Genomic DNA, 56489 nt, shown 5'->3' with positions numbered 1-56489 from the left:
GATGGTCAGGTCGACGCAGCGGACGGCCTCCACCGGGCCGCTCGGGGTCGTGAAGGTCCGGGCCAGCCCGGAGGTGCTGATGACGGTCATGGAGCCAGAAAAACAGAGCCTGCCCAAAATTGCAATGACTCCAAAAATTCAGAGACAGCATGATCGTCCGGTGCGTCCTACGATGGAGGCATGGCTGAGGGACTCAGGGAACGCAAGAAGCGCCAGGCCAGGCAGCGCATCTCGGACATGGCGACCGGACTGTTCCTCGAACACGGCTTCGTGACGGTGACCGTCGCCGAGATCGCCGAACTGGCCGACGTCTCCGTCAACACCGTCTACAACTACTTCCCGGCCAAGGAGGACCTCTTCCTCGACCGGATGAAGCACGTCACCCAGCGCGTCGCCCGGTATGTCCGCGCCCGCGACCGGGGCGAGTCCGCCGCCGAGGCCGTCCTGCGCGAGGTGCGCGCCGCCGTCGTCGCCGTCTCCCCGGAGTTCGGACTCATGGACGGCTTCGCCGACTTCATGCGCGTCATCGAGGACGCCCCCACCCTCAAGGCCCGCCTCTGGTACCTCCAGCAGGAGGTGCTCCAGACCGTCGTCGCCACCCTGCGCGAGGACACCGGCGCGAGCGAGGACGATCCGCTGCCGCTCCTCGTCGGCGGCCAGATCGCCTGGATCGAGCACGCCCTCGTCGGCTACGTCAGCCAGGAGATGATGAAGGGCCGCAAGGCCGTCGACGTCTCCCACGACGCCCTCGGCGTCCTCGACGGGATCGAGGGGCTGCTCAGCGATCAGGTCCTCAACTACGCGCGGCGCGGAGCCGAATGACGCGTCCCGGTGTGATGTCCGTCATCTGAGACGTGACGCGCATCTCTTCACCGCCCCAGCGCGCCCGACGGGTACTAACCTCCGCCGGAGAGTATGTGAACCCCCGTGAACTCAAGCGCACGGGCGAACAGAAACCAAGGGGTGCGAACGTGGCCAGGAAGCTCGCCGTCATCGGGGCAGGACTCATGGGATCCGGGATCGCGCAGGTCTCCGCCCAGGCGGGCTGGGACGTCGTGCTGCGGGACGTCACCGACGCCGCGCTGACCCGGGGCCGTGACGGGATCAAGGCCTCGTACGACAAGTTCGTCGCCAAGGGCAAACTGGAGGCGGCCGACGCCGAGGCCGCGCTGGGCCGGATCACCACGACCACCGACCTCGACGCCGTGGCCGACGCGGACGTCGTCGTGGAGGCCGTCTTCGAGAAGCTCGAGGTCAAGCACGAGATCTTCCGCGCCCTCGACAAGGTCGTCGGCGAGCACACCGTCCTCGCCTCCAACACCTCCGCGATCCCGATCACCAAGATCGCGGCCGTGACCGAGCGCCCCGAGCGCGTCGTCGGGGTGCACTTCTTCTCGCCGGTCCCGATGATGCAGCTCTGCGAGCTGGTGCGCGGCTACAAGACCAGCGACGAAACCCTCGCCACCGCGAGGGAGTTCGCCGAGTCGGTCGGCAAGACCTGCATCGTCGTCAACCGCGACGTGGCGGGCTTCGTCACCACCCGGCTGATCTCGGCGCTCGTCGTCGAGGCCGCCAAGCTGTACGAGTCGGGCGTCGCGACCGCCGAGGACATCGACATCGCCTGCAAGCTGGGCTTCGGCCACGCCATGGGCCCGCTCGCCACCGCGGACCTGACCGGCGTCGACATCCTGCTGCACGCCACGAGCAACATCTACACCGAGTCGCAGGACGAGAAGTTCGCCGCCCCCGAGCTGATGCGCCGGATGGTCGACGCAGGTGACATCGGGCGCAAGAGCGGGCAGGGCTTCTACACGTACTGATCGGATCCGCCACGGACCTCGATCGGATCCGCCCTCTCGGCCCGGCCGGCCCAGCGCCGTCCGGGCCGGGGGAGCCGGGGATTCTACCCGGCGGTGACCGGCGGCCGGCGAACCGGAGTCACTCCACCGAGTGAATTTGGTATCGGTTCGCTTACAGACGGCAACTTCCCCGTCGTCGCGGCAGTCAGTGGTGGCAGAGACTCGGTCGGCGACGACAGCGGATCAGACGGACAGACAGACCGACGGACTTACTACGGAGCATGACCGGGGAGCGCATATGCACATCAGGGGCGACCACGCCGAGCTGGTCGTCGGGGGCCGCCTCGACGTCCGCAGCGCGGCGGACGCCCGTACGGTCCTGCACTCCGCCGTGGACGACGGAGTCGGCGACCTCGTGCTGGACCTGACCGAGCTGGACTCCTGGGACGCCACCGGGCTCGGCGTCATCATGGGGGCCCACCGCCGGGCCGGACGGGCCGGCCGCCGCCTCGTGCTGCGCGGTGTGCCGCCGCAGATGCAGCGGCTCCTGGTGGCCACCCGGCTGCACCGCATCCTGGCCATCGAGGGCGGTATCGCGGCGGAGTCGCTGCCGCGCGTCTGAGGAGTGCCCGGCGGACGGGCACGGGCATCAGGCGTGGAAGTCACGCAATCCTCACCGGAACGTGACGTCCTGGACGGCGTGGCACCCCGGCGCTTTAGGGATACTGGGCCAAGGTCTAGGGTTCGGCCGTCCGCCGAATGACAACGAACCCATGGCGGACACCGGACCGGAAGCGACAGCGGGGCGCGTGTGAGGCCGGGAGGGGCAACCACGCACGACGCGTCTGGGGGACTTTGCGATGGACCCGACACACCGGGCACCCGATGAGTACGGGCAGGACGACGACCGCTCCGGCGGCGATCCCGGCCACCGCCGGCCGTCCCGTGACTCCGGCGGCGCCGACTTCGGCCCGCAGACGCCGCAGCAGGTCCGTGTCGTCCAGCTGACCGCCGGCGACCTGCTGCTCACGGTCAACCCCGTCGACGGCAGCGAGGTCGAGGCCATTCCGCCCGGCTCCGGCCCCGACGCCCCGGTCCGCCGTACCCCCGCCGAACGCGCCGACCACGAACGCGTCGGCGCACCCCCCGTGCCCGCCGGTCCGCCCGCGCCGCAGCTGCCGCTCCTGGAGCGCCAGGAGGAACGCGAGCGCCTGGTCCGGCTGCTGGCGCGCGGCCGCAGCGTCCGCCTCACCGGCCAGCCCGGCTCCGGCCGCACCGCGCTGCTCGACGCCGTCGCCTCCGACTGCGCCGACCTGGCCCCCGACGGGGTCGTCCGCCTCAACGGCCGCGGCCGCACCGGGACCGACCTGCTGCACGCCCTGTTCGACGCCGTCTACGAGGCCCCGGGCCACCGCCCCGACCGCGACGAACTGCTCGCCCTCGTCCGCGGTATCGGCGCCGTCGTCACCATCGACGACCTGGAGATCGGCGGGGCGGCCCTCGACGAACTGCTCGCCGCCACCCCCGAGTGCGCCTTCCTGCTCGCCGCCACCACCGACACCAGCCCCGGCATCGACGCCCACCTGGAGGAGGTCCTCCTCGCCGGCCTCGGCCGCGGCGCCTCGCTCACCCTGCTGGAGAAGGTCGTCGAGCGCCCCCTCACCGAGGAGGAGCGGAACTGGGCGGGCGACCTCTGGTTCGAGTCCGAGGGGCTGCCGCTCCGCTTCGTCCAGGCCGGCTCCCTCCTCGTCCAGCGCGACCGGCTGCGCGCCGCCCCCGAAGAGGACTTCGACGAGTACGACTACTTCGAGCCACGCGCCGACGACGCGCCCCCGGCCCCCGTCGCACCCACCGCCGAGTCCCTCGACGTTCCCCTGCCGAGCCTCGGCGAGGGCGCCGCGCCCGCCGAGCTGCTCGCCTCCCGGCTCAGCGAGGCGGCCCGCGCCACCCTGCGCTTCGCGGTCGCCCTCGGCGGCGAGGTGCCTCACCAGGCCCATCTGCCGGCCCTCGTGGGCGACACCCACGCGGACGCCGCGCTCGGCGAGCTCGCGGGCTGCGGCCTGCTCTCCCCGGCCGGGCCGCGCTACCGGCTCGCCGCCGGAGTCCTCGCCCAGCTCGTGGCGGCCGGCTACGAGGACGACGCCGCCACCCACGCCCGTACCGCCGCCCAGCACTACGCCTGGTGGACCTCGCACCCCTCGGTCACCCCGCAGCGGGCCGTCGCCGAGGCCGACGCGATCGTCGCCTCCCTGGCCCGGCTGGTCCCGGGCGACGAGGCGGGAGCGGCCAGCGCGGCCGTCCTGCTGGCCCGCAGCGCCTCCCCGGCCTTCGCCGCCGGGCTGGGCTGGGGAGCCTGGGAGCGGGCGCTCCGGATCGGCCAGGAGGCCGCCAGGATCGCCGGTGAGGTCGCCGAAGAGGCGTACTTCCACCACGAGTTGGGCGTCCTCGCGCTCTGCACCGGCAACCCGGACCGGGCCCGGACCGAGCTGGAGACCTCGATCGGGATGCGCGGCGTGCTCGCCGACAAGTCCGGGGCCGTGGCCGGACGCCGCGCGCTCGCCCTGGTCGCGGACCGCTCCGGCGACTTCGCCCCCCTCGGCGGCGCCCCCTCGGGCGACGGGACGACCGCCGTACGCCAGGACCTTCCGGGTACGCCGCCGGGCGGGATATCCGCGGCACCCCTGTTCCTCCGCAACACCGCCGAGGAGGAGCCCACGGTCATCTCCTCGCTGCCGCCCGCCCCCGCCGCGCGCAAGGTCTCCGGCCGTGCCGTCCTGGGCGGCGCCCGGCGCAACCTGGCCGCCGCGGGCGCGGGAGCCCTGCTGATCGCGGTGCTCGGCACCGTCGTCACCCTCGGCGTCACCTCGGACGGCGACGAGCCCGGCAGCCGCAACGTCACCACCGAGCAGACGGCCACCGAGGATCCGGCCGACGACGCTTCGACCGACGACGGGACGGACGACGTCCCGCCCCCGACCCAGGCCACCACCGGCGAGACGTCCGCGACCCCGAGCGCCTCCGGATCGGCGAGCCCCAGCACCTCCGGCTCACCCTCCCCGAGCGCCTCCTCGTCGAGCAGTACGTCACCGACGGGCGAGCCGACGGACGGGGAGAGCAGCACGCCGGGTGAGCCGACGCCGACGAAGACGTCGCCCCGGCCCACGAAGACCGAGACCGAGAGCCCGAGCCCCACGCCCTCCGCGTCGGAGAGCGAGTCGCCGGACCCGACGCCCACGCCGTCCGCGGACGAATCCTCCGAGCCGGACACCTCCACCTCCGCGGTCGGCCCCGTCGAGTCCGCGAGCGCACCGGAGTCCGGCGCGGTCGCCGACCCGGCCGTCTGAGCGGGCGGGACGCACAGAGCCCGGGTGGCTCACGCTTCCGCGTGAGCCACCCGGGCTCTCGTCCGCAGACGTGCCGGACGGTCAGAACAGCCGCAGCTTGTCGTCCTCGATGCCGCGCATCGCGTCGTAGTCCAGGACCAGACAGCCGATGCCCCGGTCCGTCGCCAGCACCCGGGCCTGCGGCTTGATCTCCTGCGCGGCGAAGACGCCCCGCACCGGCGCCAGGTGCGGATCGCGGTTCAGCAGCTCCAGATAGCGCGTCAGCTGCTCCACGCCGTCGATGTCACCGCGCCGCTTCAGCTCCACGGCGACCGTCTGCCCGTTCGCGTCCCGGCACAGGATGTCCACCGGGCCGATCGCGGTGGGGTACTCACGGCGGATCAGGGTGTGGCCCTCGCCGAGGATCTCGATCCGGTCCGCCAGCAGCTCCTGGAGGTGTGCTTCCACGCCGTCCTTGATGAGCCCCGGGTCGACGCCCAGCTCGTACGACGAGTCGTGGAGGACTTCCTCCATGGTGATGATCAGTTTTTCGCCCGCCTTGTTCACCACGGTCCAGACGCCTTCCTCACCGTCGACGCCCTCCTTCAGGGTGCACGGCGGGGACATCCAGTTGAGCGGTTTGTACGCCCGGTCGTCGGCGTGGATGGAGACACTTCCGTCCGCCTTCACCAGGATCAGTCGGGGGGCGGAGGGCAGGTGGGCTGTGAGCCGGCCCGCGTAGTCCACGGAGCAACGGGCGATGACGAGACGCATGGTGGGCAACGCTACTCGACGACAGGGGCCCGACGCGATTTCCCCATCCGTCGCCTCCCGTCACTCGGTGCACGCCGCACCGGGGCGGCGCGGGCTTGCCCCTCTTTGCGCCCCTTCGTTATTGGCCGGTTGTGTTCCCAATCTCCTGGTGCGGCCCGGACCGCGCGCTTACCGTGGAAGCAGGAGGTCGCCGCCCGTGCACGCTGCGTCGTCGCCCCCCTTCCCTGCCCGTAAGGCCCCGGCCACTCTCCGGGGTCGCGAGAGGAGAACCCATGTCGCTCGACGTCTCACCGGCGCTGTTGGAACAGGCCGAGCGAGGCGAGGTCGACGAAGCCGACTTCGTCGACTGCGTCCGGACCTCCCTGCCCTTCGCATGGGAGATGATCAGCTCGCTGGTGGCTCAGCTGAAGGTCGACGGCGGAGAGTTCGCCGACAACCAGACGCCGCCGCCGGACGAGCAGGCTCGTGGTCAGCTGCTGCGCGCGCTCGCGAGTGATGCGATACGCGGCGCGCTCCAGCGGCACTTCGGAGTGCGTCTCGCATTCCAGAACTGCCACCGCGTGGCGGTGTTCCCGCTGGACGCCTCGGTCGACGACCGACTGGCCAAGTTCACTTCGGTGAGGGGCCAGTTGCTCAACCAGTCGCCCGAACTACGGGACTGCTGAACGCTTCTGCTGCCGTCCCGGGCCGCGGGAGGTGCAACTGGCTCCGGGGCGGCAGCTCCCGTACCACCGCACCACATGTCCCACGCGAGGTCCTTGTCCATGCACAGGCGCAGACACCGGCGCCGACACAGGCGCACACACGGGTCAGGTGAGCAGCGGCAGCACGTCGGCGCCCAGCCGCCGCACGTTCTCCTCGGTCGCCGCGAGATCACCCGATCCCTCCACCAGCAGGGCGAACCGCGTGATCCCGGTCCGCTCGGCGGTGGCCGCGAGCCGGTCCGCGGCCAGCCGCGGTGTGCCCACCGGGTGCAGCCCGCACAGCAGTTCCGTGTACGCGACCGGGTCCCGCATCACGCGGTGCCGGCCGTCGACCGTGACATGGGCGTCGAGCCCCTGGCGCAGCCAGCCCGGCATCGTCTTCACCAGCATCTCCGTGGCGTCCCCGGCGTCGTCCGCGATCTGGGCCACCCCGGCGGACACATGTGCGGCCCCCTCCACCACCTCCGGCGGATGGCCGGCCTGCCGCGCGGCCGTACGCCACAGGGCGACCATCTCCGCCTTCTCCTCGTCACCGCAGTGCATGCCCAGCAGCATGGGCAGCGCCCGCGCCGCCGCGAGCCGCACGCTCTTCGGCGAGGTGCACGCCACGACGACCTCGGGCCCCGAGGGACCCGGCCCCGCGTCCGCCCGGTCCACCAGGAGCTCGTCCGCGCGCGGCACCACCGCCACCTCGCGGAAGCCGAACCGCTCGCCGCGCCCCGCGACACGCGGCTCCCGCAGCCAGTCGAGCACCAGGTCCAGCGCCTCGGGGAAGCCCCTCTCGTACGCGTCGAGACCGCCGCCGAACACCTCCAGGTCCACCCACGGACCGCCCCGGCCCACCCCGAGCGAGAAGCGTCCGCCGCTGGTCAGATGCAGGAGCGCGGCCTGCTCGGCGAGCGCGACCGGATGGTGGTTGGGCAGCACGCTCACCGCCGTGCCGACCCGGATTCTGCGGGTGCGGCCCAGCAGCAGCGCGGCCAGCGTCGTCGCCGACGGGCAGACCCCGTACGGCACGAAGTGGTGCTCGGCCAGCCAGACCGAGTCGAGCCCGCTCTCCTCCGCGGCCTCGGTGGACCGGACGGCCCGGTGCAGGGCCTCACCCGGCCCCTGTCCCGGGAACTGGGCTGCCAGAACGAACGTTCCGATGCGCATCGCCTATTGCCTCCTTGCGGCCGACGCGGTTCTCCCCCACCGGCAACAACGTCTGACACGTGCCAAAGGCACGGTCCGGGCGGAAGTTGTTGCGATTTTCCGCTAACTCACCCCACTGCCGGACCGGACCGGCGGGCCGGCCGACGACCGCCCCGGACGGGACCGCCTAGGCTTGGTGGGATCCAGCCCGATCCGCTTCCGTGAGGTGTCCCGTGTCCCCGCGCCGCAACCGCCCCCGTGGCGGCGAGAGTCCCGACGAACGCCCCGGTACGGCGCCCGGCAGGTACGGCGGGGGAGGGGCCACCGAGAGCTGGCAGGGCGAGGAGTGGTCGGTGCGCCCGGTCAGCGGCGCGAGCGCCCAGGGCAAGCGGTACCGCTGCCCCGGCTGCGACCAGGAGATTCCCTCCGGGGTTCCGCACCTGGTGGCCTGGCCGGAGTACGGCGGCATCGACGACCGCAGGCACTGGCACAAGGCATGCTGGAACGCGAAGGACCGCCGCACCACGAAGGTGCAGCGGTCCCGGAACGCGCCGCGCTACTGACGCACCGCGCCGCTGAAGAGCCCTTCAGACGTCGCGCCGGTTCAGCAGCGCGACCGCCCCGCCCAGCGCCACGGTCACCAGGCCCAGCATCACCAGCAGCGGTTCCCACCCGGACGGGCCGGAATTGGTCATCGTCGTGCCGTAGAGCGCGCTGAGCTGGTTGGGGATCGAGTACTCGATCAGGAAGCGCTGCACGCTGCGCAGATCGTCGGCGAACATGAAGAGCGCGAGGACCAGCGGCAGCAGCACCACGCCGATCATGATGGTGATCGCGCCCGCCGAGTGCCGCACGATCGCACCGATCCCGAGCGACAGCAGGCCGAGGCCCGCGATGTAGAACCCGACACCGACCGTCGAGAGCGCCCACTCGCCCCCCGAGGGGGTGGCCGCACCGCTCAGGATGAGGGTCTGGAGCACCGCCACGACCGTGGCGGTCACCGTCGTGATGACGAAGGTCAGCGAGAAGAAGACGATCGCCTTCGCCGCGAGCACCCGTACCCGGCTCGGACACGCCGTCAGCGTCGTACGGATCATGCCGGTGCTGTATTCGGAACCGATGGTCAGCACCCCGAGCGTGATCACGCAGAGCGAGCCCAGCAGCACCCCGAAGAAGCCGAGGACGAGGGCCGGCTCGCCCACCAGGTCGGTGTCGTTCGCCGCGAGCAGCAGCGCGGTGCACACGCCGACCGTCAGCATCAGCGCGACCATCACGCCGAGCGTCCAGACCGTCGCGCGTACGGAACGGAGTTTGGTCCACTCCGAGGCGATCGCGTCGCCCAGGGTGGCGGGCCGGATGGGGATCGGCGACGCGTAGAAGCTCAGCAGGCCCGCCTCCGGCTCCTGCCTGCGGTCCTGGGGGGTGGCCGGGGACGTCATCTCGGGTCCTTGCTGGTCTGCTCTTTGGCCGGGGCGGCGGAAGAGGGCTCGGCGGCCGGGGCGGGCTCGGTGGGACGGGACGGCTCCGCGACGGGGGAGGAGGCGGGCGCCGGGGCCGGGGCCGGGCGTGGAGCGGGCGGCGGCGGGGCGTACCAGCCCTCCTGCGGCACCTCCACGGGCTCGGCGGGCGCATCGGCGTGGCCGCCGAGCGGATTCCCGTACGCGTCCAGCGGCGGCGGCTCCACGAGCCCCGCCTTGGCGTCGTCCGACGAACGGTAGTCCACCAGGCCCTGCGTGAGGCGCATGTACGCCTCCTCCAGCGACGCCTGGTGCGGGGACAGTTCCCAGAGCCGTACGTCGCAGCCGTGGGCCAGGTCGCTGATCCTCGGCAGCGGCAGCCCGGTGACCCGCAGGGCCCCGCCCGGCTCCGACAGGACCCGGCCGCCCGCCTCGATGAGCGCGGCCGTCAGCTTCTGCCGGTCCTCGGGGCCGTCCTCGGGCACCCGGACCCGGGCGAAGTCGGCGGAGTTGGCGGAGATGAAGTCCGTGACGCTCATGTCGGAGAGGAGCCGGCCGCGCCCGATCACGATCAGATGGTCGGCGGTGAGGGCCATCTCGCTCATCAGGTGGGACGAGACGAAGACCGTGCGCCCCTCGGCGGCCAGCATCTTCATCAGATTGCGGACCCAGTGGATGCCCTCCGGGTCGAGACCGTTGACCGGCTCGTCGAACAGCAGGACCTGCGGATCACCGAGCAGCGCCGCCGCGATCCCGAGCCGCTGCCCCATCCCGAGCGAGAAGCCGCTGGAGCGCCGTCTGGCGACGTCCTGGAGGCCGACGACGCCGAGCACCTCGTCGACCCGGGCCGCCGGGATGCCGGCCAGCTGGGCCAGGGACAGCAGGTGGTTGCGGGCGGAGCGGCCGCCGTGCACGCCCTTGGCGTCCAGCAGAGCGCCGACCTGGCGCGGCGCGTTCGGCAGGCTGCGGTAGGGGTGGCCGCCGATGGTGACGTGACCTGCGGTGGGGCGGTCCAGGCCGAGGATCATGCGCATCGTCGTGGACTTGCCCGACCCGTTGGGACCGAGGAAGCCGGTGACGGCACCCGGCCGCACCTGGAAGGAAAGGTCGTCCACGGCCGTCTTCGCACCGTAGCGCTTGGTCAGGCCGACTGCCTCGATCATGCTCCAGCCCCATCGACTCACTCTGTCGTTCGGGGCTCGGGCCGCCCGGCCGCACACCCCCGTAAGAGTTAGGAGGATAACCAGGCACTGTAGGTTCCGGCCAAGTTGTGCACAGCGTGCGAGCGGGCGGTTACGGGCTCTACGCGTCCCGGCGCTTCAGGACCAGGAAGCCGCCGAGCACCGCGGCCAGCACCCAGAGCACCATGATCCCGAGCCCTCCCCAGGGCCCGTACGGGGCGGGCTCGGAGTTCAGCGCGTCCGGGACGACCTGCATGATCTTCGAACCGGCCTGGTCGGGGAAGTACTGGGCGACGTCCTTGGCCCCCGGCACCGCCGAGAGGATCTGCGAGACCAGGAAGAAGAACGGCATCAGGATGCCGAGCGACAGCATGGAACTGCGCAGCATCGCCGCCACGCCCATGGAGAAGATCGCGATCAGACCCATGTAGAGCCCGCCGCCGACGACCGCGCGCAGCACGTTGTCCGCGCCGATGTCGGTACCCCGGTCGCCGAGCATGGCCTGGCTCAGGAAGAACGAGACGAAGCTCGTCAGCAGCCCCACGAGGAGGGCCAGCACCCCGGCCACCGTGATCTTGCTGAAGAGGAACGTGGCGCGCTGGGGCACCGCCGCCAGCGAGGTGCGGATCATGCCGGAGCTGTACTCCGTACCGACCACGAGCACCCCGAACACCACCATCGCGAGCTGGCCGAGAATGGTCCCGGAGAAGCTGACGAAGGTCGGGTCGAACGTGGCCTGCTCGGCCTCGGAGAGGTCGTCGAACGTGGCGTTCAGCAGGGCGCTCAGGGCCGCGCCCATCACGACCGTGACGGCGAACGCGGAGATGAGGGTCCAGGTGGTCGAGGAGACCGACCGGATCTTGGTCCATTCCGAGGCGAGAACCGCGGGTACCGATGCCATCGTCGTCACTTCCCCTCGGTGTTGTTGCTGCCCGGCTTGTTCCAGTTCTCGCCCCAGCCGGCCCCCACCGCGGGGGGTTCGGCCGCCGGGTCCCGTTCGGAGTGGGCGTGGTACTCCACCGAGCCGGCGGTCATCTGCATGAACGCCTCCTCCAGCGAGGCCCGCTGGGAGCTCAGCTCGTGCAGCACCACCTGGTGCCGGGCCGCCAGCTCGCCCAGCTCCTCGGTCGTGGCGCCGTCGATCTCCAGGACGCCGCCCGCCGTCTCCACGGCCGTGAAGCCCTCCTGGTGCAGCACGTCACGCAGCCGTTCGTACTGCGGTGAGCGCAGCCGCGTATAACTGCGGGAGTTCTCGTGGATGAAGTCCGCCATCGAGGTGTCGGCGAGCAGCTTGCCCTGGCCGATCACGATCAAGTGGTCGGCGGTCAGCGCCATTTCGCTCATCAGGTGCGAGGAGACGAAGATGGTCCGGCCCTCCGAGGCGAGCGCCTTCATCAGGTTGCGGATCCAGTGGATGCCCTCCGGGTCCAGTCCGTTGACCGGCTCGTCGAACATCAGGATCTCCGGGTCGCCCAGCAACGCGGAGGCGATCCCGAGCCGTTGGCCCATGCCGAGGGAGAACCCCTTGGACTTCTTCTTCGCGACCGCGCTCAGCCCGACCATGTCGAGCACCTCGTCGACCCGGCTGCTCGGGATGCGGTTGCTCTGCGCGAGGCACAGCAGGTTGTTGTACGCACTGCGGCCGCCGTGCATCGCCTTGGCGTCGAGGAGCGCCCCGATGTACTTCAGCGGTTCCTGGAGGTCGCGGTAGTGCTTGCCGTCGATGCGCACCGTACCGCTGGTGGGGTTGTCGAGATCGAGCATCATCCGCATCGTGGTGGACTTGCCCGCCCCGTTGGGGCCGAGGAAGCCGGTCACGATACCCGGCCTGACCTGAAACGACAGATGATCGACGGCGACCTTGCTGCCGAAACGTTTGGTGAGTCCCTCGAGCTCGATCATGCGCACACGCTAGAACGCCAGAGCGCCCGGCGCCACCACAAGGGCGGAACCGGGCGCACACGGGGGTAGCGGGACCGCGGGGATCAGCGGCTCTGCTGGGCCGGGACGCCGCGGGTGGCGGGCTCGTCCTCCACGGGGGTGCCGGCGGCGGCCACGGCGGCGCCGGTCAGCGTCGCCAGCATCTCGCGGACGTTGGTCAGCTGCGCGTTGATCGAGTCGCGGCGGTTGGTGAGCGCCGCCAGCTCGCGCTCCGATTCGCTGCGGATCCGGTCGGCCTTGGCGTTGGCGTCGGCGACGATGTCCTCGGCCTGACGCTGGGCGGTCTCCACCGTCTGGCGGGCCCGGCGCTCGGCGTCCGTGCGGAGCTTCTCGGCCTCCAGGCGGAGCTGCTCGGCGCGGTGCTCGATCTCGGCGAGACGCTTCTCGGCCTTGGCCTGACGGGACGCGAGGTCGCGCTCCGACTGCTCGCGGCGCTTGGCCAGGTTGGTCTCGAAGTCGGCCGCGGCCTGGGCGGCCTTGGCGCGGGTCTCCTCGAAGAGGGCGTCGGCCTCCTCACGCTTCTGCTGGGCGTCCTTCTGGGCGTCGGCGCGCAGGGTGTTCGCCTCGCCCTGGGCCTTCTCGACGATGCGGACGCCCTCGTCCTCGGCCTTCGCCTTGCGCTCGGCGGCGAACGTCTCGGCGTCGTTGCGCACCTGCTGGGCGGCCGACTCGGCGAGCTCGCGGTGCTGCTCGGCCGCGCGACGGGCCTCCTCGCGCAGGTCCTTGGCCTCCTCCTCGGCGAGGCGGAGAATCTTCTCGACACGGGCGCCGAGACCGGCGTACGAGGGCTCGGCCTCGTTTACCTGGGCCTGGGCGTTCTGCGTTTCGAGGTGCAGTTCCTCGATGCGCTTTTCCAGAGAGGTGATTCGGGCCAGGGCACTGTCACGGTCCGCGATGAGCTTGGCGATGCGGTCGTCCACCTGACCGCGGTCGTAGCCACGGCGCACGTGCTCGAAGCCGAAGGGGGAGGAAGGGTCACTCATGGGGTTCCTGTCGAATGAGACCGGTGAGGTGATAGAGGGAATCCTAGGGGCCATTGCGGCGTGTCAGCGTGAAGATGCCGGTTTGATCTGGAGAATGACACCCCTTTTGAGTGGCTGACCCCCGGAGTGCTTGCCACTCGAAGGCTTGAATGTCCATGACGAAGCGCGGCGCACCGTGGACGGTCACCGCTCGGACGACTTGCCCCCCGACCGTGTACCCGCCGCCGCCGGAGCCTTGGCGCCTCCCGCGGAACCACCGGCCGGTTTCCCGCCCCCGCCCGGAGTCTCGAAACCTTCCAACGCTTCCAGCACGTCCTGGACACGGGAGATCTCCGCATTGATGTCCTCGCGCCTGCGCACCAGGACGTCCAGCTCGCGCTTGCCCTCGTCGACCATGGCCTCGGACTCGGCCTTCGCCTCGGCCCGCAGCTTCTCCGCCTCGCGGATCAGCTCGGCCTTCTTGGTCTCGGCCTCCTTCAGCAGCGACTCGGCCCGCTTCACCGCGGCGATACGGACCTTGCTCGCCTCCGAATTGGCCTCCGCCATCAGCTCCTTGGCCTTCGCCTCGGCCTCGTCGCGCTGCTCGGTCGCCGCCTTCATCAGATGGTCGACCCGTTCCCCCGCGGTCTTCATCTGCTCGGACGTCTCCCGGCGGGCCCGCTCGTGCAGCTCCTCGATCTCGCTCTCCAGCCGGGCCCGCAGCTCCTCGGCCCGCTCCCGGATCTGCGTCGCGTCACGCCGGGCTCCGACCAGCAGCTCGTCCGCGTCGGCACGGGCGCGCTCCACCAGGGTGTTGCCCTCGACGGTCGCCTCCGAGGTGATCCGCTGGGCCTCCTTGCGGGCCGCGCCGACCATCGTGTCGGACTGCGTCTCGGCCTCGGTGGCCGTACGCAGCGCCTCCTCCCGCGCCTTGTTGATGAGCTGGTCCGCCTGCTCGGCCGCGTCCGCCCGGCGCTTGGCCGCGGCCTCGCGCGCCTCGTCCAGCACCCGGTCCGCCTCCTGGCGGGCCGACGAGCGCAACTCCTCCGCGGCCGACTCCGCGTCGGCGCGCAGCCGTTCGGCCTCCTCGTGGGCGCGGGCCGCGTGCTCCTGCGCGGAGCCCAGCCGCTCGGCCGCCTCGCTGCGCAGCCGCTCCGCCTCGGCGGTCGCCTCGGCCAGCATCCGGTCCGCCTTCTCGGTGGACTCGCTGCGGCGGCGGTTGGCCTCCGTGGTGGCCTCGACGACGAGCTGCTCGGAGGACTGGGCGGCCTCGTTGCGGATGCGTTCGCTCTCGGTGGTCGCCTCGCCGATCAGCCGGTCCGCCTGCGCCGCGGCCTCGGAACGGATCCGGTTGGCGTCCTGCCGGGCCTCGGCACGGGCGCGCGAGGCGTCCTGCTCGGCCGACGCCAGCGCGTCGGACCCCTCGGTGCGCATCCGCTGGCTGTACTCGGAGGCGTCCGCGCGCAGCCGCTCCGACTCGGTGATCGCCTCGGAGACCGTCCGCTCGGCCAGCGCCTTCGCGGCCTCGGTCTCCTCGTGCGCCTCCTGCCGGAGCCGGTCCGACTCCTCGTTGGCCTCCCGGCGCAGCCGTACCGCGTCCTCCGAGGCCCGCTCCCGCTCCGCGTGCGCGTCGGCGCGGACCCGGTCCGCCTCCTCCTGCGCCTCGGTACGGGTGCGCTCCGCGGCGTGCTCCGCGGCCGACCGAAGCCCGGTGATCTCCTCCTCGGCCTGCTCGTGCATGCCCTGGACGGAGTCCCGTACCTGCTGAGCGGTCTGCTCGGCGGCCGCGACCAGCTCGGTCGCCCGGGTGTCCGCCTCCTCGACCAGCCGGCGCGCCTCGGCCTCCGCCTCCTCGACCCGCTTGCGGGCGGAGGCGAGCAGCTCCTCGCTCTGCTCGCGGGCCCGCTCCCGCTCCTGCTCGGCCTCGGACCGGGCGGCGCCGAGGGTCTCCTCGGCCTCCCGGCGGCGGCGGGTCGCCTCCTCCTGGGCGGCGGCCAGCGCCTCGGCGGCCTCGGCACCGACCCGTTCGGCGGCGGCCGCGGCCTCCGCGCGCACCCGGTCGGCGCTCTCCTGCGCCTCGGACTTGAGCCGCTCCGCCTCGGCGGCCGCCTCGCTCCGCAGCCGTACGGCGACGTTCTCGCCCTCGGCCCGGGACTGGGCGGCGTCCGCGGCGGCCTCGTCGCGCAGCCGCTCGGCCTCCGTCTCGGCCTGCTCGGTGAGCGCCCGCAGCCGCTCGGCGGCCTCCGCGCGCAGCCGCTCGGACTCCTCGTTCGTCTCGCGGCGGATCCGCTCGGCTTCCGTCCGCGCCTCGCCCAGCGCCTCCTCGGCGGCGGCGAGCTTCGACTCGGCCTCGGTGTGCAGCCGGGTCAGCTCTTCGTCGGCCTCGGCCTGCCGGGCGGCGACGCCGCGCTCGGTCTCCTCGCGCAGCTCGGCCGCCGCCGCCTCCGCGGCCGCCGTGACGGCCGCCGCCTGCTCCTCGGCCTCGGCCCGCAGCGCGTCGGCCTCGGTCCGGGTGCGCTCCAGCGTCTCCTCGGCCTGCTTGCGCAGGGCCGCGGCCCGCTCGGCGGCCTCGGTGCGGATGCGCTCGCTCTCGCCGTTCGCCTTGGCGCGCACCTCGTCGGCGTCGGAACGGGCCTTGGTCAGCAGCTCCTCGGCGGTGCGGGCGCCCTCCTCCAGCTGCTGGACCGCCTCGCGGCGGGCCTCGCCCCGGATCCGCTCGCCCTCGGCGACCGCCTCGGAGCGCAGCTGCTCGGCCTCGCCGCGCAGCCGGCGGGCCTCCTCCTGGAGCTCGACCGTCTTGGCCCGGTACTCCTTGGTGTCGTCCTTGGCCGCGCCCTTCAGCTCGTCGGCCTGTTCGGCCGCCTCGCCGCGCAGCCGGTCCGCCTCGGCCTCGGCCTCACGGCGGATCCGCTCGGCCTCCTCGCTCGCCGCCCGCGTCGTCGACCGCGCGTCCTCGGAGGCCTTGGTGAGCACCTCCTCGGCGCTGCGGGCGGCCTTGGCGAGCTGGGCGGCGGCGTCCTCGGCGGCGGCCGTGTTGGCCTTCTCGGCCGCTTCCGCCACCAACCGCTCCGCCTCGGCACGGGCGTCGGCGAGGGCCTGCTCGGCCTCTTCCTTGAGGGTCTCGGCGCTCTTGGTGGCCTCGCCGACCAGCCGGGCGATCTCCGACTTGGCCGTACGGGTGCGCTGTTCGTTCTGCGACTCGGCGGCGGCCAGCTGCTTGGCGGCGGCCTCCTTCGCCTCGGCGAGGACCTTCTCGGCCTCCAGGCGGGATTCGCGCAGCCGGGTCTCCGCCTCCGCCAGACGCTGCTCGGCGGTGCGGTTCAGCTCGGCGGTCTGCTGGCGGGCCTGGTCGGTCTCCGCGGTGGTGGTGGAGCGCAGCTGTTCCGCGTGGCTGGTGGCCTCCTGCGCCTGGGCGGAGGCGGCCCCGAGCAGCCGCTCGGCGTCCTTGCGGGCGCGCAGCAGGATCGCTTCCGCTTCGGCCCGGGCGGCCTCGGCCTCCGAGCCGGTCCGCCGCCGGGTCTCCTCCGCCAGCCGGGCGGCCTCGTCGCGGGCGGCGGCCAGCGCCTGTTCGGCCTCGGCGCGGGACTCCTCCAGCAGCCGGCGGGCCTGCGACTCGGTGCGGGCGCGCAGCTGTTCGGCCCAGGCGACGTTCTCGTTGACGTGCGACTCGACGGTCTGACGGCGCTCCGCCAGCTCCTGGTCGAGCCGCTGCCGGCGCTGGACGGCCTCGGTGTGCAACTCGGCCTGGAGGCGCGCCTGGTGCTCGGCGTGCTCCTGGAGGATCCGCTGGGTCTGGGCGCGGGCCTCGCGCAGTTCGCGCTCGGCGTCGCCGCGCATCTGCTCGGCCTGGGCCTGCGCGTTCCGCAGCATCTGCTCGGCCTGGTAGCCGATGTCCGCGCTGTCGTAGGCGGGACGGGTCGCGAGATTGCGCCGGGCCTCGTGCAGCTTGGCACGCAAGACCTCGACCTGGTAACCGAGGTCCTCGGCGTGCTGGACGGCCTTCTCCCGGTCGGTCTTCAGCCGGTCCATCTCGGCTTCGAACCGCGAGAGATGGTCGTCTTCAGCTCGGTGGCTCTCCTGGCGTTCGTAGCCCCGCACTGCGCGGTCCCATCCTTCCCCGAGCTCTCAACTTCTGCGAGCAGGGGAGACCCCAACCCTGGTCGTAACTCTGCACACGGGGGCTCGCCGACGAGCGGTCCCCCGGGGAATGGTGACAGACAAACGACGAGGACGCGGTACGGCCCCGACCCGGCCCCGGCCCGGAACCGCCCACTCTACCGGGCCCGGTAGACGGCGGTCAGTGGTCCGCCCGGCTCGTGACCAGTTCGGTGAGGACGCCGTGGCAGTCCTTGGGGTGCAGGAACGTGATCCGGGACCCCATGGACCCCGTCCTGGGCTCGTCGTACAGCACCCGGACGCCCTTCTCGCGGATCTCCGCGGCGTCCCCGTCCACATCCTCCGTACCGAAGGCGATGTGGTGCACGCCCTCCCCGTTCTTCGCCAGCCACTTGCCCACGGCGGAGTCCTCGCGGGTGGGCTCCAGCAGCTGGAGGTAGGAGGCGCCGCCGTCCGAGGTCTCGTTGATCTTGAGCATGGCCTCGCGGACCCCCTGCTCCTCGTTGACCTCCGAGTGGAACACCTCGAACCCGTACGTGGCACGGTAGAAGTCCACCGTCTTGTCCAGGTCGAAACAGGCGATCCCGATGTGATCGATTCGCGTCAGCATGGATTCAGCATGGAGCCGCCGCGGCGCTCCCGCCATGGTTACGCAACGTGCGCGCCGTCACACCGGTAGCCGGATGACGGGCGCGGGAGCGCTCAGTACATTCAGGTAAACCCTCGTTCACATCCGATCCCAAGGGGCCGAGCCCATGCCAGCAACGACCGGTACCACCACCTCAGTGATCGTCGCGGGCGCCCGGACGCCCATGGGCCGTCTCCTCGGCTCCCTGAAGAGCTTCTCCGCGGCCGACCTCGGCGGCGTCGCGATCAAGGCCGCCCTGGACCGGGCCGGCATCGGCGGCGACCAGGTCCAGTACGTGATCATGGGCCAGGTGCTCCAGGCCGGCGCGGGCCAGATTCCCGCCCGGCAGGCCGCGATCAAGGCCGGCATCCCGATGAACGTCCCCGCGCTCACCGTCAACAAGGTGTGCCTGTCCGGGCTCGACGCCATCGCGCTGGCCGACCAGCTCATCCGCGCCGGGGAGTTCGACGTCGTGGTCGCGGGCGGCCAGGAGTCCATGACCAACGCCCCGCACCTGCTCCCCAAGTCCCGCGAGGGCTACAAGTACGGCGCGATCGAGATGCTGGACTCCATGGCGTACGACGGTCTCACCGACGCCTACGAGAACATCCCCATGGGCGAGTCCACCGAGAAGCACAACGGCCGCCTCGGCCTGGACCGCGCCGCCCAGGACGAGATCGGCGCACAGTCCCACCAGCGGGCCGCCGCCGCCCAGAAGAATGGCCTCTTCGAGGCGGAGATCACCCCGGTCGAGATCCCGCAGCGCAAGGGCGACCCGGTCCTGTTCTCGAAGGACGAGGGCATCCGCGCCGAGACGACCGTGGAGACCCTCGGCAAGCTGCGCCCCGCCTTCGCCAAGGACGGCACGATCACCGCCGGCACCTCGTCGCAGATCTCCGACGGCGCCGCCGCGGTCGTCGTGATGAGCAAGGCCAGGGCCGAGGAGCTGGGCCTCGACTGGATCGCCGAGATCGGCGCCCACGGAAACGTCGCGGGCCCCGACAACTCCCTCCAGTCGCAGCCCTCCAACGCCATCAAGCACGCGCTGAAGAAGGACGGCCTGACCGTCGACGACCTCGACCTGATCGAGATCAACGAGGCGTTCGCCGCCGTCGCGGTCCAGTCCATGAAGGACCTGGGCGTCACCTCGGACAAGGTCAACGTCAACGGCGGCGCGATCGCGCTGGGCCACCCCATCGGGATGTCCGGCGCCCGGGTCGTCCTGCACCTGGCCCTGGAGCTGAAGCGGCGCGGCGGCGGCACGGGCGCGGCGGCGCTGTGCGGCGGCGGCGGTCAGGGCGACGCGTTGATCATCCGCGTCCCGGGCAAGTAACACCGTAACGACACGAGGCAAGGCGAGAACGGAGCGGTGAACGTGGACGTGGACGTCCCCACGCTGGTCGAGCAGGCGCGAGCAGGCAGGCCGCGTGCGGTGGCCCGGCTGATCTCGTTGGTGGAGGGGGCGTCCCCGCAGCTCCGTGAGGTGATGGCGGCGCTGGCCCCGCTGGCGGGCCACGCGTACGTCGTCGGCCTGACGGGCTCGCCGGGCGTCGGCAAGTCCACCTCCACCTCGGCCCTGGTCTCCGCCTACCGCCGGGCGGGCAAGCGGGTCGGCGTGCTCGCCGTCGACCCGTCCTCGCCGTTCTCCGGCGGGGCGCTGCTGGGCGACCGGGTCCGGATGTCGGACCACGCGTCCGACCCCGGGGTCTACATCCGCTCCATGGCGACCCGGGGCCATCTCGGCGGTCTCGCCTGGGCGGCCCCGCAGGCCATCCGCGTCCTGGACGCGGCGGGCTGCGACGTGGTCCTCGTCGAGACGGTCGGCGTCGGCCAGTCCGAGGTGGAGATCGCGTCCCAGGCCGACACCTCCGTCGTGCTGCTCGCCCCGGGCATGGGCGACGGCATCCAGGCGGCGAAGGCCGGAATCCTGGAGATCGGCGATGTGTACGTGGTCAACAAGGCCGACCGCGACGGCGCCGACGCCACCGCCCGCGAGCTGAACCACATGCTGGGCCTGGGGGAGTCCCGGGGCCCCGGCGACTGGCGCCCCCCGATCGTGAAGACGGTCGCGGCCCGGGGCCAGGGCACCGACGAGGTCGTCGAGGCCCTGGAGAAGCACCGCGCCTGGATGGAGGAGCACGGCGTCCTGGCCGAACGCCGTACGGCCCGCGCCGCCCACGAGGTCGAGTCGATCGCGGTCACCGCGCTCCGCGAGAGGATCGCCGACCTCCGCGGCGACCGCCGCCTGCACGCCCTGGCCGAGCGCATCGTGGCGGGGAGCCTGGACCCGTACGCGGCGGCGGACGAGCTGGTGGCGGGGCTGACGGAGGCCTCCTGAGCCCCTGAAGGCCCCCTGAGCGGATGTGTGCCGCTCAGGGGGCCTTCTCGTGCGTTCAGGTGGCCTTCCCGTGTGCGGGGGCCGGGTGCTGGGGGCCGGGGGCGGGCTCCCGTCAGTCGTCGTCGCCGTCCCGGTCGTCGCGGTCGTCGCGGTCGTCGTCGCGGTCGTCCGAGCGGTCGTCGTCGCGGTCCACGGTGACCTTGCCGCTCCGGGCGTCCACGTGGAGTTCGTGCTGCTTGCCGTCCTTGCCCGCGATGTCGACGTCCCAGCGCAGGACCTCGCCCCGGCGGCCGTTGTCGTCGTCATCGTCGTCCAGGTCGATCGACGTGACGGCGCCCGGCGCGGTCTTCAGGGCCGCTGCCGCCGCCTGGTCCAGGGTGACGGCCGAGGAGCGGGGCGCGTGGCGGTCGCGGTCGTCGTTGTCGTCGTCGCGGCTCCCCAGGACCTTGCCGTTCGTGGCGTCCACCGTGACGTCGTGCCACTTCTTGTCGGAGCCCCGGACGTCCAGCTCCCAGACGGCCCGGCCGTCGTGGTCGTCGTCGTCATCGTCCAGCTCGGCCTCGGTGACCGTGCCCGGGACGCTCTTCAGCGCGGCGGCGACGGCCTGGTCGAGGGAGACCCCGGCGCTCTTCGCGGCGGCCGGGCCCCGGTCGTCGGAAGCGTCGTCCGTACGGTCGTCCCGGTCGTCCCGGTCGTCGTCGGCGAGGCTCACGGTGCTCGCGGACCTGGCGGGCGTGCGGTCGCGGTCCCCGTCGCTGTCCGCGAAGGCGACGGTGGCGGCGGCGGTGGTGCCGCCGATCAGAACGGCCGCGGTGATCGCTGCGACGGTGACGTTGCGCTTCATGAGGGTCCTCCCCGAGGGCTGCTGTGCTGTGCTGGCTGACGGGGCCCACACTGCCGATCCGATGCTGAACGCAGCCTGAAGCCACCTGAAGGCTTCTTCAGGTGGAGTTTGCGAGGCTGTGCGCATGCGCCTGTTGATCGTGGAGGACGAGAAGCGTCTCGCGGTGTCCCTGGCCGGGGGACTGACCGCCGAGGGCTTCGCCGTGGATGTCGTGCACGACGGCCTGGAGGGGCTGCACCGGGCGAGCGAGGGCGGCTACGACCTGGTGATCCTCGACATCATGCTGCCCGGCATGAACGGCTACCGCGTCTGCTCGAACCTGCGCGCCGCCGGGCACGAGGTGCCCATCCTCATGCTGACCGCCAAGGACGGCGAGTACGACGAGGCCGAGGGGCTGGACACCGGCGCCGACGACTATCTGACCAAGCCCTTCAGCTACGTCGTCCTCGTCGCCCGAGTCCGTGCCCTGCTGCGCCGGCGCGGGGGCGGAACCGCCGCGCCCGTCCTGACCGTCGGCCCCCTGCGCATCGACACCGCCGCCCGTCGGGTGAACCGGGGTGAGGACGAAATCACCCTCACCGCCAAGGAGTTCGCCGTGCTGGAGCAACTCGCCCTGCGCGCCGGGCAGGTGGTCAGCAAGGCGGAGATCCTGGAGCACGTGTGGGACTTCGCCTACGACGGGGACCCGAACATCGTCGAGGTCTACGTCTCCACCCTGCGCCGCAAGTTGGGCGCCGCCGCCATCCGCACCGTACGCGGCGCCGGCTACCGGCTGGAGGCGAAGTGAGGTCCGTCCGGGCCAGGGCCGCCCTCGGGGCCACCCTGGTCGTCGCCGTCGCCCTGATCGGGGCCGGTCTCGCCGTGCTCCTGGTCCTGCGGGCCAACCTGATCGGCCAGGCGGACCTCCAGGCCGAGGTGGCGGCCCGCGAGGTGGCCGGGGCGCTGGCCACGGGCACGCCGTACGCGGACGTGGAGCTGGACGACGACGAGGACCACCCGGTCCAGGTGATCGACGAGGAGGACCGGGTCGTCCTCGCCTCCACGGACCTGCGGGCGGTCACCGGCACCGGGGCGAGGGACGTCACCCCCGCCCCTTCGGCCTCGGCCGGGGCCACCCCGTCACCCGACGACGATGACGACGGCGACGACGATCAGGACGACGACCGCAGCCGTCCGGGCCGGGGCGAGGTCTCCTTGGACGACCCGGACTTCTCCGACGGCACCGCCACCGTCGACCGCACCACCGCCGACTACCGCTTCGCCGCCGTCGAGGCGACCACCCCCGACGGCGTCACGCTCACCGTGTACGCGGGCGCCCCGCTCGCCGCCGAGCAGGAGGCCGTCAACACGGTGCGCGGGGCCATGCTGACCGGGCTGCCGGTGCTGCTCGTGGTCGTCGCCGGGGTGACCTGGCTGGTGACCCGCCGGGCACTGCGGCCCGTCGAGGGCATCCGCCGCGAGATGGCGGCCATCACCGCGTCCGAGGACCTGGCCCGCCGGGTGCCGGAGCCCGGTTCGCGGGACGAGATCGCGGCCCTGGCCCGGACGACGAACGAGACGCTGACCGTCCTGGAGGCGTCCGTGGAGCGGCAGCGGCGGTTCGTCGCGGACGCCTCGCACGAGCTGCGTTCCCCGATCGCCTCGCTCCGCACCCAGCTGGAGGTGGCCGAGGCCCACCCGGAGTTGCTGGACCTCCCGGGCGCGGTCGCCGACACCGTACGCCTTCAGGTGCTGGCGGCGGATCTCCTGCTGCTGGCCCGGCTGGACGCGGGGGAGAAGCCCGGCGGCGGGACGGTGGAGCTGGGCGCGCTGGTCCGCGAGGAGGTCTCGCAGCGGACCGGGGACCGGATCGCGGTGGCGGTGGAGGCCCCGGAGGGCGGCGCGTTCGAGGTGAACGGGTCGCGCGGGCAGCTGTCCCGGGTGATCGGCAATCTGTTGGACAACGCCCAGCGGCACGCCGAAGGCAGCGTCGCGGTGTCGGTGGCGGCCGACGGGCGCGGGGTGCGGGTCGAGGTCCGGGACGACGGGGCCGGCGTACCCGAGGAGGAGCGGGAGCGGATCTTCGAACGGTTCGTCCGGCTCGACGACGCCCGCAGCCGGGACGACGGCGGCGCCGGCCTGGGCCTCGCCATCGCCCGGGACGTCGCCGCCCGCCACGGCGGAACGCTGACGGTGCACCGGGCGGCCGAGGGCGGCGCGGCCTTCCGGCTGTGGCTGCCGCGCCCGGCCTGAGGCGGTGAGGGCGAAGGGCTGGGTGGCGAGGGCGAAGGCCCCGGCGGCCCCGGGGTCGCCTACAGCTTGCCGCGCTTGCCGCGCAGGTGTTCCGCGATCGGGGTCAGCGCCGCGTGCAGATCGCTCAGCGCCTCGGGGGACAGCAGGTCGATGAAGTGCTGCCGCACCGACTCGACGTGGTGCGGGGCGACCTTGCGCATGGTCTCCCCGCCGTGCTCGGTGAGGACCGCGAACAGGCCGCGCCGGTCCGATTCGCAGTGCGTACGTTGGACGAGCCCGGCGGTCTCCATGCGGGTGATCTGGTGCGAGAGCCGGCTCTTGGACTGCAGGGTGGCGGCGGCGAGGTCGCTCATCCGCATCCGCTGGTTGTCCGACTCGGAGAGGTTGACCAGGATTTCGTAGTCGTTCATGGTCAGGCCGAACGGCTGGAGGTCCTTCTCCAACTGGTGCGTCAGCAGCCTGCTGACGTCCAGGTGGGTGCGCCAGGCGCACTGCTCCGCGTCGCTCAGCCAGCGGGTGGCCGTCTCGGTCTCCATGTATGGATTCTACCTAAGAAGTTGAAAGCCGGACGAAAACGGGGGGTCTGAGGGGTGTGACAACCGGCGCAGGCGTTCGACGTCACACTCCGCAGACTACCGCTCACAAGCCGAAGCGACGCTGGAGGTCCCCCAGCTGGCCGGGCATGCGCGGGGTGGTGCCGTGTTGCCCCCCGCCGCCCGGGACGCCCGGCTCGTTCGGCACGAAGCCCGTCGCCTGCTCCGCCATCAGCGCCTCGGACGACTGGAGCAGCACCGTGCCCGCCCCGACGAACTCGAACTGGTGCTCCTCGCCCGACGACCCGCCGATCCCCGTCAGTGACCGGATTCCGCCCATCACGCCCGTCATGTACCCGTGGTCGTAGTGGTGGCAGGGGGAGGGGCAGTCGGCCCACCCCACCAGCGCCTGCGGGTCCACCCGCAGCGGCGGCTCCATGAAGACCACCGGACCGTTGGACGCGGCCACGAACTTCCCCGTGCCGATCAGCGTCACGAACCCCGGCACGATCGACTGCTTCAGCGCGAGCGACGGCTCGTACGCCAGCAGGTTCCCGGACCGGATCGTCAGGTTCCCGTCCTCCAGGTCGAAGGAGTTCACATCGAAGGCCCGGTCGGCCAGCAGCATCTTCCCGCTGCCCTCGGCCACCACCCAGTCGCTCGCGTGCAGCGGCGAATGGAAGCTGGACCGCACGAGCCGCTCGAACCGGCCGTGCCCGATCCCGTCGAAGTCGATCTGCCCGTAGTAGGCGATCATCTTGCCCTTCTGGAGGAACCACCGGCTCCCCTTGAGCTCCACGCAGAAGGTGTAGGAGTTGACGTTGTCGTCCGACGGCAGCGTCATCGGATCGAAGACGACGGGCGTGCTCACAGCTTCTCCTCCGATGCCTGGACGTACACCGCACCGCTCCCGCTCAGCTCCAGCTGGAACGCCTCGCCGGAGCCCCGCCCCACCATGTCCCGCCAGCCGACCGCCGTGGACAGCTTGTTGCGGACCTCCCCGTGGTGGGCGACATAGGCCTGCGGGTCCACATGGACGTCCCGGCCCGGGGTGATCGGCAGCTCGATCACCCCGCCGTGCGCCATCACCGCGACCGCGCCGTGGCCCTTGAGCGTGGTGGTGAACAGGCCCTGGCCGGTCACCTGGCCGCGCACCATGCCCATCACCCCGCCCTGCGAGCCCATGAACATCGTGCCCTGCTGGAGCGTCCCGTCGAACGCGAGGAGGCGGTCCGCCTCCACGTACAGGGTGTCGCCGGACAGGTTGATCACCTGGATGTGGTGGCCGCCGTGGCCGAACATCACCGTGCCCGACCCCTCGACCGCCATCAGCGGCGTCGCCTCGCCCGCCACCCGGCGGCCGATCATCGACGCGACGCCGCCCTGGCCGCCCTGGATGTTCGGGGTGAAGGATACCTCGCCCCGGTACGCCAGCATCGCGCCGCGCTGGCTGAAGAGCTTCTGGCCCGGGGCGAGCGTGGCCTCGACCATCTTGGAGTTGATCTCGCGGAACGGCATCAGACATCGCCCCCGACGGTGTTGCGCTCGCTGGGCTGGACGTAGACGAGTCCGTCGCCCTCGAAGCGGATCTGGAACGCCTCGCCGGAGCCCTCGCCCATCAGCGTCCGGAAGTTCACGCCCGACTGGAAGCTCTGCTGGAGCCGGCCCTGATGGGCGATGTACGCGCCCGGGTCGACCATCAGCGGGTACTGCGGCGAGACCCTCAGCAGCACCGCCGCCCCGTCCGACATGATCGCCGCCTGTCCGGTGCCCTCCACCGTGGTGGTGAACAGCCCGTTGCCGCTCGCCCCGCCCCGCACCCCGGTGAACGTGGTGCCCGTGCGCAGCCCGGCGTCGGTGGCCAGCAGATTGCTCGCCTCCACGTACAGCTTGTCGCCGTGCAGGGAGACCAGGTTGATCTCGCCGGCCCGGTCGGCGAAGTAGCAGGTGCCCTGCCCGGACACCTCCATCACGGTCATCTGCTCGCCGGTCAGCCGGCGCGTCACCATGCCGCGCAGCCCCTCACCGCCGCCGGTCATCTTCTTGAAGGTCATCCGGCCGTCGTACGCGACCATCGATCCGTTCTTCGCCTTGACGGAATCGCCGGCCAGATCGACGGCGAGCGTCTTGCTGCCTTGGAGTCGGAACATCGCCACGTGCTGAAGGTAGCCCGCCGCCGCGTCCCCGTACCAGGCCGTACGGAACCGTTACGCCCCTGATGCGTACCCGGACCGGCCCTGATATGCGGTGATACGCGCGGCCGTGCCCCGCGGCCGCCCCCGGCTCCGGAGGCGGACCCGCGCGATGCCACAATGGGGGCGGCTTGTGCCCGCGTTCACAAGCCCGCACGCCCCCTCCCACCGAAGGTGCCCCCGTGGACATCAAGACCGCTTCCGCCCTGCACCGGCTGCGCCTCATCTCGCTTCCCGAGGCGCTCTCCTTCCCGGCGCTCCTCATTTTCGGCTCGCTGCTCATGCGCGTTTCGGACATCGACTTCCTCATGCCGCCCCTCGGCATGATCCACGGCGTCCTCTTCACGATCTACGTCGTGTTCCTGCTGGACGTCTGGGTCAAGGCCAAGTGGCCGCTCAAGCGGGTCGCGCTCTTCTTCCTCCTCGCCGTCATCCCCTTCGGCGGCCTCTACGGCGACAAGCTCCTCAAGAAGTACGAGGCCGACGGCGTCATCGCCGCCCGCGCCCGCCGCGAGGGCACGGTCAGCGCATGATCGTTGCGTTCTCGGTCTCGCCGCTCGGCGTCGGCGAGGACGTCGGCGAGTACGTCGCCGACGCCGTACGGGTCGTGCGGGAATCCGGACTCCCCAACCGCACCGACGCGATGTTCACCTCCATCGAGGGCGAGTGGGACGAGGTCATGGACGTCGTCAAGCGCGCCGTGGCCGCCGTCGAGGCCCGCGCCGGCCGCGTCTCCCTGGTACTGAAGGCCGACATCCGGCCCGGTGTCACCGACGGTCTGACCTCGAAGGTGGAGACCGTGGAGCGGTACCTCGGCGGCTCCTGACCCTCTGACGCACCGTCCGCGCGCCCCGTCGCGCGTTCACCCGAAAAGCCCCCGGCGCCACACGGCCGGGGGCTTTTCCGGTCCCGGACCAAAAACCCCTCACTCGGACCTGTCAGGTCGACACACCGTTAGCCGTCCCCTTCTGTGGGGATATCAACCCGTTCGACAGTGGGAGGCACGGTGCGGTCGGAGGGCTACGACTACGACACCTACAGCCGGCTCGCGGGTCCGCTCACGGAGCCGGAACCGACGGGGTACCGGGTGCGGTACAAGAGCCTGCTCTCGACGGAGAAGCACCGAATAAGAGCCGTCCTGCTGATGACGCTCGCCCCCGTGCTCACCGGCGTCCTCCTGCTCTACCTGGTCTGGCCCACGCACTGGACCGACCGGGAGAACGGGGAACGCTGGCTGGTCGCCGCCGACACCGTGATGCTGGTGTCGATCGCCCTGATCGAGCTGTTCATGCTGGTCAACGTGGTCTCCATCGCGCACGCCACCCTCGTCGCGCGGGACCCGGTCCCGGTGACGCCCGAGCCCGGCACCCGGGTCGCCTTCCTGACCACGTACGTCCCCGGCAAGGAACCGCTCTCCATGGTCCGCGCCACCCTCAAGGGCGCCGTACAGCTCGAACACCCCGGTCCGCTGGACGTCTGGCTGCTCGACGAGGGCGACGACCCCGGCGCCCGGATGCTCTGCGCGGAGCTCGGCGTCCACCACTTCACCCGGCGCGGTGTCCCCGAGTGGAATCGCGACAAGGGTGCCCACAAGGCGAAGACCAAGCACGGCAACTACAACGCCTGGATCGCCCTGCACGGCGGCGACTACGACTTCTTCGCCTCCGTCGACACCGACCACGTGCCCATGCCCAACTTCCTGGAGCGGATGATGGGCTACTTCCGCGACCCGGACGTCGCCTTCGTCGTCGGGCCGCAGGTCTACGGGAACTACGACTCGGCCGTCACCAAGGCCGCCGAGTCCCAGCAGTTCCTCTTCCACGCCCTGATCCAGCGCGCGGGCAACCGCTACGGCGCCCCGATGTTCGTCGGCACCAACAACGTCGTGCGCATCGCCGCGCTGCGGCAGGTCGGCGGCCTGTACGACTCGATCACCGAGGACATGGCCACCGGCTTCGAGATCCACCGCCGCCGCAACCCGCGCACCGGGCGCTACTGGCGTTCCGTCTACACCCCCGACGTGCTCGCCGTGGGCGAGGGGCCCGCCTCCTGGACGGACTTCTTCACCCAGCAGCTGCGCTGGTCGAGGGGGACGTACGAGACGCTGTTCAAGCAGTACGGCAAGGCGCTCTTCCGGGTGCCCCCCGGCCGCCTCCTCAGCTACACGCTGATGCTCGTCTACTACCCGATGACCGCCGTCAACTGGCTGCTCGGCATTCTGAGCTGTGTCCTGTTCCTCTGGTTCGGCGCGTCCGGCACCCAGGTCGCCGCCTCCATCTGGCTGATGCTCTACAGCGACGCCGCCGCCCTCCAGATCGGGCTGTACCTCTGGAACCGCCGCCACAACGTCTCGCCGCACGAGCCCGAGGGCTCCGGCGGCCTGGCGGGCATGGCGATGTCCGCGCTCTCCGCGCCGATCTACCTGAAGTCCCTCGGCTCGGCCGTGCTGCGCACCGACGGCCGGTTCGTCGTCACGCCCAAGGGCGGTCAGGCCTCCCCGGACCGGCTGCTCACCTTCCGTATCCACCTCTTCTGGGCGGCGGTCCTGCTGTCCTCGCTCGCCGCGTCGGTCCACCTCGACCACACCCACGTGGCGATGCGCACCTGGGCGACGCTGGGCCTCGCGATATCCCTCTCCCCGGTCGTCGTCTGGGCCTGGACCGTCCGGCAGGACAAGCGTGCCGAGGCCGCCCGCGCCGTGCCCGTACCGACGCCCCCGCCCCCCGAACCGGCGTACGTCACCACGACCACGACCCCCGCCCCGGCGCCGACCACCACGGCGAGCGCCGGCACCGCCACCACCACCGCAGGAGGGAACTGAGCCATGGCCTACCGGCCCTCGAAGAGGATGAAGAAGACACTGCTGGGCGGCGGCGCGGTGGTGCTGCTCGCCGGGCTGAACGCCCCCGCCGCGCTCTCCTTCGCCGAGGACAGGTACCACGCGTACAAGATCGACCAGCCGGAGTACAAGGCGGAGTACGGCTCCTGGGAGCAGGTGAACATCCCGAAGGAGTACCGCACCAACGCGATCCACGCGGCGCTCCTGCACACCGGCAAGGTGCTGATCGTCGCGGGATCCGGCAACGACGAGGCCCACTTCGACGAGGGCACCTTCGACACCGTGCTGTGGGATCCGGCCGAGAACACCTTCCAGAAGATCCCCACCCCCGAGGACTTCTTCTGCGGCGGCCACGCCCAGCTCCCCGACGGCCGCCTCCTGGTCGCGGGCGGCACCGCCCGCTACGAGGTGCTCGACGACAAGGTCAAGCGGGCCGGCGGCGGGATGCGGGTCAAGAACGAGAACCCGGACAAGCCGCTGAAGATCAAGAAGGGCACGGTCTTCCGCTCGCCGTCGGGCGTCGAGTACCGGGCCGCGTTCGACGTGACCGTGCCCAAGGCGAAGCGCGAGTTCGAGGTCGACTACTTCGAGAACGGCCAGATGAAGCCGTGGAAGACCAAGGTGACCGCCGCCGAGCAGCGGGTCTTCGTGGAGGCGGTGGACGAGGGGCCGGAGGCGGTGACGACGGAGGCCGCCCAGTACGAGATCGTCGGGCTGAAGGGCAAGGAGGCCGACAACTCCTACGGCCTCGCCGAGAAGATCACCATGGACAAGCAGGACTTCCAGGGGATCCGGGCCGCCTACGAGTTCGATCCGACGGCGGAGAAGTACATCAAGGTCGACCCCATGAAGGAGGCCCGCTGGTACCCGACGCTCGTCGGCCTGGAGGACGGCCGGGTGCTCTCCGTCTCCGGCCTCGACGACGTCGGCGCGATCCTCCCGGGTGACAACGAGATCTACGACCCGAAGACCAAGAAGTGGTCCGAAGGCCCCTTCCAGTACTTCCCGACGTATCCGGCGCTCTTCCTCACGAAGGGCGGCAAGCTCTTCTATCCGGGCGCCAACGCCGGATACGGCCCGGCGGACAAGGGGCGCGAGCCCGGGATCTGGGACATCAAGAAGAACACCTTCACCAAGGTCCCCGGCCTCACCGACGTCGACCAGCTGGAGACGGCGGCCTCGCTGATGCTGCCGCCCGTGCAGGACCAGAAGGTGATGGTGCTGGGCGGCGGCGGGGTCGGCGAGTCCAAGAAGTCCACGGCCCGCACGGCCGTCATCGACCTCAAGGAGGCCAGCCCGGCCTTCAAGCCGGGCCCCGACCTGCCGCAGGGCACCCGCTATCTGAACAGCGTGATCATGCCCGACGACACCGTCTTCACCACGGGCGGATCCGAGGACTACCGGGGGCGCAGCGCCAGCAACATCCTCAAGGCACAGACGTACGACCCGAAGACCAACACCTTCAAGGAAGCCGCCGAGCCGACCGTGGGCCGCAACTACCACTCCGAGGCGCTGCTGCTGCCCGACGGACGGGTCGCCACCTTCGGCTCCGACTCGCTCTACGACGACAAGGACAACACCAAGCTCGGCAAGTTCGAGCAGCGCATGGAGGTCTACACCCCGCCCGCCCTGCACCGCGGCAAGGACAACCGCCCGGTGATCGGGAACGGCCCCGAGAACGCCGAGCGCGGCGCGACGGTGACGTACGAGAGCGCCGACGCGGACCGGATCGCCACCGCCCGGCTGATGCGCCCGAGCGCCGTCACCCACACCACCGACGTGGAGCAGCGCTCCATCGAGCTGGGGCTGAAGAAGGCCGACGGCAAGCTGAGTGTCACCGTGCCGGACGACCCCACCCTCGTGCCGCCCGGCTGGTACATGCTCTTCGTCACGGACACCGACGGCGTCCCCTCCGAAGCGAAATGGGTCAAGGTCGGCTGACGAGGCGCAGCCGGGAGGAGCCCCCGCGGCCGCGGCCGCACGCCCGGGGCCGCTCCTCCCGGCGCTGGGAGCCGGTCCCCGCCCCGAGCTGAGGAAGCGGGGTCAGGAGGCGGCGCGGCGGGCGAGGCCGAGCGCGTACTCCGGCCACCAGTCGCCGGCCGGCGGGCCGCCGCGGCAGGTGCCGTCGGAGTCGCCCGGCCGCTTGATCCACAGATAGGCGTCGAGTCGCTCGTCGCCGGTGTCGGTGGTCGGGGGCGTGCCGAGCCCCCGGCCCGGCGGATTGCACCAGGCTTCCTCACGGCCCCCGGACAGGGGGCCGTTGCCGTTGCGGCTGCTGTCGATGACGAAGTGCGAGCCGCCCACCGCGTCGGAGAGCTGCTCGGCGTACGTCTTCACGCTGTCGTTCGACTGGAAGTTGGAGACGTTCAGCGAGAAGCCGTCGGCCCGCTCGACGCCCGCCTCCCGCAGCGGCTGCGCCATCTTGGCCGGCTCGTCGATCCAGTCCGGGTTGCCCGCGTCCAGGTAGACCTTGGTGTCCGGGAGGGCCTTGAGGGTCTCCACCGCCTCGGAGAGCAGCTGGTAGCGCTCGGCGTGGTGCTCGGGCGGGGTGCAGCCGTCCGTGATGTGGGGGAGGGCGTCCGGCTCCAGGATCACGATGGCGGGCGCGTCCCCGACGGCGCCCGCGAACTCCCCGATCCAGGAACGGTAGGCGTCCGCGTCCTTCGCGCCGCCCGCGGAGTACAGGCCGCAGTCGCGGTGCGGGATGTTGTACGCCACGAGCACCACGGTCTTCTTCGTCCGGGCGGCGGACCGCACGGCGGACCGGATCCCCGGGGCCGGGTCGTCCCACGCGGGCCAGTCGGCCACCGGCCGCTCGGAGATCCGCCGGAGCATCTTCGCCTCCGCGTCGCGCCCCTCCTTCTCCCAGGCCCGCACCTGGCGGGCCGCGTCACTGTCCGGGTCGACCCAGAACGGGGAGGCCGCACTCGGGGCGGGCTCCCCCCGGACGAGCCCGTCCCCCTCCTCGGCGGCCCCGGTGACGCGCGGTTGGGGCGTCGAGCACCCCGCGGTGAGGGCGGCCGCCAGGGCGAGGGCGGCCAGGACGCGGACGGTACGGGGGAGAGCGCGCGGGACGATGCTGCGGCCGGACATCCAGACCCCTTGGGCGGCGGTGGCTGACGGACACGGAAACACGAGGAAACAAGGGCAATCGTGACATAATGGTTACAGGGAGTGGTGGCACGACACCGTCCGTGACGCGTCTGTACGCAGCCCCGCTAAACCTGTGCCGCGCATACGCCCCTGTCCGCGGAACGCGTGACGCCGCTAGGTCCTGTCGTCATCCGCCGTCGCACGGCGGGCGGCAGTCCGACGACGGGACCCCGGGCACGCCGGGGCCGTGGCGTTCCGCCCCGACGCCGGCCGGCGCGCCCTCACTCCGAGCCGGCCAGCGCGATCCCCAGCGGTGTGCGCTCGTACAGCACCTGGTGCCCGTAGCGCCGCGAGGTCAGCAGCCCCGCCCCGCGCAGCACGGACAGGTGGGCCGACACGGACGATGCGGCCAGGCCCAGCCGGTGCGCCAGCGCGCTCGTCCCGGCCGGTTCGTCCAGCGCGCACAGCACATCCGCCCGCGCCCGGCCCAGCAGCCGGGCGAGGGCCTCCGGTGTCCGCTCCCCGGTCTCGCTCCACAGCCCGCCGATCCCGCGCGCCGGGTAGATCAGTCCGGGCTGCCAGGGCTCCAGGTGGCCGCCGACCACCTCGGGCCAGACGAAGACGCTCGGCATCAGCACCAGCCCCTGGCCGCCGAGCACCTGGTGGTGGTCGCCCCGCGTGCCCTTCACGGTGAGCGTCGAACCGTTCCAGCTCAGCTGGGTGCTCATCTCGCCCAGCAGCCCCTCCAGGCCGCTGTCCGCCAGCCGGCGGGAGTGGTAGGCGATGTCCGCCTCCAGCAGGGCCCGCAGCCGGGGCCAGTACGGCTCGATCAGGGTCCGCCAGACCTGCTCCAGCAGATCGGCGAGCTCGTGCACGGCCCGGGCCGGATCGGCCAGCAGGCGCCGGCCCGTCGCGGACTCCCGGGCGCCGGGCCGTTCCGCCAGCGCCAGCGCCATGTCCGCCCACGCCACCTCCGGGTCGACCGCCCGGACGCCCGCGATCTCCTCGTCGAAGGTGGCGAACGGGCCGATCGGCGGCGGGCAGATGAAGTCCGGGTTGTGGCCGCCGTCCGGCATCAGCAGCCACAGCGGCTCCAGGTCCAGGGCCGCGGCCGCCTCCCGGATCCGGCGGAGCCAGGGCAGGTGGTAGCCGTGCCGGTGGCGACGGGCCAGGGTGCGCACGGCCTCCTGGGTCTCGAACAACGGCGACAGGGCGAACCGGCAGCGCAGCAGGTCGCTCTCGCCGAAGTGCAGCTGGAACGGCATGCCTCCCCCTCCGCCGCGAAGCCTTCGCGGGCCTCGACATTCGGCCTGAGCCGAAAGTCTACGGAGGATGGCTACCGCGGCCCCAGTCTCGTCCCATGCCGACCGACAGCCCCGCCCCGGCGGACACACCCCGTACCCCGCCCGCCCCGGCGGCGCAGATCCCGGCTCCGCCCCCGGAGCGTGCCGCCCACCCCGACCCGGGCTCCGGGCCCACGCTTCGGGGCTCCGACGCCCCGGACTCCGCGCCCGCCACCCCGCGCGGCTACCGCGCGGTCTTCGCCGTCGCCGAGTTCCGGGCCGTTTTCGCCGCCCATCTGCTCTCGCTGCTCGGCGTCGTCGTCAGCGAGCTGGCGCTCACCGTGCTCGTCTACGACCTGACCGGCTCCCCGCTGCTCAGCGCGCTGACGTTCGCGCTGGGCCTGCTCCCGTACATCGTCGGCGGCACCCTCTTCGCCGGGGTGGCCGACCGCTACCCGGCCCGCCGCGTCCTGGTCGTCTGCGATCTGCTCTGCGCGGCGTGCGTCGCCGTGATGCTGGTGCCCGCCACCCCGGTCGCCGGACTCCTCGCGCTGCGCTGCCTGGTCGCCGCGATCGCGCCCGTCTTCACCGGGACCCGGATGGCGGCGCTCACCGACATCCTCGGCGAGGGCGACCTCTATGTCCTGGGCCGTTCCCTCCTGCGGATCGTCTCGCAGAGCGCGATGCTCATCGGGTTCGGAACCGGCGGGGTGCTGCTCACCGTGCTGTCCCCGCGCGGCGCGATCACCGTCACCGTGGTGACCTTCCTCTGCTCGGCCGCCCTCCTGCGCTTCGGAACCCGGGACCGCCCCGCCCGCGCCACCACCGGCGACGGCGGCGGGACGCTCCTCAAGGAGTCGCTCTCGGGCGCCCGCCTGATCCTGGGCGACCGCCGCATCCGCGCCCTGATGCTGCTGTTCTGGCTCCCCGCGATGTTCGTCGTGGCCCCCGAGGCGCTCGCCGCCCCCTACGCCGACGCGATCAAGGCTTCGCCCGCCGCGCTCGGGCTGCTGCTCTGCGCGATGGCCGTCGGGCACATCGGGGCCGAACTGTTCGTGGGGTCCGCGCTCAGCCCCCGCAACCGCTCCCGGATCGTCCTGCCGGTCGCCGCCGTCGGGCTCCTGCCGCTGCTCGTGTACGCGGTCCGGCCGGGGCTGCCGCTCGCCCTGGCCGCCCTGGCGCTGGCCGGGGCCGGGGCGGCGTACGTCATCGGGCTCGACCAGTGGTTCGTCGACGCCGTGCCCCAGGAGCTGCGCGGCCGGGCCATGACCCTGCTCACCGCCGGGCTGATGACCGTCCAGGGCCTCGGGATGGCGCTGGCGGGGCTCGCGGCCGAGTTCTTCCCGGTCCACCAGGTGGTCGCCGGATCCGGAATCATCGGTACCGTATGCGCGCTCCTGCTCGTCGCCGAGGTCCGCCGGACGGACCCCGGGCAGATGTCCGATACCGAAGGACGAGACGGGGCTGACCGGAATGTGACCAGTCGGTAAGGTCAGTGCCGTGCCGAAGCCGCTCAGCCTTCCCTTCGATCCCATCGCCCGCGCCGACGAGCTCTGGCAGCAGCGCTGGGGCCCCGTGCCCTCGATGGGGGCGATCACCTCGATCATGCGGGCCCAGCAGATCCTGCTCGCCGAGGTGGACGCCGTCGTCAAGCCGTACGGACTGACCTTCGCCCGGTACGAGGCGCTGGTGCTGCTCACCTTCTCCAAGGCCGGTGAACTGCCGATGTCCAAGATCGGCGAGCGGCTGATGGTGCACCCCACCTCGGTCACCAACACCGTGGACCGGCTGGTCAGGTCCGGACTGGTCGACAAGCGGCCCAACCCCAACGACGGCCGCGGCACCCTCGCCTCCATCACGGACAAGGGCCGCGACGTCGTCGAGGCGGCCACCCGGGACCTGGTCGCGGTCGACTTCGGCCTCGGGGTGTACGACTCCGAGGAGTGCGCCGAGATCTTCGCCATGCTGCGCCCCCTGCGGGTCGCGGCCAAGGACTTCGAGGAGAAGTGAGCGCGGCCCCGCGCGCGGGGGCCTCTTCCGCCGGGACGGGGCCCTCTCGCAGGAGGGGTCGCGCGAAGATCGGCCCGGTCGCCCGGTTACGCTCGATGCCATGAAACAGAACGTGCTCACCCGCTACCGGGTGATGGCCTACGTCACCGCCGTCTGGCTGCTCGTCTTCACCGCGGCGATCATCGCGAAGTACGGCTTCGAGACCGGCGACACCATGCTGATCTCCCAGATCCACGGCGTGCTGTTCATCGTCTACGTCGTCTTCGCCTTCGATCTCGGCTCCAAGGCGAAGTGGCCCTTCGGCAAGCTCCTGTGGGTGCTGGCCGCGGGCTGCATCCCCTTCGCCTCGTTCTTCGTCGAACCGAAGGTCAGCCGCGAGGCCCGCGCCCTGGTCACCGACCCGGCGCCGGCCCCCGCGAAGGCCTGAGGCCAGGGCTTTTGGATCACCCGAACCGCCCCGCGCGCAAAGCGCCGGGCGGTTTGCCATCGACATTTACTAGGACGTCCTAGTAAATTTGAAGCATGGACGCTGACGCGATCGAGGAAGGCCGCCTCCGCTGGCAGGCCCGTTACGACAAGGCCCGCAAGCGTGACGCGGACTTCACCACGCTCTCCGGGGACCCGGTCGAGCCCGCGTACGGGCCCCGCCCCGGTGACACGTACGAGGGATTCGAGCGGATCGGCTGGCCGGGAGAGTACCCCTTCACCCGGGGCCTGCACCCCACCGGCTACCGCGGCCGCACGTGGACGATCCGCCAGTTCGCCGGCTTCGGCAACGCCCGGCAGACCAACGAGCGCTACAAGATGATCCTCGCGGCCGGCGGCGGCGGCCTCAGCGTCGCCTTCGACATGCCGACGCTGATGGGCCGCGACTCTGACGACCCGCGCTCGCTCGGCGAGGTCGGCCACTGCGGGGTCGCCATCGACTCCGCCGCCGACATGGAGATCCTCTTCGGTGACATCCCCCTCGGCGATGTCACCACCTCGATGACGATCAGCGGCCCGGCCGTCCCCGTCTTCTGCATGTACCTGGTCGCCGCCGAGCGCCAGGGCGTCGACCCGGGCGTGCTCAACGGCACCCTCCAGACCGACATCTTCAAGGAGTACATCGCGCAGAAGGAGTGGCTCTTCCAGCCCGAGCCCCACCTGCGCCTCATCGGCGACCTGATGGAGCACTGCGCCGCCTCCATCCCCGCCTACAAGCCGCTCTCCGTCTCCGGCTACCACATCCGCGAGGCCGGAGCCACGGCCGCGCAGGAGCTGGCGTACACGCTGGCCGACGGCTTCGGCTACGTGGAGCTCGGCCTCTCGCGCGGTCTCGACGTCGACACCTTCGCCCCCGGCCTCTCCTTCTTCTTCGACGCCCACCTCGACTTCTTCGAGGAGATCGCCAAGTTCCGCGCCGCCCGCCGCATCTGGGCCCGCTGGATGAAGGAGACGTACGGCGCCAAGACCGACAAGGCCCAGTGGCTGCGCTTCCACACCCAGACCGCCGGGGTCTCCCTCACCGCGCAGCAGCCGTACAACAACGTCGTACGGACGGCCGTCGAAGCCCTCTCCGCCGTCCTCGGCGGCACGAACTCGCTGCACACCAACGCCCTCGACGAGACCCTCGCCCTCCCCTCCGAGCAGGCCGCCGAGATCGCCCTGCGCACCCAGCAGGTGCTGATGGAGGAGACCGGCGTCGCCAATGTGGCCGACCCGCTGGGCGGCTCCTGGTACGTCGAGCAGCTCACCGACCGGATCGAGGCCGAGGCCGAGAAGATCTTCGACCAGATCAGGGAGCGCGGCACCCGGGCCCACCCCGACGGGCAGCACCCCATCGGGCCGATGACCTCCGGCATCCTGCGCGGCATCGAGGACGGCTGGTTCACCGGCGAGATCGCCGAGTCCGCCTTCCAGTACCAGCGCGCCCTGGAGAAGGGCGACAAGCGGGTCGTCGGCGTCAACGTCCACCACGGCTCGGTCACCGGCGACCTGGAGATCCTCCGGGTCAGCCACGAGGTCGAGCGCGACCAGGTCAGCCAGCTCGCCGACCGCAAGGCCGCCCGCGACGACGCCAAGGTCGCGGCCGCGCTGGACGCGATGCTCGCCGCCGCCCGCGACGGCTCGAACATGATCGCGCCGATGCTCGACGCCGTCCGGGCCGAGGCCACGCTCGGCGAGATCTGCGGCGTGCTGCGCGACGAGTGGGGCGTCTACACGGAGCCGCCGGGCTTCTAGGCGTCGGCGCGGGAGAGACCGCGGCGCACGGTGGAGCCGTCGCATCAGGTGACCACTGACGTCCGGTGACGTGTGGGGCCGGACCAGCGCTCGGCCGGGGTTTCCCGGCCGAGCGCTTCGTCGTGCGTCCGGCTGCCGGGAGCGTACGCAGGCCGGGGTGCGCGGGATACCCCCTTTTCTGGTGGGTACCCCGGTCTCCGACCGGCTGCTTTGGTTGCCTCCATTGGTCGCTCACCCGCTGTCTTCCGCCTGACTTCCGCTCGACGCGGAGCCGCGCCGGCCCGGTGGTCTCGGACGTGGTCGCGGGACGGTGCGGCGGTGGGCATGGAACAGAAAGGGGAGGCATTCCTGTGCAGTTCTCACCGAAGGTGATCGCCACCGCCCTCGCGGCGGCCGTCGCCCTGGGGGCCGGTGTCGTCAGCACCGCTCAGGCGTCCGCGGCGCGGACGGCCCCGCCGGCCGCCGTGGCGGTCAAGAAGGCCGCATCGGCGGAGGAGGACGGCCGCGCCCTGTTCGGCGGCCTGGTCTTCACCCAGGGACGGGTGGCCGACAGCCTCATCGCGGGCGGCTACTACCGCAGTTCGAAGAAGACGTTGCAGGAGAACCGCAGCGTCAAGTCCGTGACCGCGGTCCGCAAGCTGATGGACGCCATGGAGAAGCGCGAGCCGGGCTTCTTCGCCGGGCTCTCCGCCGACCTCCGCAGCGGCGACCCCCGACGGGTCGAAGCCGCACTGGACCACACCTCGGCGCTTCTCAAGAACCACGTCAAGGTCATCGAGAAGAGCGGGGACGGCAGCACCGGGGCGTGTGTCGCCGTCGTCGTCGCGGTGAACGTCGCGGTGGTCGGCAACGTCGTCGCCGTCTACAACGCCGAGGTGGCGTGGGACGTCCAGCACTTCTGGATGGAGCAGCGGCCGATGCTGTCGGCGGAGGAGAGCATCGCCCTCCTGACGACGCTTCTGAAGGGCGCCTGACGGCGGCGGGGTGTCCGGAGCCGGCTCCTCGGCCCGGACACCCCGCCGGGCCGACGCGTCAGCCGTCCCGCACCGTTCTTCCCCGGCGCCCCGGTGCCGGGGAAGAACGGTGCCCGCGTCGAGCGACGAGCGAAGGAAGACCTCGTATGAACTGGCCAGCGAGCGGCCGCCGGTGGGCCCGGCTGTCGGTCTCCCCGCCCCGTACCCGTAGCGTCCCGCGGTCCCTGGCGACCGGAGTCACCGCGGTGTGGGCGGTGCTCCTGCTGTATGTGGTGCAGACGCAACTGCCGGACAACGCAGTGAAGTTGCCGGGACAGGGTTCGGTGGAACCCGCGACGCGGACCGTGGTCCCGCAAGGGTGGGCGTTCTTCACCAAGTCCCCGAGGGAGACGGACATGGACCCCTACGGCCTGGTCGACGGAGCCTGGCGCAGCCTGCGGGCGGGCCGGCACGCCGAGTACGGCTTCAACCGGGAGTCGCGAGCCCAGGGCCTGGAGACCGGCCTGCTGTTCTACCAGGTCCAGGACAGCGAACCCTTCGCGTGCGAACGCCGTGCGCTGACGGACTGCCTCGACCGCGCGAGCGCGGACGTCACCCCGGTGGGCAACCCGTCACCGTCGCCCACCCTGTGCGGCCGGGTCGCGCTGGTCGACCAGCTGCCCGTTCCGTACGCCTGGCGCGACTTCTACGCGGAGACCCACACACCGAAGAGCGTGCGGGTCCTGGAGGTGAAGTGCGGATGAGATCCTTCCCGTCGCCGTGGACCAACGTCTACGGACTGGCACGCACGCTGGTGGCGCTCGCCACGTCGGGCACCCTTCTGTGGAGCGGTTCCGACACCCTCTTCCGCCCGTCCGCGGGCCGCGACGACCTCGTGGGCTGCGACGGCCTGCGGTCGATCGGCCTGTTCTGCCACGTTCCCGAGCAGCGGTTGGACGTGGCGCGCCTGGTGTGCGTGGCGGTCCTGCTCGTCGTCGCGTCCGGTTGGCGGCCCAGGTGGACGGCGCTGCCGCACCTGTGGATCACCTACAGCGTCTGGGCCAACATCGCCATCCCCGACGGCGGCGATCAGATCGCGTGCAACCTCGCCGTCCTCCTCGCCCTCGCGGCCCTCGGCGATCCCCGGCGCCGGCACTGGGACGATCCGCCGGAGGAGCGGACAGGCTCGGTACCCTCGCAGGTCACGGCCTTCGCCTGTTGCTCCGCCCTGTTCGTGGCTCAGTTGCAGATGTCATTCCTGTACTTCCAGGCCTGCGTCGCGAAGCTCCCCCACACGGAGTGGGCGGACGGAACCGCGATGTGGTACTGGACCAACAACCTCGCTTTCGGCGCTCCCGGGTGGCTCCATCCGGTGGTGGATGCCGTCGTCCGGCAGCCTCTGGGGGTCGCGGCTCTGACCTGGGTGCCCCTGTTCATCGAACTGGGCCTCGCCCTGGCCCTCCTGCTGCCGCGGCGTGGCCGCCTGTACCTGCTGGCGGCCGGCTTCCTCTTCCACCTCTCCATCGCGCTGATGATGGGGCTGTGGAGCTTCGCGTTCGCCATGTGGGCGGGGCTCGTCCTCCTCTGCCTCCCGCTGGGCGCGCATCTGCGCGCCGGACCACGTGCGCAGAGCCTCACCCCGCCTGGGCGCCCGCCAGCCCCAGCAGCAGCAGCGAGGTGAAGCCGCTCGCCCACTCGGCGTCCACCGGCTCCGCGCTGACCAGCGTCCGGTGCACCACCGCTCCGGCGATCACGTCGAAGATCAGGTCCGCGTTGCGGGCGGCGGCCGACGCGTCGTCCTCGTACCGCAGTTCGCCACGGGCCTGGGCGCGCTCCCGGCCCAGCAGGACCAGCCGCTTCTGCCGGTCCACGATGGCCGAGCGGATCCGGTGGCGCAGCGAGTCGTCACGGGTGGACTCGGCGACCACGGCCATCAGTGCCGTACGGGCCTCCGGCCGCTCCAGCAGCGCGGCGAACTGGAGCACGACGCCCTGCACATCGGCGGCCAGGCTGCCCCGGTCGGGCAGGTCCAGCTCGTCGAAGAGCACCGCGACCGCGTCCACGACCAGTTCGTTCTTGCCCGCCCAGCGCCGGTAGAGGGTTGTCTTGGCGACCCCGGCCCGGGTGGCCACATCGCTCATCGTCAGCTTCGACCAGCCGAGATCGACCAGGGACGCCCGCGTCGCCTCAAGGATCGCGGCATCGGCCGCGGTGCTGCGCGGACGTCCTGTTCGGGTGGCTTTGGGGTCGGTGTCGCTCATGATGCCGCGACCATACCGGTCGGTAGGGAGAACGGTTGTGCTCCGGTGCCCGTGAGACAGATCACCGGGAGCACCTGTCCCGGCGGGCTGATCGGCAGTTACGCTACGGGTCGTAGCGTAAGGAAGGCGGCCGGTGCCGCCCCGGACGCCACGCAACGCACGAGCGACAGCCACCGGGGCCTCAAGGGGCCCGGGCGCCGGGTGGGGACCCGGGGCCGCACGGACCGGCCGGATGGGGATCCGGCAGGTCCACCAGGGTCTTTCAGGGGCCCGCAGCCGTTTTGGTCCGTACGCTCCCGCATGCCGGCGGGGGCCCCGGGCCGGGCCGGTTCTCGCGCTCGCTTTTCGCGGCGGAGCGCTCTCGGGGGAGGATGTACGTATGCAGCCTAGGAACATGTCCATGAGTGGCGTTGTCGACCTCGCCGCGGTCAAGGCGGCCGGAGAGGCCAAGGCCAAGGCGGAGCAGGCCCGCGCGGAGGCCGCCCGCACCGGGGGCGCCGGCGCCGTGTCGCCCGCCGCCCTGGTGATCGACGTCGATGAAGCCGGTTTCGAGCGCGATGTCCTCCAGCGCTCCGCCGAGGTCCCCGTCGTCATCGACTTCTGGGCCGAGTGGTGCGAGCCGTGCAAGCAGCTGGGGCCCCTGCTGGAGCGCCTGGCCGTCGAGTACAACGGCCGCTTCCTGCTGGCCAAGGTCGACGTCGACGCCAACCAGATGCTGATGCAGCAGTTCGGCATCCAAGGCATTCCGGCCGTTTTCGCCGTCGTCGCCGGGCAGGCCCTCCCGCTCTTCCAGGGCGCCGCCCCCGAAGCCCAGATCCGCGAGACGCTGGACCAGCTGATCCAGGTCGGCGAGGAGCGCTTCGGCCTCACCGGCATCGCCGTCGACCCGGACGCCGGGGCGCCGGGCGCGGCCCCGGCCGAGGTGCCGGCCGGTCCGTACGACGCGCTGCTGGAGGCCGCCGCGTCCGCGCTCGACGCCAATGACTTCCCCGGCGCGATCCAGGCGTACAAGAACGTCCTCGTGGACGACCCGGGCAACCCGGAGGCCAAGCTCGGCCTCGCCCAGGCCGAGCTGCTCGGCCGCGTCCAGGGCATGGACCCGCAGGCGGTCCGCAAGGAGGCGGCGGACAACCCGGGCGATGTGGACGCCCAGATCGCCGCCGCCGATCTCGACCTGGTCGGCGGCCATGTCGAGGACGCCTTCGGCCGGCTCGTCGAGGCGGTCCGCCGCACGGCCGGCGACGACCGCAACACCGCCCGGCTGCGGCTGCTGGAGCTGTTCGAGGTGATCGGCCCGGAGGACCCCAGGGTCACCGCCGCGCGCACCGCGCTGGCCCGCGTCCTGTTCTGACGAGGCCGGCTCCTCGCGCCGGACGAGCCCGATTGTGCCGATGTGACAAGGCGGCCGCACTGTCCACCGGGCGGTGCGGCCGTTTTGCCGTCCGGGTGCCGAAGAAGGGCGCCGGACGCCTTCGCTTTACCAAATCTTGACAAAGATGCAAGCTGTTACTCGCAGTAAGTCCGGTGGGTTGTTCTGTCCCGTTTCCGGGATGTTTTCCGCCATTCCGGTGTCCCTTTCGTGCCACCGTGCGTCGCCGCTCGACGCCGCCCTGTCGTCCTGTGGTTATCGGGCCGTTACTAGCGAGTAACGATCCCTCTTGTGCCAGGGCCGTGAATGCACCACGATCGGCCACGCTCGGTCCCATACCTTCAGCCCGGTCTCCAGCCGGTGCCCGAGGGTCTGTTGGGTCCCCACCGAGTGGGTCGGCGGCAGAGGCGCCGACCGTGGACAGGGGGGTTCCCGCTCACGGGCGGGGCCTGTCCGACCGGCCGTGCGGAAAGCGCGGCCAGTGGTTGTCGCTCGGGGGTGAACGCCGGTGGATCGGATGCGGGACACGTCTCCGATACGGGCGCTCTCCTTCCCGAGGGCGTAGCACTTCTCCCATCCCAGGACGGGCACGATGCCCGGCCGGAGATGTACGTCCGAGAAGAAGGAGCAAGTATGGGTTCCCAGGTTCGCGGTGGGACGAGATGGAAGCGGTTCGCTCTGGTCATGGTGCCGAGCGTCGCCGCGACGGCCGCGGTGGGCATAGGCCTGGCCCAGGGTGCGCTGGCGGCTTCGTTCAGCGTTTCCGGCCAGAGCTTCAAGGTCAGCACCGACCGTCTTGAGGGCGACAACTTCGTCCAGTACGGCAGCGTCGCGGTCGGCAAGGACATCGAGGGCGACAAGGACCAGGCGCACGCGGTCGCGGTGTCGGGCTTCAGCGACGCCAAGATCACCAACATGTGCCAGTCGGTCGTCACGCCGAAGGTCCCCTTCCTCGGCAACGTCAGCCTCATGCTGAACGCCGGCACCAACCCGGAGAAGCCGGTCGTCGCGACCAACCTCTACCTGGACGTCGCGGAGCTCGACGCCGACGCCGCATTCGAGAACATCGACATCGGTGTCGCGGCCGGCTCGCTGCAGAAGAAGGGCAAGCCGGGGAGCATCGGCATCCAGCCGGGCACCGAGGCCAAGCAGGGCGGATTCGCGCAGCGCGCCGACAAGGCCGTGCTGACCAACGTGAAGCAGACGGCGTGGGCGACCACGGCCGGCACCTTCAAGCTCAGCGACCTGAAGCTGAGGCTGCACACGGGCGTCAAGGAGTGCTTCTAAGCACTCGCCCGGGTGGCCGGAACACCCCCGCGGGTCTTCCGGCCGCCCACCCTTCTCCTTTACGGCAGTACCGGTTCCAGGGAGCTGTTTTCCATGAGCCCCGAGTCCACAGGGCAGAACGAGCACTACCTCCGCGTCGCCCGACGACGCTTCCGCGCCTGGCGGGGCGACCGGCCGTTCTGGGCGGGTCTGTTCACCATCCTCGGCGGTGCGCCCATCGCCTACTTCCCCTACGCCGACCTGCACCTCGGCAACATGACGCTGACGATGTCCACCACCGCCGGCGCCGGTTCCCTGATCATCGGGGTCCTGCTGATCACACTGGGCCTGACGATGTGGTTCCACCACATCGTCCGGGTATTCGCCGGTATCGCGGCCATCCTGCTCGCGCTGATCTCCATACCCGTGGCCAACATCGGTGGCTTCATCATCGGGTTCCTCCTCTCGCTCATCGGCGGAGCCCTGTCCATCTCCTGGGCGCCGGGCCGGCCGGAGGGCGAGGAGGCGCGGGCCGACGAGCGGACCGCCGAGCCGAGAGAGCAGCCGTACGCGGAGCGCCCCGAGGCCGAACTCCAGGGTGCGGCGGCCGTACCGCAGCAGCAGAGCGCCCAGGTTGACACGGCGGCGGACGCCGACGGCGGGAGGCACCGTGCGGGGTGACGACGGACAGCAGACGAACGCCTACCCCGGCGACGGCCTCCGCGAGCGCAAGGGCCCCCGTCACGCGGCCCCCAGGAAGTCGCTGCTGACCAAGCTCCACCTGCCCAGCGGCAAGAAGGCGCTGGCGCTCGCGGCGATGCCGACCGCGGTCTTCGTGGGCATGGGGCTGACCCCCAAGCTCGCCCTGGCCGACGACGGCACCGACATCCCCTTCGCGCCGGGGCCGTGCGTCACCCGGTCCGACGAGCCGAGCGAGAGCGAGTCCCCGAAGGCGACCCCGTCCCCCTCGGCCTCAGCGAAGGACGAGAAGGACGACGCCTCCGGCACGGACGACTCCGCGACCCCGAAGCCCTCGGCGAGCGGTTCCGCGTCCGACCCGGACAAGGACCCGGCGGCCGACGACGCGGAGCCGTCGGCGCAGTCCGCGGAGAAGCCCGCCGAGGAGCCCTCCGCGACCCCGACGCCCACCGAGTCGAAGAACCCCCTCGACCCGCTCGGCATCGGCGACGCCCTCAAGGACCTCTTCGACGGTCCGGACGACCACAACGCCACGGACGGGGCCGAGGAGTCGGCCGACCCGTCCCCGAGCCCCACCACCGAGGCCCCCGAGCCGTCCGCGAAGCCAAAGGACACGGCGAAGGAGCAGACGAAGGACCCGGTCGAGGGCGCGGCCGACAAGGCGGAGGAGACGGCCGACAAGACGGCCGACGCCATCCGCGAGGCGGCCGGGAAGGCCGGCCAGGACGTCGAGGAGCTCGACGAGGACGTCAAGGGACTCGACCCCAAGAAGGACGAGAACATCCCCGACGGCGCCAAGCCCCGCTTCCCGTGCCCCGAGGCCGACCCGGACGCGCTCGCCGCGGCCGAGCTGGAGCCCGGCATCCCGCTGCTCCCCACCGACCCGTGGACGCTGAAGTCGACGCTCCTCACGCTCAACGGTCTCGACTACCACGGCATCGTCGAGGTGAAGAAGGCGGACGGCAGCATCAAGAAGGTGCTGAAGTTCACCGCCAGCTCCATCGACATCAAGGACCTGCACCAGCTGACCGTCGGCCCCGCGGGCACCACGGGCCATGTGAAGTCGCGGCCCGGCTCCACGTCGACGATCCGCAACGGCGAGGTGACGATGTACACGGAGGAGCTGAAGGGCAACCTCTTCGGCCTCATCCCGATCACCTTCAGCCCGCAGACCCCGCCCCCGCTGAACGTCCCCTTCGCCTTCTTCACCAAGGTGACGGTGAAGCAGGCCGGTCAGTTCGGCGGCACGCTCACCGTGCCCGGACTGAAGAACTACCTGGAGGGCGGCAACGGCTGACAGCAGCCCCGCCCGCCTCCCCGATCCCGTCCGGGAGCCGCAAGCCGGTGGCCCGCCCCCCGTCGAACCGAGGGGGCGGGCCACCAGCGTTCTCCCCTTTCTCTCCTGCCACGGCAACCTTTTCGCGAGCGGCGGCAACCAGGGGGCACGGGCCGGGCACCGGCCCGCCCGCCGATCCGACCGAGCGAAGGAAGCACCCACGTGAGCACCAGCAGAGGACGACACCGCAGGACCCGTACGCTCTCGGCCGCCGTGGCCGCCGCCGTCGCCGCGGGAGGCGTGGGCGTGTGGGCGGCCGCGGCCCCCGACGACGCCGGCGCCGCCGGGGCCGTCGTCGTCTCGACCACGGCCCAGCTGGAGAAGGCCTTCGCGGCCGCCGGCCCCGGCACCACCATCCAGCTGCGCGGCGGTACGTACCACCCGGCCAAGACCCTCAAGAGCCAGGCCGACGGGACCGCGCAGCGCCGGATCACCGTCACCGCCCACGGGTCGGAGAAGCCGGTCGTCGACGGGGCGAAGCTGCCCGCGGGGGAGTGGCTGGTCGCGATAGGCGGCGACCACTGGACGCTGTCCGGCCTGACGTTCCGCAACTCGCGTGCCCACGGGGTCGTCGTGACCTCGTCGGTCGGCGGCATCTTCCGCAACCTCACCACCCACGGCAACGGCGACTCCGGCTTCACCCTGCGCGGGGAGGGGACGAGGGACAACCTGATCGAGAACCTGGACTCGTACGGCAACTACGACGCCGGGAACCACGGGCAGAACGCCGACGGCCTCGCCATCAAGTTCGGCTCCGGCACCGGCAACCGGGTCGTCGGCGCGCGGCTCTACAACAACGCCGACGACGGGGTGGACCTCTGGCAGTGGGCGAGCCCCGTGCGGATCGAACGCAGCTGGGCGTACGGGAACGGGGTGAACCGCTGGAAGGACCCCGCCTTCGAGGGCAACGGCAACGGCTTCAAGCTCGGCGGCGGCGGGGCGAGCGCCGCGCACGTCGTCACCGGCAACGCCGCCTGGGACAACAGCAAGCACGGCTTCACGGAGAACAGCAACCCGGGCGCCCTGCGGCTGCACCGCAACACCGCCTACGCCAACGGCGCCTCCGGCTACTACTTCGCCACCTCGCCCTCCCGCCTCTCCCGCAACCTCGCCCTGGACAACGCGACCGGCGCGGCCAAGCTCTCCCCGCGGGTGGTCTCGGCCGCCAACACCTGGGACCCGGGCGTGGCGCGCCCCGCCGGCCTCCGGAACACCGATCCCGCCGGCGCGTACGGGCCCCGCCGGGCGGACGGCTCGCTCCCCGCCACCACCTTCCTGGCCACCGGCACCCCGGACATCGGCGCGGAGATGAAGTAGCCGGTGGGTCGTACGTACGAGTGAGGGGTTCAGGGCATGGCTGACGACGCTTCCGCGGAGTTCCATGACTTCTTCGACCGCCACCACGCCGAACTGGCCCGCCTCGCCCACCTGCTGACGGGCGAGGCGGCCGCCGCCGACGACCTGGCGGCGGACGCGCTGGTGGCGCTCTGGGACCGCTGGGACCGGGTCCGCGCGGCCGAGCATCCGGTGGCGTACGCCCGTGGGGTCGTCGCCAACATGGCCCGCGGCCGGGCCCGCGCGGCCGTCCGCGAACGTCACCGCATCGCGCTCTTCTGGTCCCGGCGCGGCGACCGGACGGAGGGCCCGGACCTGGCGGCGGTCCTCGATGTGCGGCAGGCGCTCGCGAGGCTGCCCTTCCGCAAGCGGGCCTGTGTGGTGCTGCGGCACGCCTTCGACCTGTCGGAGAAGGACACCGCCCTGGCCCTCGGGATCTCCGTCGGCACGGTGAAGAGCCAGACCTCCAGGGGGATGGCGGAGCTGGAACGGCTGCTGGACGGGCGGACCTCGCTCGAACTCGCGGGAAGGGGAGAACGATGAGCGACCTGCGCGAGGAGTTGCGGGAGGCGGCCCGCTCGCACCGGCCGGACCGGGACCGGATGCTCGCCCGGATCGGGCGGGCCCGCCCGGAGACCCGGGGCGCCCCCGCCCGCCGGACCCGGTTCGCCCGGCCATGGGCGGCCCTCGCCGGGTTCGCCGCCGCCGGGGCGTGTGTGATCGGCGGTTTCGCCGCGGTCCCGGTGGTCCGGGGGTCCGACGGCGTACCGGGCTCGTCCGTCGTCCGGGAGGAGGAACGCCCGCCCGGACAGACGCCCACGGTCCCGGCGCCCCGGCCCTCCGCCCCCACCACGTCGCCACCGGCGCCCCCGGCCCCGGCCGGCACCCCCGAGGCCCCGGCCGCGCCGACGGCCACCCCGTCGGCCGGCGGCAGTACCCCTCCCGCCCGCCGGACCGACGAGGGGGAACGTCCGCCCGCACCCGGCGGCACAGCCCTCTCCACCACCGACGGGCCCCTCTGGGCGGACGGCTCCATCGCCCCCGAGGACAACCCGGACTGGGCCCAGAGCGAGGTCACACTCAAGTCCCGGGAGCCGCTCACCGCGCTCACGGTGGAGCTGTTCGTGGCGCAGAACGGCGGCGTCCGCCCCACCGGGACCTGGCAGACCCGGCCGGGCGGGGACTTCGACCTCTCTGTGCACGAGCGGGACGGCGTCCTCGTCCACCGCTGGACGCTCAGGGCGGGCCGCACGGTCCCGGCCGGGACGCATGTCTTCGCCGGGCAGTACGACCACGCCCCGGGCGGCCGCGACGCCGGACCGGACACGTACCGGGCCACGGCGCGGACGGCCGACGGGACGGCGTACGAGGTCGGCGGCGACTTCGCCCGTACGCCCTGAAACGCCCGAGGGGCGGCGTTCCGGATCGCTCCGGAACGCCGCCCCTCGGGCCGGTCCAGCGGTGGGGCTAGCCCTCGCCGCCGCCCAGGTGGTGCACCCGGACCATGTTGGTGGTGCCGGGGATGCCGGGGGGCGAGCCGGCGGTGATGACCATCGTGTCGCCGTCGCTGTAGCGGTTCAGCTTGAGCAGCTCCGCGTCGACCAGGTCGACCATCGCGTCGGTGTTGTCCACGTGCGGGACGACGTAGGACTCGACGCCCCAGCTCAGGGCGAGCTGGTTGCGGGTGTTCTCGTCCGTGGTGAAGGCCAGGATCGGCTGGGCCACGCGGTAGCGGGAGAGGCGGCGGGCGGTGTCGCCGGACTGGGTGAAGGCGACCAGGGCCTTGCCGTTGAGGAAGTCCGCGATCTCGCAGGCGGCGCGGGCCACCGAACCGCCCTGCGTACGGGGCTTCTTGCCCTGGACCAGCGGCTGGAGGCCCTTGGAGAGCAGCTCCTCCTCGGCGGCGCAGACGATCTTCGACATCGTCTTGACCGTCTCGATCGGGTACGCGCCCACCGACGACTCGGCCGAGAGCATGACCGCGTCCGCGCCGTCCAGGATCGCGTTGGCGACGTCGGACGCCTCGGCGCGGGTCGGCCGCGAGTTGGTGATCATCGACTCCATCATCTGGGTCGCCACGATCACCGGCTTGGCGTTGCGCCGGCACAGCTCCACCAGGCGCTTCTGCACCATCGGGACCTTCTCCAGCGGGTATTCGACGGCCAGGTCGCCACGGGCCACCATCACACCGTCGAACGCCATGACGACGCCCTCCATGTGCTCGACCGCCTGCGGCTTCTCCACCTTGGCGATGACGGGGACCCGGCGGCCCTCCTCGTCCATCACCTTGTGCACGTCCTTGACGTCGTTCGCGTCCCGGACGAAGGAGAGGGCGACCAGGTCGCAGCCCATCCGCAGGGCGAAGCGCAGGTCCTCGACGTCCTTCTCGGACAGGGCCGGGACGTTGACCGCCGCACCGGGCAGGTTGATGCCCTTGTGGTCGGAGATGACACCGCCCTCGATGACGATGGTCTTCACCCGGGGGCCCTCGACCGCGACGACCTTCAGCTCGACGTTGCCGTCGTTGATCAGGATCGGGTCGCCCTTGACGACATCGCCGGGCAGACCCTTGTAGGTCGTGCCGCAGATCGACTTGTCGCCCGGGACGTCCTCGGAGGTGATGGTGAACTCGTCCCCGCGGACCAGCTCGACCGGGCCCTCGGCGAACTTCGCCAGCCGGATCTTGGGGCCCTGGAGGTCGGCGAGCACGCCCACCGCGCGGCCGGTCTCGGCGGCCGCCTGGCGGACACGGTCGTAACGGCCCTGGTGTTCCTCGTGGGAGCCGTGGCTGAAGTTGAAACGGGCCACGCTCATGCCGGCCTCGATCAGAGCGACGAGCTGCTCGTGCGAGTCGACGGCGGGACCGAGGGTACAGACGATTTTGGAACGGCGCATGAGGCGGATCCTATCGGTTTGTTTCGCTGCGGAATATTCCGTCTGGTGGAAGATACAAAGGGGCGCGGGGGTGCTCAGTTGTCGCTCTGCGCCGGGCTGACGGCGTCACCCCGGCTGACCAGCGCGAACGTCTGCTCGGCGATCTCCAGCTCCTCGTCCGTCGGCACCACGGCGACCGCCACCCGGGCGTATTCCGGCGAGATCAACCGCGGCTGACCGGACCGTACGGCGTTGAGCGAGGCGTCGACCGCCATGCCCAGCTCCTCCAGGCCCGCGATGGCAGCTTCCCGCACCGGGGCCGCGTTCTCCCCGACCCCCGCCGTGAACGCCACCGCGTCCACCCGCCCGAGCACCGCCGTGTAGGCGCCGATGTACTTCTTCAGCCGGTGGATGTAGATGTCGAAGGCCAGCGCCGCCCGCTCGTCGCCCTCGTCGATCCGGCGGCGGATCACCCGCATGTCGTTGTCGCCGCACAGGCCGGCCAGACCGCTCCTCTTGTTCAGCAGCACGTCGATCTCGTCGGCGGACATCCCCGCCACCCGCTTCAGGTGGAAGGTGACCGCCGGATCGATGTCCCCGGAGCGCGTACCCATCACGAGCCCTTCCAAAGGCGTCAGCCCCATCGAGGTCTCCACGCACCGCCCGCCCGCGACCGCCGAGGCCGACGCCCCGTTGCCCAGGTGCAGCACGATCACGTTCACCTCCTCGGGGGTCTTCCCCAGCAGCTCGGCCGTCTTCCGCGAGACGTACGCGTGCGAGGTGCCGTGGAAGCCGTAGCGGCGGATCCGGTGCGCGTCGGCGGTCTCCACGTCGATCGCGTACCGCGCGGCCGCCTCCGGCATCGTCGTGTGGAACGCCGTGTCGAACACCGCCACCTGCGGCAGGTCCGGCCGCAGCGCCTGCGCGGTGCGGATGCCGGTGATGTTCGCCGGGTTGTGCAGCGGGGCGACCGGCACGAGCCGCTCGATCTCCTTCAGCACCTCGTCGGTGATCACCGTCGGCGCGCTGAACCGCAGCCCGCCGTGCACCACCCGGTGCCCGATCGCGGCCAGTTCGGGGGAGTCCAGGCCGAGCCCGTCCGCCGCCAGCTCCTCGGCCGCCGCCTTCAGCGCCTCGTCGTGGTCCGCGATCCGGCCCGTACGCTCCCGGGGCTCGGCGCCGCCGCCGGTCAGCGGCGTGTGCGCCAGGCGCGAGGTCTCCTCGCCGATCCGCTCCACCAGACCCGAGGCGAGCCGCGCGCGGTCCCGCATGTCGAGCAGCTGGTACTTCACCGACGAGGAGCCGGAGTTGAGGACGAGGACGCGGTGCGGTTCCACAGGGGCTGCCGTGCTTTCGTGATCGGGGGAGGGGGCGGGGACAGGGGGCGTCGTCATGCGGGGCGCTCCTCGCTCTGCGCCTGGATCGCCGTGATCGCCACCGTGTTGACGATGTCCTGGACGAGCGCGCCGCGCGAGAGGTCGTTGACGGGCTTGCGCAGGCCCTGGAGCACCGGGCCGACCGCCACGGCGCCCGCCGACCGCTGCACGGCCTTGTAGGTGTTGTTGCCGGTGTTCAGGTCCGGGAAGATCAGTACGGTCGCCTGTCCGGCCACCTCCGAATCCGGCAGCTTCGTCGCCGCGACGGACGGCTCGACCGCCGCGTCGTACTGGATCGGCCCCTCCACCCGCAGCTCGGGCCGTTCCGCCCGCACCCGCTCGGTCGCCTCACGCACCTTGTCCACGTCCGCGCCGGAGCCCGAGGTCCCGGTGGAGTACGACAGCATCGCCACGCGCGGCTCCACGCCGAAGCGGGCCGCCGTCACCGCCGACTGCACCGCGATGTCCGCGAGCTGCTCGGCGTCCGGGTCCGGGTTGACCGCGCAGTCGCCGTACACGAGGACCTTGTCGGCCAGGCACATGAAGAAGACGGAGGAGACGATCGACGCGTCCGGCTTCGTCTTGATGATCTCGAACGCCGGGCGGATCGTCGCCGCCGTGGAGTGCACCGACCCGGACACCATCCCGTCGGCCAGCCCCTCCTGCACCATCAGCGTGCCGAAGTAGTTCACGTCCGCCACCACGTCGTACGCCAGCTCCACCGTCACTCCCCGGTGCGCGCGCAGGTGCGCGTACCGCTCGGCGAAGGTCTGCCGCAGCTCCGAGGTGTGCGGGTCGATCAGCTGGGTCCCGGCGAGGTCGAAGCCGAGGTCGGCGGCCTTCTTGCGGATGACGTCCACATCGCCGAGGAGCGTGAGGTCGCAGACGTCCCGGCGCAGCAGCACATCGGCCGCGCGCAGCACCCGCTCCTCGGTGCCCTCCGGCAGCACCACGCGCTTGCGGTCGGAACGCGCCTGCTCCAGCAGCTCGTGCTCGAACATCATCGGCGTGACCCGGGCGCTGCGGGCCACCGAGATCCGGTCGAGCAGCGCCGCCGTGTCCACGTGACGCTCGAACAGGCCGAGGGCGGTCTCCGCCTTGCGCGGGGTCGCCGCGTTCAACTTCCCTTCGAGGGTGAAGAGTTCGGCGGCGGTGGGGAAGGAGCCGCCGGCCACCGACACGACCGGGGTCCCCGGTGCGAGCCGGGCGGCCAGCGTGAGTATCTCCTCGCCGGGCCGCTCGTCCAGGGTCAGCAGCACGCCCGCGATGGGCGGGGTGCCCGCGCTGTGCGCGGCCAGCGAGCCGACCACCAGATCCGCCCGGTCCCCGGGGGTGACCACCACGCAGCCGGGCGTCAGCGCCTTCAGCAGGTTCGGCAGCATCGCCCCGCCGAAGACGAAGTCCAGCGCGTCACGGGCCAGCCCCGAATCGTCGCCGAGCAGCACCGTGCCGTTCAGCGCCGCGGTGATCTGCGCGACCGTCGGGGCCGAGAGCGCCGGGTCGTCCGGCAGGACGGAGACGGGGACGGGCAGCCGGGCCGCGAGCCGCTCCGCTATCGTCGCGCGGTCCCCGGCGGCGACCCGGTTCACCACCATGGCGAGCACGTCGCAGCCGAGACCGGCGTAGGCGCGGTAGGCGTTGCGGGTCTCGGCGCGCACGGACTCCGCGGTCTGCCCCTTGCCGCCGACCACCGCGATGACGGAGGCCCCGAACTCGTTGGCCAGCCGGGCGTTCAGCGCCAGCTCGTCGGGGAGCTGGGTGGCCGCGAAGTCGCTGCCCAGCACGAGGACCGCCTCGTACTCCCTGGCCACCCGGTGGAACCGGTCGACGAGCCGCGAGACCAGCTCGTCGGTGCCCTTCTCCGCCTGCACGGTGGAGGCCTCGTGGTAGTCCAGGCCGTAGACGGTGGCCGGGCTCTGGGAGAGCCGGTAGCGGGCCCGCAGCAGCTCGTAGAGCCGGTCGGGGCCGTCGTGGACCAGCGGGCGGAAGACCCCGACCCGGTCCACCTGACGCGTCAGAAGCTCCATGACTCCCAGCTCGACGACCTGCCGGCCGTCCCCCCGGTCGATCCCGGTCACGTACACGCTCCGCGCCACGCGTGCTCTCCCGTCCATGTTCGGTGCCGCGACCCGCGGGGCGTCCGGACGTGCGGTGCTGCCCCCGTGCCCGCCCGGTGCTCCGCCGGATGCGGCATTGGCCTGCATTGCCTCTTGACGATACCTGCGGGGGCCGCTATATCGCCCGCCGGAGGTCACCGGCGGGCGACGGCCACCGGCCCCGTCTTCCGGGCTCCCCTCCCCACGGGTGCCCGCCCCGGCCCGGCCGAAAGCGCGGGGTCGGTGCTCGGCGTGGGACAATCGTCGCGGTTCAGGGCAGGGGGGCCGCCACGGTCGGCCTCCTGGAAAAGCGCGACTAGCGAGCAGGAGACATACCTCGATGCGCATCGGCATTCTCACCGCGGGCGGCGACTGCCCCGGCCTGAACGCAGTGATCCGGTCGGTCGTCCACCGGGCCGTCGTCGGTCACGGCGACGAGGTCATCGGCTTCGAGGACGGCTTCAAGGGGCTGCTCGACGGCCACTTCCGCCCCCTCGACCTCAACGCGGTCAGCGGCATTCTCGCCCGCGGCGGCACCATCCTCGGCTCGGCCCGCCTGGAGCGCGACCGGCTGCGCGAGGCCGCCGAGAACTGCGAGGAGCTGGCCCGCCGTTACGGCATCGACGCGCTCATCCCGATCGGCGGCGAGGGCACGCTCACCGCGGCCCGCATGCTCTCCGACGCCGGGATGCCGGTCGTCGGCGTCCCGAAGACCATCGACAACGACATCTCCTCCACCGACCGCACGTTCGGGTTCGACACGGCGGTGGGCGTCGCGACCGAGGCCATAGACCGTCTGAAGACCACCGCCGAGTCCCACCAGCGCGTGATGGTCGTCGAGGTCATGGGCCGGCACGCCGGCTGGATCGCGCTGGAGTCCGGGATGGCCGGCGGCGCCCACGGCATCTGCCTGCCCGAGCGCCCCTTCGAGGTCGACGACCTGGTCAAGATGGTCGAGGAACGGTTCGCGCGCGGCAAGAAGTTCGCCGTCATCTGCGTCGCCGAGGGCGCACACCCGGCCGAGGGCTCCATGCCGTACGCCAAGGGCGAGATCGACCAGTACGGCCACGAACGCTTCCAGGGCATCGGCAACCGCCTCGCCATCGAGCTGGAGACCCGGCTCGGCAAGGAGGCCCGGCCGGTCATTCTCGGCCATGTCCAGCGCGGCGGCACGCCCACCGCGTACGACCGGGTGCTCGCCACCCGCTTCGGCTGGCACGCGGTGGAGGCCGTGCACCGCGGTGAGTTCGGCCGGATGACCGCCCTGCGCGGCACCGACATCGCGATGGTCCCGCTCGCCGAGGCCGTCACCCAGCTCAAGCGGGTGCCCACCGACCGCATGGACGAGGCCGAGTCGGTCTTCTAGGACCCCTCACCGGTGAACCGCACGGGCCGCACGGGCGGCCCGTGCGGAGTCATATCCCGGCGGTCCGCCAGAACTGCTCCACCACGCGGGCCAGGAACGCCCGGCCCGCGTCGCCCGTGGATCCGGAGCGCTCCTGGCCCGTGCTGCTCCAGCTGAGCGTCGAGACCATCAGGGCCTGGTAGTCGGTGTGCAGCTGTTCCAGCACGTCCTGGATCAGCGCCCGGTCCAGCGGCACGATCTTGGCCACCGGCCGGACGTACGCCTGCCAGCGCGTGGTGACCGCGCTGCTCAGCAACCCCGCCAGCTCCTCGTCGCGGCCCGTCGCCGTCAGGAACTGGGCCGCCGTCAGCCCCAGCGCCCGGCACAGCGCCGCCGACTGCTTCTCGTTGCCCCGCCAGCGTCCGGACTGCTCCATCCGCAGGTACGAGGCGCCGGTCATCCCCAGTTGCCGGGCCAGCTCGTCCACGGTCAGGTCCCGGGTCATCCGGTGCTCGCGCAAGGTGGCCGCGGCGGCCAGCAGCTCCCCGGGCGCGCACCACAGGACACCGGCGAGGGCGGTCAGCTCGCGTTCCCCGGGGGTCGCGATGCCGCGCTCCCAGGCGATGACGGTCTCTGCGCTGATCCGGAGTCCGTACTGGGCGGCGAGCCCGTAGGCGACATGACCGGGAGCCATGCCCAGTGCCTCGCGGAGACGGCGCGCGGCGGGGGCGTTGAAGGGCGGGGTGGGGTGCACGGGCCCACCGTAGGAGTCCATTTCCGCCCTGGCTACGGTACGTTCCCCACAGAACACGCTTCGTAGGAACCTCCAGCCGCGAACCGCGCGGGCGGTATGGGAAACCCGCCCCACCAGCGCTTTCTTCCCCGCCCCCGGGAGAGCCCTCCAGAGCGTAAAAACTCTCCGGAAAGCGCTTGCCGAACGCTGGTCCTCCGGCTGGTCAGCGCCCGGCGGCCAGCCAGCTGTAGTGCAACTCCGGTCGGCCGACCTGCCCGTAGTGCGGACGCCTCGCGGCGCTGCCGACGGTCACCAGATGCTCCAGATACCGCCGGGCCGTGATCCGGGAGATGCCCAGACGCTCCCCGGCGGCGGCCGCCGTCACCCCTTCCGGGGACTCCTTCAGCACCCGGGTCACCCCCTCCAGCGTCGGTCCGCTGAGCCCCTTGGGCAGCGCGGCCGGATGCGCGACCCGCAGCGCGCCCAGCGCCCGGTCCACCTCCTCCTGACCGCTCGCCTCCCCGGCGACGCCCCGGAACTCCGCGTACCGCACCAGCCGGTCCCGCAGCGTGGGGTACGTGAACGGCTTCAGCACGTACTGCACGACGCCCAGCGACACCCCCTCCCGTACCACCGCCAGATCCCGGGCCGAGGTCACCGCGATCACATCGGCCCCGTGGCCGGAGGCGCGCAGCGAGCGCAGCAGCCCGAGCCCGTGCCCGTCGGGCAGATAGAGATCGAGCAGCAGCAGGTCCACCGGGGTCCGCTCCAGCGCGCGGACCGCCGCCGCCCGGGTGTGCGCCACCGCGCTCACGGTGAACCCCTCCACCCGCTCCACGTACATCTGGTGGGCGTCGGCGGCCACCGGATCGTCCTCCACCACCAGCACCCTGATCACGCCGTGACCTCCTTCACCCGGGCCTCGGCCGCCGGCGTCCCCGCCCTGCGGTCCCCGAGCGGCAGCCGTACGGTGAACCGCGCGCCGCCGTCCGGACCCGCGTCCAGCTCCACCGTGCCCCCGTTGCGGTGCGCCGCCTGCCGGACCAGCGCCAGACCGAGGCCGCGCCCCGCCCCGTGCGTCGACCAGCCCCGCCGGAACACCTCGTCCGCCGCCTCCGGTCCGATGCCCGCCCCGGTGTCCGCGACCCGCAGCAGCAGCTCCCGCTCGTCCGCGAGCGCGGTCACCGTCACCCGGGCCCGCCCCGCCGGACCCCCGGCCGTCCGGGGCCCGGGCACATCG

The 56489-nt window shown here is 71.9% G+C and carries 53 protein-coding genes (2 of these 53 running past the window's edge); 29 read left to right on the top strand and 24 right to left on the bottom strand.

The genetic code is table 11. The annotated features are described in order from the left end of the window. Positions 1-90, bottom strand: the start of a protein-coding gene (locus IE145_RS12550; RefSeq protein WP_189521004.1) for an ABC transporter ATP-binding protein. 693 nt of this gene lie to the left of the window's left edge; only the first 90 of its 783 coding nucleotides appear in the window; the start codon lies at positions 88-90; its stop codon lies beyond the left edge, outside the window. 90 nt (positions 91-180) lie between these two features. Here IE145_RS12550 and IE145_RS12545 point away from each other — a divergent pair, with 90 nt between their 5' ends. From IE145_RS12545 to IE145_RS12530, 4 genes are all read left to right on the top strand, one after another. After that, positions 181-822 carry a TetR/AcrR family transcriptional regulator gene (locus tag IE145_RS12545; protein WP_189521003.1) on the top strand — a complete coding sequence of 214 codons (642 nt, stop codon included), beginning with the start codon at positions 181-183 and terminating at the stop codon, positions 820-822. Positions 823-971: 149 nt separating this feature from the next. Beyond that, the gene (locus tag IE145_RS12540; RefSeq protein ID WP_189521002.1) at positions 972-1820 is read left to right on the top strand and encodes a 3-hydroxyacyl-CoA dehydrogenase family protein; all 849 of its coding nucleotides are present in this window, start codon (positions 972-974) and stop codon (positions 1818-1820) included. A 277-nt stretch (positions 1821-2097) separates the two neighbouring features. Continuing rightward, a complete protein-coding gene (locus IE145_RS12535; RefSeq protein ID WP_003966237.1) occupies positions 2098-2421 on the top strand; it encodes an STAS domain-containing protein in 324 nt (107 codons plus the stop codon). 238 nt (positions 2422-2659) lie between these two features. Continuing rightward, complete coding sequence (locus IE145_RS12530; RefSeq protein ID WP_189521001.1) at positions 2660-5143, top strand: ATP-binding protein; 2484 nt, start codon at positions 2660-2662, stop codon at positions 5141-5143. Between the two features lie 81 nt (positions 5144-5224). Here the strand turns inward: IE145_RS12530 and nucS are convergent, their stop codons facing one another. After that, positions 5225-5896, bottom strand: coding sequence for an endonuclease NucS (nucS, locus tag IE145_RS12525; RefSeq protein WP_006127607.1), 672 nt, complete (start codon positions 5894-5896; stop codon positions 5225-5227). A gap of 272 nt (positions 5897-6168) precedes the next feature. Here nucS and IE145_RS12520 point away from each other — a divergent pair, with 272 nt between their 5' ends. Then, a complete protein-coding gene (locus IE145_RS12520; protein ID WP_006127608.1) occupies positions 6169-6561 on the top strand; it encodes an SCO5389 family protein in 393 nt (130 codons plus the stop codon). A gap of 144 nt (positions 6562-6705) precedes the next feature. Here IE145_RS12520 and IE145_RS12515 read toward each other — a convergent pair whose 3' ends face one another. After that, positions 6706-7755, bottom strand: coding sequence for an LLM class flavin-dependent oxidoreductase (locus tag IE145_RS12515; protein ID WP_189521000.1), 1050 nt, complete (start codon positions 7753-7755; stop codon positions 6706-6708). A gap of 212 nt (positions 7756-7967) precedes the next feature. On the opposite strand from IE145_RS12515, the gene IE145_RS12510 reads away from it, so the two are divergent. Continuing rightward, positions 7968-8297: an Rv1322 family protein gene (locus IE145_RS12510; protein WP_010072153.1), complete on the top strand. Its 330-nt coding sequence runs from the start codon at positions 7968-7970 to the stop codon at positions 8295-8297. Between the two features lie 24 nt (positions 8298-8321). Here the strand turns inward: IE145_RS12510 and IE145_RS12505 are convergent, their stop codons facing one another. From IE145_RS12505 to mce, 7 genes are all read right to left on the bottom strand, one after another. After that, a complete protein-coding gene (locus IE145_RS12505; RefSeq protein WP_189520999.1) occupies positions 8322-9173 on the bottom strand; it encodes an ABC transporter permease subunit in 852 nt (283 codons plus the stop codon). After that, entirely contained in the window at positions 9170-10354 is a 1185-nt protein-coding gene (locus IE145_RS12500; RefSeq protein ID WP_189520998.1) for an ABC transporter ATP-binding protein, read from the bottom strand. The genes IE145_RS12505 and IE145_RS12500 overlap by 4 nt, the downstream gene beginning before the upstream one ends. A gap of 139 nt (positions 10355-10493) precedes the next feature. Beyond that, entirely contained in the window at positions 10494-11273 is a 780-nt protein-coding gene (locus IE145_RS12495; protein WP_189520997.1) for an ABC transporter permease, read from the bottom strand. A gap of 5 nt (positions 11274-11278) precedes the next feature. Next, the gene (locus tag IE145_RS12490; protein WP_189520996.1) at positions 11279-12274 is read right to left on the bottom strand and encodes an ABC transporter ATP-binding protein; all 996 of its coding nucleotides are present in this window, start codon (positions 12272-12274) and stop codon (positions 11279-11281) included. A gap of 83 nt (positions 12275-12357) precedes the next feature. Next, a complete protein-coding gene (locus tag IE145_RS12485) occupies positions 12358-13296 on the bottom strand; it encodes a coiled-coil domain-containing protein (protein ID WP_069737005.1) in 939 nt (312 codons plus the stop codon). A 183-nt stretch (positions 13297-13479) separates the two neighbouring features. Continuing rightward, a complete protein-coding gene (scy, locus tag IE145_RS12480; RefSeq protein ID WP_189520995.1) occupies positions 13480-17373 on the bottom strand; it encodes a polarized growth protein Scy in 3894 nt (1297 codons plus the stop codon). A gap of 199 nt (positions 17374-17572) precedes the next feature. After that, positions 17573-18001: a methylmalonyl-CoA epimerase gene (mce, locus tag IE145_RS12475; RefSeq protein ID WP_189520994.1), complete on the bottom strand. Its 429-nt coding sequence runs from the start codon at positions 17999-18001 to the stop codon at positions 17573-17575. Between the two features lie 175 nt (positions 18002-18176). Between mce and IE145_RS12470 the strand changes: the two genes are divergently transcribed. Next, a complete protein-coding gene (locus tag IE145_RS12470; protein ID WP_189521038.1) occupies positions 18177-19352 on the top strand; it encodes an acetyl-CoA C-acetyltransferase in 1176 nt (391 codons plus the stop codon). Positions 19353-19388: 36 nt separating this feature from the next. Beyond that, the gene (meaB, locus tag IE145_RS12465; protein ID WP_176734613.1) at positions 19389-20357 is read left to right on the top strand and encodes a methylmalonyl Co-A mutase-associated GTPase MeaB; all 969 of its coding nucleotides are present in this window, start codon (positions 19389-19391) and stop codon (positions 20355-20357) included. 112 nt (positions 20358-20469) lie between these two features. Here meaB and IE145_RS12460 read toward each other — a convergent pair whose 3' ends face one another. After that, positions 20470-21201, bottom strand: a complete 732-nt coding sequence (locus tag IE145_RS12460; protein ID WP_189520993.1) for a PepSY domain-containing protein — start codon at positions 21199-21201, stop codon at positions 20470-20472. A 124-nt stretch (positions 21202-21325) separates the two neighbouring features. Here IE145_RS12460 and IE145_RS12455 point away from each other — a divergent pair, with 124 nt between their 5' ends. Further along, positions 21326-21988 (top strand): response regulator transcription factor, encoded by a 663-nt coding sequence (locus tag IE145_RS12455; protein ID WP_189520992.1) that lies wholly within the window; start codon positions 21326-21328, stop codon positions 21986-21988. Next, complete coding sequence (locus IE145_RS12450; RefSeq protein ID WP_189520991.1) at positions 21985-23433, top strand: sensor histidine kinase; 1449 nt, start codon at positions 21985-21987, stop codon at positions 23431-23433. The genes IE145_RS12455 and IE145_RS12450 overlap by 4 nt, the downstream gene beginning before the upstream one ends. Positions 23434-23492: 59 nt before the next feature. On the opposite strand, the gene IE145_RS12445 is transcribed toward IE145_RS12450, so the two are convergent. The 4 genes from IE145_RS12445 to IE145_RS12430 form a co-directional block, all read right to left on the bottom strand. Next, positions 23493-23969: a MarR family winged helix-turn-helix transcriptional regulator gene (locus IE145_RS12445; RefSeq protein ID WP_189520990.1), complete on the bottom strand. Its 477-nt coding sequence runs from the start codon at positions 23967-23969 to the stop codon at positions 23493-23495. A gap of 103 nt (positions 23970-24072) precedes the next feature. Beyond that, entirely contained in the window at positions 24073-24837 is a 765-nt protein-coding gene (locus IE145_RS12440; RefSeq protein ID WP_189520989.1) for an AIM24 family protein, read from the bottom strand. Beyond that, positions 24834-25484, bottom strand: coding sequence for an AIM24 family protein (locus IE145_RS12435; RefSeq protein ID WP_189520988.1), 651 nt, complete (start codon positions 25482-25484; stop codon positions 24834-24836). Before IE145_RS12435 ends, IE145_RS12440 begins: the two co-directional genes overlap by 4 nt. Next, positions 25484-26116 carry an AIM24 family protein gene (locus tag IE145_RS12430; RefSeq protein ID WP_189521037.1) on the bottom strand — a complete coding sequence of 211 codons (633 nt, stop codon included), beginning with the start codon at positions 26114-26116 and terminating at the stop codon, positions 25484-25486. Before IE145_RS12430 ends, IE145_RS12435 begins: the two co-directional genes overlap by 1 nt. A gap of 224 nt (positions 26117-26340) precedes the next feature. Here IE145_RS12430 and IE145_RS12425 point away from each other — a divergent pair, with 224 nt between their 5' ends. The 4 genes from IE145_RS12425 to glxA all read left to right on the top strand — a co-directional run bounded on the left by IE145_RS12425 (position 26341) and on the right by glxA (position 30938). Then, positions 26341-26691 (top strand): DUF3817 domain-containing protein, encoded by a 351-nt coding sequence (locus IE145_RS12425; protein ID WP_030579910.1) that lies wholly within the window; start codon positions 26341-26343, stop codon positions 26689-26691. Beyond that, the gene (locus tag IE145_RS12420) at positions 26688-26984 is read left to right on the top strand and encodes an MTH1187 family thiamine-binding protein (RefSeq protein ID WP_010060125.1); all 297 of its coding nucleotides are present in this window, start codon (positions 26688-26690) and stop codon (positions 26982-26984) included. Before IE145_RS12425 ends, IE145_RS12420 begins: the two co-directional genes overlap by 4 nt. A 180-nt stretch (positions 26985-27164) precedes the next feature. Further along, complete coding sequence (locus IE145_RS12415) at positions 27165-28979, top strand: glycosyltransferase family 2 protein (RefSeq protein ID WP_189520987.1); 1815 nt, start codon at positions 27165-27167, stop codon at positions 28977-28979. Positions 28980-28982: 3 nt separating this feature from the next. Next, the gene (gene glxA / locus IE145_RS12410; protein ID WP_189520986.1) at positions 28983-30938 is read left to right on the top strand and encodes a radical copper oxidase GlxA; all 1956 of its coding nucleotides are present in this window, start codon (positions 28983-28985) and stop codon (positions 30936-30938) included. Between the two features lie 102 nt (positions 30939-31040). Here the strand turns inward: glxA and IE145_RS12405 are convergent, their stop codons facing one another. Together IE145_RS12405 and IE145_RS12400 are read right to left on the bottom strand one after the other, a co-directional pair. After that, positions 31041-32090, bottom strand: coding sequence for a glycoside hydrolase family 6 protein (locus IE145_RS12405; RefSeq protein ID WP_189520985.1), 1050 nt, complete (start codon positions 32088-32090; stop codon positions 31041-31043). Between the two features lie 281 nt (positions 32091-32371). Then, a complete protein-coding gene (locus tag IE145_RS12400; protein WP_189520984.1) occupies positions 32372-33355 on the bottom strand; it encodes an ArsR/SmtB family transcription factor in 984 nt (327 codons plus the stop codon). Between the two features lie 95 nt (positions 33356-33450). Here IE145_RS12400 and IE145_RS12395 point away from each other — a divergent pair, with 95 nt between their 5' ends. The 7 genes from IE145_RS12395 (at position 33451) to IE145_RS12365 (ending at position 40240) form a co-directional block, all read left to right on the top strand. Then, positions 33451-34863: an MFS transporter gene (locus tag IE145_RS12395; protein WP_189520983.1), complete on the top strand. Its 1413-nt coding sequence runs from the start codon at positions 33451-33453 to the stop codon at positions 34861-34863. 10 nt (positions 34864-34873) lie between these two features. Further along, positions 34874-35383: a MarR family winged helix-turn-helix transcriptional regulator gene (locus tag IE145_RS12390; protein ID WP_069736989.1), complete on the top strand. Its 510-nt coding sequence runs from the start codon at positions 34874-34876 to the stop codon at positions 35381-35383. 100 nt (positions 35384-35483) lie between these two features. Beyond that, positions 35484-35810 (top strand): DUF3817 domain-containing protein, encoded by a 327-nt coding sequence (locus IE145_RS12385; protein ID WP_030079230.1) that lies wholly within the window; start codon positions 35484-35486, stop codon positions 35808-35810. 95 nt (positions 35811-35905) lie between these two features. Beyond that, a complete protein-coding gene (gene icmA, locus IE145_RS12380; protein WP_189520982.1) occupies positions 35906-37606 on the top strand; it encodes a coenzyme B12-dependent isobutyryl-CoA mutase large subunit in 1701 nt (566 codons plus the stop codon). Between the two features lie 350 nt (positions 37607-37956). Then, on the top strand, positions 37957-38580 hold the full coding sequence (locus tag IE145_RS12375) for a sporulation delaying protein family toxin (protein WP_189520981.1): 624 nt from the start codon (positions 37957-37959) through the stop codon (positions 38578-38580). 146 nt (positions 38581-38726) lie between these two features. Continuing rightward, the gene (locus tag IE145_RS12370; protein ID WP_189520980.1) at positions 38727-39323 is read left to right on the top strand and encodes an SdpA family antimicrobial peptide system protein; all 597 of its coding nucleotides are present in this window, start codon (positions 38727-38729) and stop codon (positions 39321-39323) included. Further along, entirely contained in the window at positions 39320-40240 is a 921-nt protein-coding gene (locus tag IE145_RS12365) for a sporulation-delaying protein SdpB family protein (protein ID WP_189520979.1), read from the top strand. The genes IE145_RS12370 and IE145_RS12365 overlap by 4 nt, the downstream gene beginning before the upstream one ends. Here the strand turns inward: IE145_RS12365 and IE145_RS12360 are convergent. Continuing rightward, entirely contained in the window at positions 40194-40820 is a 627-nt protein-coding gene (locus IE145_RS12360; protein WP_189520978.1) for a TetR/AcrR family transcriptional regulator, read from the bottom strand. The genes IE145_RS12365 and IE145_RS12360 overlap by 47 nt on opposite strands. Before the next feature lie 379 nt (positions 40821-41199). Here IE145_RS12360 and IE145_RS12355 point away from each other — a divergent pair, with 379 nt between their 5' ends. The 7 genes from IE145_RS12355 (at position 41200) to IE145_RS12325 (ending at position 48225) form a co-directional block, all read left to right on the top strand. Then, a complete protein-coding gene (locus IE145_RS12355) occupies positions 41200-42171 on the top strand; it encodes a tetratricopeptide repeat protein (protein ID WP_189520977.1) in 972 nt (323 codons plus the stop codon). 651 nt (positions 42172-42822) lie between these two features. Next, complete coding sequence (locus tag IE145_RS12350) at positions 42823-43476, top strand: DUF6230 family protein (protein WP_189520976.1); 654 nt, start codon at positions 42823-42825, stop codon at positions 43474-43476. Between the two features lie 93 nt (positions 43477-43569). Further along, a complete protein-coding gene (locus tag IE145_RS12345) occupies positions 43570-44136 on the top strand; it encodes a DUF6114 domain-containing protein (protein WP_189520975.1) in 567 nt (188 codons plus the stop codon). After that, a complete protein-coding gene (locus tag IE145_RS12340) occupies positions 44126-45451 on the top strand; it encodes a hypothetical protein (protein WP_189520974.1) in 1326 nt (441 codons plus the stop codon). The genes IE145_RS12345 and IE145_RS12340 overlap by 11 nt, the downstream gene beginning before the upstream one ends. 201 nt (positions 45452-45652) lie before the next feature. Beyond that, positions 45653-46807, top strand: a complete 1155-nt coding sequence (locus IE145_RS12335; RefSeq protein WP_189520973.1) for a right-handed parallel beta-helix repeat-containing protein — start codon at positions 45653-45655, stop codon at positions 46805-46807. A 36-nt stretch (positions 46808-46843) separates the two neighbouring features. Continuing rightward, positions 46844-47368 carry a SigE family RNA polymerase sigma factor gene (locus IE145_RS12330; protein WP_189520972.1) on the top strand — a complete coding sequence of 175 codons (525 nt, stop codon included), beginning with the start codon at positions 46844-46846 and terminating at the stop codon, positions 47366-47368. Beyond that, positions 47365-48225 carry a hypothetical protein gene (locus IE145_RS12325; RefSeq protein ID WP_189520971.1) on the top strand — a complete coding sequence of 287 codons (861 nt, stop codon included), beginning with the start codon at positions 47365-47367 and terminating at the stop codon, positions 48223-48225. The genes IE145_RS12330 and IE145_RS12325 overlap by 4 nt, the downstream gene beginning before the upstream one ends. 67 nt (positions 48226-48292) lie before the next feature. Here the strand turns inward: IE145_RS12325 and pyk are convergent, their stop codons facing one another. From pyk to pta, 3 genes are all read right to left on the bottom strand, one after another. Beyond that, positions 48293-49720, bottom strand: coding sequence for a pyruvate kinase (pyk, locus tag IE145_RS12320; RefSeq protein WP_189520970.1), 1428 nt, complete (start codon positions 49718-49720; stop codon positions 48293-48295). Between the two features lie 74 nt (positions 49721-49794). Continuing rightward, positions 49795-51036 carry an acetate kinase gene (locus IE145_RS12315; protein ID WP_189521036.1) on the bottom strand — a complete coding sequence of 414 codons (1242 nt, stop codon included), beginning with the start codon at positions 51034-51036 and terminating at the stop codon, positions 49795-49797. 53 nt (positions 51037-51089) lie between these two features. Next, on the bottom strand, positions 51090-53171 hold the full coding sequence (pta, locus tag IE145_RS12310) for a phosphate acetyltransferase (RefSeq protein WP_189520969.1): 2082 nt from the start codon (positions 53169-53171) through the stop codon (positions 51090-51092). Positions 53172-53511: 340 nt separating this feature from the next. Between pta and IE145_RS12305 the strand changes: the two genes are divergently transcribed. Then, positions 53512-54537, top strand: a complete 1026-nt coding sequence (locus IE145_RS12305; RefSeq protein ID WP_189520968.1) for an ATP-dependent 6-phosphofructokinase — start codon at positions 53512-53514, stop codon at positions 54535-54537. Between the two features lie 49 nt (positions 54538-54586). Here the strand turns inward: IE145_RS12305 and IE145_RS12300 are convergent, their stop codons facing one another. The 3 genes from IE145_RS12300 to IE145_RS12290 all read right to left on the bottom strand — a co-directional run. Next, entirely contained in the window at positions 54587-55291 is a 705-nt protein-coding gene (locus IE145_RS12300) for a helix-turn-helix domain-containing protein (RefSeq protein ID WP_189520967.1), read from the bottom strand. A 181-nt stretch (positions 55292-55472) separates the two neighbouring features. Beyond that, positions 55473-56147 (bottom strand): response regulator, encoded by a 675-nt coding sequence (locus IE145_RS12295; RefSeq protein ID WP_189520966.1) that lies wholly within the window; start codon positions 56145-56147, stop codon positions 55473-55475. Continuing rightward, positions 56144-56489 carry the end of a sensor histidine kinase gene (locus IE145_RS12290; protein WP_189520965.1) on the bottom strand. It continues 1358 nt past the right edge of the window, so only the last 346 of its 1704 coding nucleotides appear in the window; its start codon lies beyond the right edge, outside the window; the stop codon is at positions 56144-56146. Before IE145_RS12290 ends, IE145_RS12295 begins: the two co-directional genes overlap by 4 nt.

This window comes from Streptomyces sindenensis (assembly GCF_014649035.1).
GTDB classification, from domain to species: domain Bacteria; phylum Actinomycetota; class Actinomycetes; order Streptomycetales; family Streptomycetaceae; genus Streptomyces; species Streptomyces sindenensis.
This window is presented reverse-complemented; position numbering and strand designations above follow the sequence as displayed.

Excerpts from the sequence above, each read along its gene's own strand:
- IE145_RS12545 (WP_189521003.1), top strand. The coding sequence starts at position 181 with ATGGCTGAGGGACTCAGGGAACGCAAGAAGCGCCAGGCCAGGCAGCGC.
- IE145_RS12535 (WP_003966237.1), top strand. The coding sequence starts at position 2,098 with ATGCACATCAGGGGCGACCACGCCGAGCTGGTCGTCGGGGGCCGCCTC.
- IE145_RS12530 (WP_189521001.1), top strand. The coding sequence starts at position 2,660 with ATGGACCCGACACACCGGGCACCCGATGAGTACGGGCAGGACGACGAC.
- nucS (WP_006127607.1), bottom strand. The coding sequence starts at position 5,896 with ATGCGTCTCGTCATCGCCCGTTGCTCCGTGGACTACGCGGGCCGGCTC.
- IE145_RS12520 (WP_006127608.1), top strand. The coding sequence starts at position 6,169 with ATGTCGCTCGACGTCTCACCGGCGCTGTTGGAACAGGCCGAGCGAGGC.
- IE145_RS12515 (WP_189521000.1), bottom strand. The coding sequence starts at position 7,755 with ATGCGCATCGGAACGTTCGTTCTGGCAGCCCAGTTCCCGGGACAGGGG.
- IE145_RS12505 (WP_189520999.1), bottom strand. The coding sequence starts at position 9,173 with ATGACGTCCCCGGCCACCCCCCAGGACCGCAGGCAGGAGCCGGAGGCG.
- IE145_RS12500 (WP_189520998.1), bottom strand. The coding sequence starts at position 10,354 with ATGATCGAGGCAGTCGGCCTGACCAAGCGCTACGGTGCGAAGACGGCC.
- IE145_RS12495 (WP_189520997.1), bottom strand. The coding sequence starts at position 11,273 with ATGGCATCGGTACCCGCGGTTCTCGCCTCGGAATGGACCAAGATCCGG.
- IE145_RS12490 (WP_189520996.1), bottom strand. The coding sequence starts at position 12,274 with ATGATCGAGCTCGAGGGACTCACCAAACGTTTCGGCAGCAAGGTCGCC.
- IE145_RS12485 (WP_069737005.1), bottom strand. The coding sequence starts at position 13,296 with ATGAGTGACCCTTCCTCCCCCTTCGGCTTCGAGCACGTGCGCCGTGGC.
- mce (WP_189520994.1), bottom strand. The coding sequence starts at position 18,001 with ATGCTGACGCGAATCGATCACATCGGGATCGCCTGTTTCGACCTGGAC.
- IE145_RS12460 (WP_189520993.1), bottom strand. The coding sequence starts at position 21,201 with ATGAAGCGCAACGTCACCGTCGCAGCGATCACCGCGGCCGTTCTGATC.
- IE145_RS12455 (WP_189520992.1), top strand. The coding sequence starts at position 21,326 with ATGCGCCTGTTGATCGTGGAGGACGAGAAGCGTCTCGCGGTGTCCCTG.
- IE145_RS12445 (WP_189520990.1), bottom strand. The coding sequence starts at position 23,969 with ATGGAGACCGAGACGGCCACCCGCTGGCTGAGCGACGCGGAGCAGTGC.
- IE145_RS12435 (WP_189520988.1), bottom strand. The coding sequence starts at position 25,484 with ATGCCGTTCCGCGAGATCAACTCCAAGATGGTCGAGGCCACGCTCGCC.
- IE145_RS12430 (WP_189521037.1), bottom strand. The coding sequence starts at position 26,116 with ATGTTCCGACTCCAAGGCAGCAAGACGCTCGCCGTCGATCTGGCCGGC.
- IE145_RS12420 (WP_010060125.1), top strand. The coding sequence starts at position 26,688 with ATGATCGTTGCGTTCTCGGTCTCGCCGCTCGGCGTCGGCGAGGACGTC.
- glxA (WP_189520986.1), top strand. The coding sequence starts at position 28,983 with ATGGCCTACCGGCCCTCGAAGAGGATGAAGAAGACACTGCTGGGCGGC.
- IE145_RS12405 (WP_189520985.1), bottom strand. The coding sequence starts at position 32,090 with ATGTCCGGCCGCAGCATCGTCCCGCGCGCTCTCCCCCGTACCGTCCGC.
- IE145_RS12400 (WP_189520984.1), bottom strand. The coding sequence starts at position 33,355 with ATGCCGTTCCAGCTGCACTTCGGCGAGAGCGACCTGCTGCGCTGCCGG.
- IE145_RS12395 (WP_189520983.1), top strand. The coding sequence starts at position 33,451 with ATGCCGACCGACAGCCCCGCCCCGGCGGACACACCCCGTACCCCGCCC.
- IE145_RS12385 (WP_030079230.1), top strand. The coding sequence starts at position 35,484 with ATGAAACAGAACGTGCTCACCCGCTACCGGGTGATGGCCTACGTCACC.
- icmA (WP_189520982.1), top strand. The coding sequence starts at position 35,906 with ATGGACGCTGACGCGATCGAGGAAGGCCGCCTCCGCTGGCAGGCCCGT.
- IE145_RS12370 (WP_189520980.1), top strand. The coding sequence starts at position 38,727 with ATGAACTGGCCAGCGAGCGGCCGCCGGTGGGCCCGGCTGTCGGTCTCC.
- IE145_RS12365 (WP_189520979.1), top strand. The coding sequence starts at position 39,320 with ATGAGATCCTTCCCGTCGCCGTGGACCAACGTCTACGGACTGGCACGC.
- IE145_RS12360 (WP_189520978.1), bottom strand. The coding sequence starts at position 40,820 with ATGAGCGACACCGACCCCAAAGCCACCCGAACAGGACGTCCGCGCAGC.
- IE145_RS12355 (WP_189520977.1), top strand. The coding sequence starts at position 41,200 with ATGCAGCCTAGGAACATGTCCATGAGTGGCGTTGTCGACCTCGCCGCG.
- IE145_RS12350 (WP_189520976.1), top strand. The coding sequence starts at position 42,823 with ATGGGTTCCCAGGTTCGCGGTGGGACGAGATGGAAGCGGTTCGCTCTG.
- IE145_RS12345 (WP_189520975.1), top strand. The coding sequence starts at position 43,570 with ATGAGCCCCGAGTCCACAGGGCAGAACGAGCACTACCTCCGCGTCGCC.
- IE145_RS12330 (WP_189520972.1), top strand. The coding sequence starts at position 46,844 with ATGGCTGACGACGCTTCCGCGGAGTTCCATGACTTCTTCGACCGCCAC.
- IE145_RS12325 (WP_189520971.1), top strand. The coding sequence starts at position 47,365 with ATGAGCGACCTGCGCGAGGAGTTGCGGGAGGCGGCCCGCTCGCACCGG.
- pyk (WP_189520970.1), bottom strand. The coding sequence starts at position 49,720 with ATGCGCCGTTCCAAAATCGTCTGTACCCTCGGTCCCGCCGTCGACTCG.
- IE145_RS12305 (WP_189520968.1), top strand. The coding sequence starts at position 53,512 with ATGCGCATCGGCATTCTCACCGCGGGCGGCGACTGCCCCGGCCTGAAC.
- IE145_RS12300 (WP_189520967.1), bottom strand. The coding sequence starts at position 55,291 with ATGGACTCCTACGGTGGGCCCGTGCACCCCACCCCGCCCTTCAACGCC.